The following is a 56124-nucleotide window of genomic DNA, read 5'->3' as shown; positions in this document are numbered from 1 at the left end:
TTTTTGATTCACATTTTGGTGTTTCGGATTATGACTATTACAAAGAAACTCAACATAAAACGATGAACCTTTTGTTATCCAGGCGATGGTCAGAGGTTCTTTTTATTATAGGTCAAGATATGCTGCATAATGATAATTTCAAAGGCCAAACAGTAAATGGTACTCAAATAGAAATTATTGACTTACCCAAAGCATGGGAAGATGCTTTTAACTTTTATCAACCAATGATTGAACTCAGTTTAGAACAATCAGAGAATGTGAAGATTATTTACTCAACTGGAAATCATGATTTAACAATTACTTGGGCGTTTGTCCAGATGTTGAAGAAGTTATATCCTCAGGTTATTTTCGATGATTCTATAGACGAAAGAAAAATCCATACATTCGGTCAAAATTTTATTGGTATTACTCATGGTGATAAAGCTAGAAAGAATCTTCATAATATATTCCCTGTAGAGTTCCCTGTGGAATGGAGTAAATCAAAGAACAGAGAAGTTCACATAGGACATTTTCATGTAGAAGATGCAAAAGATGTATTTGGGATGGTTATTAGAACATTAGCAACAAGAAATAAGACAGATACCTGGCATAAAACAAATGGGTTCATTGGAGCTCACAAGCGTTTTATGCTTTTTGAATACAGTGAAACAGAATTAGAAAGCATTCATTACGTTTAATTATCTTAGATGGAATTAAAGATGGTGAAACCGTAGGCTTTACTAGAAGTGTTAGTGTAAATAAAACAAAAAGCCCATCCTATTACAGGATAAGGCTCTTGGCTAGCTCAACACACGCATTGAGTAATTGGATTACCAACACTTTGTATGCGAGTGAATCAGTGTTATGCTGATTCATCTAGCGTCCCCCCCCTTTCCAAAATAAAGCTAGATTATGACGCTAGGCATCCGTCAATCAATCAATTATTTTGGTTTGGGTTGGATAAGTTTAATAATAACATATTTTTATAAAAATTGCAGGAAAATATCTCCTTTTGTCGAAATGAGAAGATGAGGGGAGGTGTTTGTATTGAAAAGAGATTTGAACCTTTTTAAGGATATATTAATTAATTTAGAAAATCATCCTAAGTCGGAGTTTATTGGAAAGTTCAACTTAGATGGAATCGATAAAGAGTTTTTAGATCACCATTTAGAATTAATGCGTGATGCTTATTTGATAAAAGGCGAATTCTTTTATGCTGATAATAGATTGACTTGGTCAAGCTTAAAAATAACTAATGATGGATACGACTTTTTAGAAAATGCAAAAAATGATAAAGTTTGGAAAAGAGCGTTAGAAGTAGTTAAAGAAAAAGGCGGTAACGTTTCTTTGGAAGTATTCAAAGAGATATTAAAGCAAAGTGCTAAAATAATGTTTTTTGGATAATACTTAACTTATAGCACCCATAGAGGTGCTTTTTCTTTTACGTAAATCAGGAGGTGAGGTCATTGGCAAAAGGCAAATACCTGGACTGGATCACGAAGGAAGGGCTTTTAAAGATTGAAGGGTGGGCACGTGATGGCCTCACCGACGAGCAGATAGCAAAGAACATGGGAATTAAAAGACAAACTCTTTATGACTGGAAAAAGAAGTATCCTGACATTTCTGACGCCTTAAAAAAGGGCAAGGAAGTGGTCGATCGTGAGGTTGAAAACGCACTTTTGAAAAGGGCATTGGGGTACGAATTTACAGAGAAAAAATATGAATCAGTATTGATGTCTGAGGAAGAGTTTTATGCACGAAGAGCAGCAGCTGTTAATCGGTATAAGCTCGAAAATCCCGAATCTACTGCAGAAGAACTTAAGGTTGTAGAGCTAGGTGTTTCTCGTTATAAGAGTGTTCTTGTCGAAGAAAAAACAAAAGAGATAGCTCCAGATGTCACAGCTCAAATCTTTTGGCTTAAGAATCGTAAGCCTGATGTTTGGCGTGACAAAAAGGAGACTGAGCTTTCAGGTGGTCTGAACGTTTCTAACCCATACGAAGGACTTACAACCGAGGAACTTCGCAAGCTAGCAAGAAGTGAGAAGCATGAATAAAGTGCAGCTAGGGGCTCAGATTGAGTTAGCAAGACGTGATTTTTTTGAATATTGCCATTTGAAAGCACCTAACTTTTATAAGTATAACCGTAAATTCCTAATTGAGCTTGCAGACACTCTGCAAGCTTTTTCTAGTTCCAAAGACGATGTATTGATCATTAACGTACCACCGAGACATGGTAAGTCACGCACAGCTGGTAACTTTGTTGAGTGGTTACTTGGGAACAATCCCAAATTAAAAATCATGACCGGTTCTTACAACGAAACACTATCGACTACTTTTTCTAAATCGGTCCGTAATGCGATTATGGAAATAAAAGCGGACGAGAATAAGGCTGTATACAGCGACATCTTCCCAAAAGTCAAAATAAAGCATGGTGACGGCGCTATGAACTTGTGGAGCTTGGAAGGCTATCACCAGAATTACTTAGCGACAAGCCCTACAGGTACCGCAACAGGTTTTGGTGCAGATTATATTATCATCGATGACTTGATTAAAAACGCACTGGAAGCAAACAATGCTACTGTTTTACAAGGCCACTGGGATTGGTTTACAAATACCATGCTTTCACGGTTAGAGACTGGTGGAAAAATCATCTTGATTATGACCAGATGGCATAGTCAAGATTTAGCTGGTAGAGCTTTAAAAGAGTTGCCCAAATTAGGTTATAAATTACAGCATGTGAACATGAAAGCCTTGCAGGATGACGACACAATGCTTTGTGATGAGATTCTTAGCAAGAAAGAGTATGACCGTAAAACCAAGACTATGGGTGAGGATATCGCTTCTGCTAACTATCAGCAGGAGCCTATCGACATTAAAGGACGATTGTATAGTTCGTTTAAGACTTACGACGGGGAGTTACCAGAGTTCAAAGAAATTAAGAATTACGCAGATACTGCTGATACAGGAGGAGATTATTTATGTTCAATTAACTATGGTGTTACATTTGATAATGAAGCCTATGTCTTGGATGTTCTTTATACAAAAGCGCCGATGGAGGAAACAGAACCTGAACATGCAAAAATGTTATTTGAAAGAAAAGTAAACTGGTCTGATATCGAATCAAACAATGGCGGACGAGGGTACTCACGTTCAGTAGAGCGCATATTGAAAGAAAAATATAATTGGAATGGTACTCGTATCGAAGCATTCCATCAATCTAAAAACAAACAGGCTAGGATAATATCGAATGCAACTTGGGTAATGGACCATATTTATTTCCCTTCTGATTGGCGTTTCAAATGGCCGGATTATTATAAAGCTATGACAGAATACCAACGAGAAGGTAAGAATGAACACGATGATGCTCCTGATGCTACAACAGGAATTGCAGAGAAGATAGGACAAGGAAATCTATTCAGTTTTGATTAGAAAGAAGGTGAAAAAATGACAGGGTATTTTCCTTATCAAGGTATAAAAACAGAGTCAGAATATTTAAGTGTTGTGATTGACGATGCGGCAAAATCGATTCTAAGTGATATTAAAGTTCTAGAGAAAGAAATACAGAAGTTTAAGAAATCTGACAAATTAAAATGGATAAAAACAGGTGTCAATTATTACGATGGTGAACAAGATATCACGAAGCGCGAAAGAAAGGTCATTGGTAAGGGCGGCCGTTTAGAAAGTGTTAAAAATCTCCCTAACAATAAAGTACTGGATAACCAATATGCTAAGTTAGTAGACCAAAAGGTTAATTATCAATTGGGCAAACCCTTAACTATTGAAACTGAAAATAAAACCTATTTAAAACTGCTGCAGAATGTATTTAATAAACGGTTTCATCGTACTCTGAAGAACATAGGAGAAGATGCCTTAAATGGTGGAATTTCGTACTTATATCCCTATTATAATGAGTTTGGTGTACTTGCTTTCAAGCACTTCAAAAGTTATGAAGTATTACCCTTTTGGAAAGATGCTGACAAAACTGAATTACATTCTTTTGTGCATCTATATACTATCAACACATATGAGGGTGAAACAGAAGTGGTGAAAGAATATGCTGATTATTACACCTTGAATGGTGTCACTAGGTATGTTTGGTTTAATGGTCGCTTAATTCCTGATGTGGAAAAACAGCCTTCCTCCTATTTAACGGTTATTGATGATGAGGGTAATACTCAGGCTTTGAACTGGCAGCGTATCCCACTTATTCCATTTAGGTTCAATAATAGGGAATCACCTTTGATAAAACGGGTAAAAAGTCTCCAAGATGGAATCAATACCATGTTGAGTGATTTTCAAAACAACATGGAAGAAGATGCTCGCTCTACTATTCTTGTGCTGCATAACTATGATGGGCAAGATTTAGGGGAATTTAGACGAAACCTTGCTCAGTATGGTGCTGTTAAGGTCCGTAGTGCCGATGGGGCAAAAGGTGGTTTAGAAACCCTTTATATTGAGGTCAATAAAGACAACTATGAATCCATCCTGAAACTTTTTAAAAAGGCACTAATTGAAAATGGCCGTGGTTATGATTCAAAAGATGACCGTATGAGCAACAATCCAAATCAGATGAATATTCAAAGCATGTACAGTGATATTGAACTTGACGCCAATGGCATCGAAACAGAGTTTCAGGCATCATTTGAGGAGTTACTTTGGTTCGTTAACCAACACCTTGCGAACACAGGGCAAGGAGACTTTGAGGGGGAATCAGTTAAGTTCATCTTTAACCGGGATACACTTGTGAATGAGTCTGAGGTTATCGAAAGCTTAAACAAGTCAACGGATTTATCACTTGAAACTCGAATATCGCAACATCCATACGTCGATGATGTACAACGGGAACTAGATCGCATAAAGAAAGAACGTAATGAAAGGATGAATGAGTATGATGGATATAGGGCAACTTTTCGAAGAAATCCGGGTGAGTTAGATGGCCAAGAGTCGTGAGTATTGGCGCAATCGTTTTGAATTATTACTAAATGCTGAACTCAATAAAAGTGAAACCTATCTTGCTGATATGGAAAAAGTGTATATTCGAACAATGTCCGAAATTGATAAGGATATTGCTAAATGGTATATACGTTTTGCCACAAACAATGAAATATCATTATCTGAAGCAAAACAACTACTGAAGACAGATGAATTGAAGGAATTCAGATGGACCGTTGAAGAGTATATCCAATACGGAGAAAAAAATGCATTGAATCAAAAGTGGATGAAACAGTTAGAGAATGCTTCAGCTAGAGTTCATATTAGTCGGTTGGAGAGTTTACAAATTCAGTTACAGCAACATGTTGAAAAGCTGTATGGAGGTCAAATTAATGCAGTAGAACAATTAATGAAGGATACGTATCAAAGCACTTATCTTCACACGGCTTTTGAAATTCAAAGCGCATTTGGTATTGGTTTTACAATGCATGTTATTGATGATAAAAAGCTTGATAGAATCATTAGAAAACCATGGACAACAGATAGATTGACCTTCAGTGATAAAATATGGCGAGATAAGCAACTGTTGGTAAATACTTTGCACACAGAACTGATTCAATCGATTGCTCGAGGTCAAGCGCCTGATAAAGTGATTTCAACAATATCGAAAAAACTTAATACTTCTCGTTCAAACGCTGCTCGTCTCGTAATGACTGAATCAGCGTTTTTTAGTGCATCAGCGCAAAAAGAATCTTTTAATGAACTAAAGGTAGAACGTTATGAAATTGTCGCTACACTTGATAGGAAAACAAGTTTGATTTGCCGTTCAATGGATGGGAAAGTATTCAAAATGAGTGAATTCGAGCCGGGTATAACAGCGAATCCATTTCACCCGTATTGTAGAACTACAACAGTTCCATATTTTGAAGATGATTACAGTCGACGTATTGCTAGAGCCAGTGACGATAAGGTTATTTATATCGATAGTAAGATTAAATATCCTGAGTGGGAAAAAAGATTTGTCGCAGTTTAAAACTCGTCATTTTAGCATTTATGGACGTTAACTATTAAAGCTGGTCGTGGACGTAACCACGTAAAAATAATCGTAACCAATGGAGGTAAATGTTATGAAAAGAGAGTTTTTAGAAGGGTTAGGTCTTGAAAAGGACAAGATTGAATCCATCATGACTGAGCATGGGAAAACTGTAGAATCTTACAAAACGAAGAATAATGACTTAAATACAAGTTTGGATGATTTGAAGAAACAGTTGGAACAGCGAGATAAAGACCTAAAGGAATTGAAAAAACAAACAGAGGGCAGCGAAGAACTTAAGACAAAATTAGACACTTTGCAAAAACAGTACGATGCTGATAAGACAGAATATGAAACAAAACTTAAAGATACTCAGCTATCCAGCGCTATTAAATTAGCTCTTGCTGGCAAGGTTCATGACGCTGATTTAGTAACTGGTCTCATTGACAAAGCAAAAATTGAATTAGGCGATGATGGGAATGTCTCTAAAGGACTTGATGAGCAGTTAAAATCACTGCAAGAATCAAAGTCCTTTTTGTTTGTGCCTGATAAGAAAGACACTCAAAAATTCAAAGGTTTTGTTCCGGGTGGAGGCAATAGTGATTCTGAAAACCAATCAGACATTGGCGCTGACTTTGCGAAAATGGCAAACGAAAGAAGTCAAGCAGCTAAAAACGAAAATGACCCATGGGGTTAATTGAAGGAGGAAATATAAATGCCATATGTTAAACCAATTCAGAAAGCGGATCGTATCAATTTTTTAGCGTCCTCAAAAGTACAAGCTTTTACTTATCAGGTGAGTGATGCTGGTGTAGTCACCAATTCAGACGGAAAGAAGATTGTAAAAGCAGGTACAATTCTTCCAGCGAATGATGAAACAGCAGAAGGAATCTTATATACAGATGTAGATGTAACAAATGGCCCACAACCAGGTTCTTTAATTGTTGAAGCTTATGTTTTAGAAGAACGCTTACCTGCCCCACCATCAACAGAAGCAAAAACAGCATTAACAAAAATCACATTCCGCTAAAAAAGCGACATAAGGAGGAAAAGAAATATGCCAGATGTATTAGAACTTTTTGATTCCAAAACAGTATTAGACTATTTAAAAGAACGGCAGTATAAACCGTTACTTGGAGAAACTCTTTTTCCTGAAGTAAAACACGGAACTTTAGATTTTGAATATTTAGTAGGTGCTAGTTCATTGCCGGTTGTTGCATCTGTACATGCATTTGATACTGAAGCTGAAATTGGGTCACGTGAAGCTGCCAAACAGGCACTTGAAGCTGCTTATATTAAACGTAAAATGCAAATTACTGAAAAAGATTTAATTGCTTTACAGTTCCCTCGCACACCACAGGAGCAGCAATATTTAACTCAGCGCGTGTTTGGTGATATTGATACCTTAGTACAGGGTGTTAAAGCTCGTATCGAAATCATGCGCATGGAAGCTTTAACTACTGGTAAGGTGACTTTAGACGAAAACGGTTTGAATATGACCGTTGATTACCATGTGCCGGAAGAACACCAGGAAACACTTTCAGGAACCGCCTTATGGACAGACCCTAATGCGGATATAATTGGGGATTTAGAACGCTGGCAGGATTCTTTAGATGAGAAGGCGACTCGCGCACTAACATCAACGAAAGTACTTACTCAAATTCTAAGGAACTCTAAAATAATTGGGTATCTATTTGGTAAAGACTCAGGACGTATTCCAACACGCGCTGATTTAAATGCATTCATGTTGCAGCATAATTTACCGCAAATTGCTGTTTACGACTCAAAGTATCGTAAACAGAATCCTAATGGAACATACACTACTGCTCGTTATTTTGGTGAAAATAAATTCGTTATGTTCGGCAGTGGAGTACTTGGAGAAACCTTATATGGGCCAACGCCAGAAGAAAGCAGAATGATTAGAGAAGGAAACGAGCAAGTGCATAACGTGGACAAAGTTATTGCTATGGTTTACGAAGAAGGCTTAGACCCTGTTTCTACTTGGACTAAGGCAGCAGCTACTGCAATTCCATCATTCCCGGAAGCAAACAATGTATTCCAAGCTCAACCAATTGTGTAGGGGGATGCGTGATTTATGACAAAACTTAAAGTATCAGTAAAAGAAAATTCGTTCCCTATTTTTTATAATGGGGAGCGTTTTTCTATAGGGGAAGAATTTGTGATTGTTGAAAAACATCTTAATAAAAATATTATGGAAGTCGTTGAAAAGATTGAAGAGCAACAAGCTTCTAAATTTGAAGGGAAATCAGCAGAAGAATTAAAAGCTTATGCTCAAGAACATGGAATTGACATCGGTAAAGCAACGACAGAGGAAGGCATTATCAAGAAAATTGTTGAGTCACAACAAAAAGCTGAATAGGGCGTGATAGCATGCTCGAAGATGTAAAGAATAGGTTGGAATCGCTTGGCATTTCGGTGTCGAGCACCCCAGCTTCTACGGATATTGTGCTTTTAAAATTTGCGATTGATAAAGTGGAAAACCACATTAAAAACCAAACTAATTTATCAAGTATTCCAAAGGGATTGAAAGAAATCGCAATTGATATGGTAGTCGGTGAATTTCTTTTAACTAAAAAAAGTATGGGTCAACTTAATATTGAGTCTTTGAATTTCGACTTTGTAGCCAAACAAGTACAAGACGGAGATACTAATGTCTCTTTTGCTGTTAATGAAAAAACAACACCAGAGGGGCATTTTGACGCGTATGTAAATTATTTACGGCACAATGACGTGGATTTTGTTAAATATCGGGTGTTAACATGGTAAGCTCACGAAGAAAGGCTCTTGAAATGCTTTGGAGAGGCACTTGTACGGTGAAAGAGTGGAAAGCCGTTAAAGACCCCATAACTCATATCACTCGATACGAAGAAGTTACACTTCATGAAAATTTAAAGTGTAAATTGTCTCATAAAACATTGACCGCCACTTCGAAATCAGGTGGTCCTGCAACTATAGCTGAAGAGATACAATTGTCATTAGGTAATGAATATGACATACCGGCAGGATGTAAAATCATCGTTACTCAAGACAATGTGACAACAGAATACACTCGTAGCGGTAAACCTGGTATTTTTTTGGACCATCAACAAATCCGATTAGAACTATTTAAGGAATATGCGTAATGGCTAGATGGGGAAGAGTTGATTATCGGCAGCTACAAAGACTCCAACAGCGATTAGAAAATATAAATCGAGGAGCAGACTTTGATAAATTTTGTGAGGATTGTGCAAAGGAGTTAGCTGCTCGAATGCTGGCTAAGGTTATTCGAAGGACACCTGTCGGGCAATACAACAATGAAGTAAATTTTACAACCAAAGACGGCAAGCAAGTGTCATTTAAGGCGAGCACAACAAAGACTGGTGGTACTCTAAGGCGTGGCTGGACAGCTAAAACTCACCAAGAAGCAGAATCAAGAAGCGGAAGAGGGAAAAATGCAGCTTCATTTGCGGAAGAACTACGAATTGTAAAACGAGGTAATATATATGAGATTTACGTTATAAATCCAGTGGAATATGCCTTAACGTAATGGGGCATGTAAAATCGGGCAAAATCGGTGAACAACTTCATTTGTGGAATTTAACACTCAACACAAAGTCATGTTAAAATAAAGGTAACAAAAATTCACGAGGGAGATAACATGGCGAAATATAAAAGAGGAGACCAAGTCGGGAAATTAATCATTATTGACCTAGTTAAACGTGACGACCTGAAATACAAGTACTATTATTTATGCAAATGTGAATGTGGGATAATTAAGGAAATAAGATATGACTCTTTAGGACGCTCAACCTTTTCATGCGGTTGTTTAAATAAAGAGATAAATAAAGGCCGGTTAGGTAATGCAACTAGAACACACGGTATGTCTAACACCAAACTATTTGCCATTTGGCGGGACATGAAAAATCGCTGCTACAACCAAAAAGTAGATAGATATGTTAATTATGGTGGTAGAGGCATAAAAGTGTGCAAAGAATGGAAAGAGAATTTCGAACCCTTTATGGAATGGGCATTAGCAAAAGGTTATAAAGATGGACTTTCTATTGACCGGATAGACGTTAATGGCAACTATGAGCCGTCTAATTGCAGATGGATAACTAAAGAAAAACAGTACAGAAATAAAACCTCAAACGTAATGATTGATTATTACGGTAAAAACATTTGCATAAAAGAACTTAGTGAAATAACAGGTCTAAACGATAAAATGTTATATGCTCGCTATTCAAGAGGAGATAGGGGCGAAAGACTTTGGAGAGTACCACAAAAATGAAGTCAACACCGAGGTAACTTACTAGATTGCGAAAGGCTAGTAAGCACCGTAGAGCGTACCAGGTGAATAAATATAATCCTGGCAAGAGTGTCCGACACTGTTTCATACAGTGATGATGTACGCCGAACTACATGGTGACATGTAGAACTAGAGGATAAAAAGCCTTTAGGATAACAAAATGCATACGTTGAATTTGGGCATAGAACGTCTAATAGGCAAGGTTGGGTAAAAGGTCAGTTTATGATGACCATCTCGGCTGATGAGGTCGAAAGAAAAGCACCGCAAATAATAGAACGCAAAATCCAAGCATTTATGGGGGAGGTATTCGGTGGGGATTGATGATGTAATAGACGCCATTGCAATTAAATTGCATAATACCTTCGGGGATGAATACACGATCTACGACGAGGCAGTTCCACAAAACTTTAAGGAACCTGCTTTTTTTATTTTGCCTTTGGAACCTAGCTTGACCAAGATAATAGGAAATCGTTATTTAAACACTTTACCTTTTGATATCCATTATTTTGGTTCAGGAAATAGAGATGCTTACACCATCCTTGAACAACTCAACCTTGAAATGGAATTCATCACTTGCAGGAATGGTGATTTATTACATGGCACCAATATATCGTCTCACATAGAGGATGGTGTCCTGCATTTCTTTGTTAATTACAATTTCCACATATTAAAAGTAACGGAGCAGGAAGATTCGATGGAAGGAATATCGTTCGAAGGCTCCATAAGAGGTGAATAAGATTGGCAACTGAACAAACTAATACAAGGGCGAAGTTTTCCAAAAAGCAAATTTTGTCCTCAGCTAATTTTAAAGAGCGAAGAGATTTATTAACAGTGCTTTTAAATGATGATAAGAAATACTCAATCAAAGAAGTAGAGCAGGAAATTGATAAATTCATGAAAAAGAAGGTGAAATAAATGGCATTAGGTGGCGGTACGTTTACCTCACAAAATAAAGTGTTACCAGGTGCTTATATAAACTTTATTAGTGTAGCAAGAGCATCATCTAGTCTATCAGAACGTGGAATTGCTGCATTACCACTCGTGATGGATTGGGGAGTAGAAGGTGAAATCTTTACAGTAAGGGCAGAGGATTTAGAGAGGCATAGTCTAAGGATTTTTGGTTATTCTTTTAACCACGAAAAATTAAAAGGTATTAGAGATTTATTCCGAAATATCCATACTGCGTATTTGTATAGACTGAACTCAGGTACAAAGGCTGCAAATACTTTTGCGACTGCCCTATACGGTGGTACTAGAGGTAATGATTTGAAAACGGTCATAACTGTGAATATTGATGATCCTGACAAGTTTGATGTAACTACTTTACTTGGTACAACAGTTATCGATGTTCAAACGGTAGCAACAATGGATGAATTGGTTCCAAATGATTTTGTAACTTGGAAGTCTGATGCAGAATTGGCAGAGACAGCTGGCACTCCATTTACAGGAGGGAGCAATGGCGCAGATCCAACTGGTGAAGTATATCAAGGCTTTTTAGATAAGATTGAATCTTATCACTTTAATGCTTTAGGATGTACAACTAACGATCCTGTAATCAATGCATTGTTTGTTGCCTTCACTAAACGAATGAGGGATAACGTTGGAGCAAAGTTTCAAACCGTGGTTTATCGTTCCCCAGCAGATTATGAAGGAGTCATTTCTGTCGAAAATAAAACATTGGATGAAGGCACTCCAGAACAATCTCTTGTCTATTGGGTAACTGGTGCAGCAGCAGGGTGCGCAGTAAATCAATCTAATACGAATAAGCGTTATGATGGGGAATACACTGTTGATGTTGATTATACTCAATACGGTTTGGAGGATGCGCTAAGAGCGGGTAAATTTATTTTTCATAAGGTTGGCGACGAGGTTAGGGTCCTTGAGGACATTAACACTCTTACAACCTTCACAGAAGAAAAGAACAGCGATTTTAGCAGCAACCAGACGATTCGAGTCTTGGATCAAATTGCGAATGATATCGCTGTTCTTTTTAATGATAAATACCTCGGAAAAATTCCAAACAATGATTCGGGCAGAGTGTCCTTTTGGAATGATGTAGTAACTCATCACAGAGAACTAGAAACCTTACAAGCTATTGAGGATTTCAATGCTGATGATGTTATTGTGGCACAAGGCGAAGGTAAAAAATCGGTTGTCGTTAGCGACAAGATTACTGTTGTTAATGCAATGAGTCATTTGTACATGACAGTAACTGTAGCATAGGAAGGAGTGTAAATAATTATGGCTCAATCTATGAGATCTAAGGATTCAGTAAGTGCTGGCCTTGCAGAATGTTATGTAACAATTGAAGGCAATCGTTACAATTTCATGCAGGCTATTAATCTAGAGGCATCTGTAGAAAAGCAAAAAAGTGAGATTCCTATTTTAGGACAAACCGGTAAAGGACATAAATCTACCGGATGGAGTGGAAGCGGTTCTGCCACGTTCCATTACAATACATCTATTTTCCGCGAACTTCTTTATCGTTTTAAGGAGACTGGGGAGGATATTTATTTTGATATCCAGATAACGAATGAAGATCCTACTTCTTCTGTCGGCCGGCAAACGGTTATTCTTAAGGATTGCAACATTGATGGTGGTATTTTGGCAAAATTTGATGCAGATGCAGAATACTTGGATGAGGATATGGACTTCACGTTTGACGACTTTGAAATTCCGGAAAAGTTTAATGTACTTGCCGGCATGCAGTAAGACATGGAGCCTGCTTTAAGTGGGCTCTTTAATACTATTAAAAGGAATGGTGAAAATAGATGAGTAACTTACAAGCATTTTTTGCTCAGAACGTAGAGAAAGTTGAGATGAAGGAAGTAGTTGTTTCAACAAGGTTTAAAGGAGAAGATGGTAAACCGATGAAGTGGCAAGTAGCACCAGTTACTGCAGATGAGGATGCAGCATTTCGAAAAAGCGCAACAAAGCGCATGCCACTACCTGGTAAGAAAAATGTTTACCAACCTGAAACTGATTACGATCTATATGTATTAAAGTTAACGGCTGCCTGTGTTAAATTTCCTGATTTAAATAATGCTGACTTACAAAACAGCTACGGCGTCATGGGGGCAGAGAATTTACTAAAAAAGATGCTCCTTCCTGGTGAATATGCAGAGTTAACAAAGATCATTCAAGAGGTTAACAATTTTGATGTGACCATGGATGAGTTGGTGGAAGAAGCAAAAAACTAATAGAAGACGGCGACTCTGAGGCGAATGTGGCACATTATTGCTTACACAAGCTTAAGAAGTGGCCGTCTGAATATCTGAGTTTACCTAAAGAAGAAAAGGCCTTTGTCATCGCTTCAGTTCAAGTTAAAATTGACGCTGAGAAAAAGCAGCAAAAGGAAATGGAAAGAAAGAGTAAGAGCGGAAGAAGAGGTCGAAGGAAAAGGTAAAAAATCATAGAACTTCCTTCCTGTTTTAGGTATATTTAGAAATAGGGAGGGGTAAAATGAAAAGATTTTTTAAGTTTGGGTGTTTAGGAGCAATTGGACTTATGGTAGGTCTAGTCATAATTGGTTTTATAATCGGAGAAGATCCAAATGATACAACTACATCAGTTGAGGTAGACGATAATAAAAGTGAAGATGCTAAAGAAGTAACTGCTAGTCAAAAAGATTTTTATTTAAACAAAACAAAACCAAAGATTGAAGAATTAACAGGTATGTACGATAAGATATGGGATGAAGGATGGAAGCCAACATTTGAAGCTTTGTCAAATGGAAATGCTAATATATACAACGCTTACGATAATCTAAAAATTGTAAGGGATACTTACAGGGATTTAAGTGGTGTATTTAAGTCGATACCTGTAGATGATTTAGGGAAAGAGCATCAAAAGCTATTAGAAAGTGCCTTTAGTGATTTACGTTATGCAGCAGTAGCCAGACAAATAGCTGCTGAAAAAGCTATGGAGATGATTGACACTGGAAATTATTCACCATCCTTCATGGATGAAATCGAAAGCCAAATAAAGTCAGCCGATTCTCAAATGATTTCTGGGGTTGCATCGATTGCAATAGTGGAAAGTGAACTAGGGATAATTGAAAATAGTAATTAGAAAAGGTCACTCTAAAGAGTGGCTTTTTATTTTTGCCAAAGGTGGTGGATATATGGCGACCATAAGGACGACAATTCAAGTGCAAGATAAGATGTCACAGGCATTTCGCTCAATGAATAGTGCAATGCAGACTGTCATTAGTAGTTTTGAACATTTACAAAGGTCGTCAAGCAACGCTGTAAATACGGCTTCTATTCAATCAGCAAGAAGGGATTTAGCGCTAGCTGAATCAGCCTTCAACGATATTGAATCAGAAATACGAGAAGCAAACCAACAACAACAGCAATTAAATAATAGTATTCAACAAGGAAGCAATGAGGCAAATGGGCTTTTAAAGAAAATAGGAGCAGTTGCTGCTACATATGTTTCTTTGCGAGCAGCAGGAGATGTAATTTCTTTATCAGACAGTATGACCAATATTAATGCAAGGTTAGATATGATAAATGATGGGTTGCAAACTACTAAGGAATTACAACAAATGATATTCGATAGCGCTCAGCGCTCCTATGGATACTATGGAGATGCAGCAGACCTCGTGGGTAAATTAGCGATGAATGCAAAAGATGCATTTGCTTCAAATGCAGAAGCAGTATTATTTGGTGAACTATTGAATAAGCAATTTATTATTGCAGGTACTGCTGTAGATGGGATGAAAAATGCAACCATACAGTTAACTCAGGCGCTTGGTGGTGGAGTACTACGAGGAGAGGAATTAAATAGTATATTTGAACACGCACCAAATATTATTCATACTATCGCGGATTATTTAGATGTACCAATTGGGAAAATTCGGGAGATGGCTGCTGATGGAGAAATATCAGCTCAAGTAGTTAAAGCGGCAATGTTTTCTGCTGCGGATGAAATCAATGAAAAATTTGCATCAATGCCTTTAACTTTTTCTCAAATTTGGACCAGTTTTAAGAATGAAGCATTATGGGCATTTCAAGATGTACTTCAGCAATTGAATAACCTAGCAAACAGCGATCATTTTCAAAAATTTGTTAGTGGAGCTATTCAAGCTGTTAAAATTCTTGCTATAGTTGTGATTGGAATTTTTGAAATAGTCTCTGCGATAGGTGGTTTTATTTACGATAATTGGTCTTATGCTGAACCTGCAATAGTAGCAGCTACCGTTGCCTTAGTTGCCTATGGATTAGCGATGATGTGGGTAAATAGAGAAAAAATATTAGAATCCGCTTTAACAGCAATAGCAACTGTTAGAAAATGGGCTCATGTTTTTGCAACAATTGCTCAAACTGCCGCAACATATGGATTGACAGCTGCCATGGCTGCTTTAGGAGTGGCTATTGCTGCCAATCCAATAGGATGGTTAATTGGAGCTATTGTGGTCTTAGTGTTGATAATTTATCTTGCAGTTGCAGCAGTTAACCATTTTGCTGGCACATCTATTTCAGCAACCGGAATAATTGCAGGTGCATTTGCAATGTTAGGAGCAGTTATTTGGAACATCATAGCCTTTATCTTTAACATACTCGCATCACTAGTTGAGTTTTTTGTTAATGTTTGGAGGCATCCGATGTATTCAGTAAAAAAATTGTTCGCAAGTCTAGTAAATAATGTGTTAGACATGGCAATTAGTATGGTTTCTGGATTTGATTCTGTAGCAACAAATATTGCTAATGCATTCGTTAAAGGAGCAAACATGGCAATCGGTGCCATCAATTGGATTATTGATGCCCTAAATAAGATCCCCGGTGTAGATATTGGTAAAATAGGACAAATGAAAAGTACCAGTTCAATAACTAGTACTTTAAAAAATATAAAGTCTAATGTAAATCAATGGGTTGGTGATACTCCAGCTGATTATTGGGAAGCACCAAAAATGAAAATGAAATCAGTTGGTGGTGCTTGGGATGCAGGATATTCATGGGGAGCAAACTTATTTAATAAAGACTCTGGGGATGATAAAAAATCCGCAGGAGATGAAATGAAGGAATTATTAAGTGGAATGGAGGGTATCAAGGAGGCAACGAAAGATACTGGTAAATCCGGCAAAGATACTGCTGGTAATACGAAAAAGATGGCTGAATCGATGGATATGGCGGAAGAAGATCTCAAGTATTTGAGAGACTTGGCAGAACGAGAAGTCATCAATCGTTTCACTACGGCTGAGATTAAAGTCGATATGAGTGGGATGAGCAATAACATCAACAATGAAATGGACCTTGATGGAGTTGTCTCTTATCTTGAAGAGAAGGTTTATGAAACAATGACCATTGCGGCAGAGGGGGATCATGACTGATGTATGCTGTATATTTAGACGGTGTGCAGCTACCTGTAACACCGTCAGAAATGGACATGCAAATCAACAATCAAAATAAAACGATTTCTCTCATCAATGATGGCGAAGTGAATATTTTAAAAACAGCCGGTCTGACGGACATTTCCTTTACTGCCTTGATTCCTCAAGTATTATACCCATTTGCAGTGTATAAGGATGGATTCAAAGACGCGGCTTTTTTTCTGGACAAGATTGAAAAGTTGAAGGTTGATAAAAAGCCGTTTCAGTTTATTGTTTCTAGGGTATCTCCGGCAGGGAATTTGTTGTTTGATACAAATATGAGTGTTTCAATTGAGGAATATTCAATCAATGAAAATGCCGATAATGGCTTAGACTTAGAGATTGATATTGACCTAAAACAATATCGCGCCTACGGAACCAAAAAAGCGGTGATTAAGCAAGCGACAGCGGCAAAAAAAACCGTTAAGACAACAAGCAGTCGTCCAACAAACAAAACCCCACCTAAGACCCATACAGTCGTTCGTGGAGACACCTTGTGGGCGTTGTGTAAAAAGTATTTAGGAAATGGGGCAAGATACCCCGAAATCGCCAAGCTTAATAAAATCCCTAACCCCAATTTGATTTATCCAGGGCAGGTGATTAAATTTGGCTAATATCGAGATTGCGATTCAAAACGGGCAAAACATTTATTATCCTGCCGTGGAAGAAGGTATCACTTGGGAAACAGAGCGAAAGGGAGTACCAGGAAAGGTTGTATTTACCGTATTAAAAGATACAAATATTTTCTTCCAAGAAGGAAATGCCGTCATGGTAAAAGTGGATGGTCAAAAACTGTTTTACGGCTTTGTTTTTCAGAAAAAAAGAGATAAGCAACAACATATTGAAGTAACAGCCTATGACCAGCTGCGCTATTTTAAAAATAAAGATACCTATGTTTACAGTAATAAAAGACTGGACGAATTGATTAGGATGATTGCATCTGACTTTCGTCTCAATGTCGGAACTGTTGAAAATACAGGTTTTAAGATTCCTAGCCGCGTTGAACAAAATAAAACCTTATTTGATATTGTGCAAACAGCCCACGACATTACTTTAGAAAATCGCAAAAAGATGTATGTTCTTTACGATGATTACGGTAAGCTTACGCTAAAAAATATTGAATCGATGAAACTCGATCTTCTAATCGATGAAGAGTCAGGAGAGAACTTTGATTACTCTTCTTCCATTGATGGAGAAACTTACAATAAAATTAAGCTTGCCTATGAGAATGAAGAGTCGGGAAAGCGCGAAATCTATATCGCTCAACATTCAAAAAATATGAATGACTGGGGCGTGCTGCAGTACTTTGACACGATTAAAGAAGGAGTCAATGGAAAGGCGAAAGCAGATGCGCTTCTCCAGCTTTACAATCAAAAGACTCGGAATTTAACGATTAAAAAAGCCTTTGGCGATCTGCGGGTGAGAGGTGGTTCTGCCGTAGTTGTCGGTCTCAATCTTGGCGATATCATTGTTCAAAAATACATGATGGTGGAGAAGGTGAAGCATACCTTTGAAGAAAGTGAACATTGGATGGATTTGACTTTAAGGGGTGGTGAGTTTATTGCCTAGTCTTGTTGAACTGATTCAGAAAATTGCCAAGCGAGCAGTGGAAGAAGCCCAACCAACATCGATTGAATATGGCACCGTAGTAAGTGCAAATCCTTTAAATATAAGCCTTGAACAAAAACTCACGTTAGATTCAACGCACCTTATCTTAACTAACAATGTCAAGGATTTTGAGGTAGAAATGACGGTGGATGGCGTCCGAAAAAAGTACACTGTCCACAATCAATTGAAAAATGGTGATAAAGTAATTCTGTTTAGGCAGCAGGGAGGGCAAAAATTTGTTGTCTTGGACAAGGTGGTGACGTCATGATTCCGGTTGTAAATGATGACTTAGTAAACGATTTTGAACTTGAACAGGAGCCAAGTAGAACATACAAGCTTCACTTAGAGAAAAAACGGATTTCCGGATATATCGATAACTTGGAAGCGGTCAAACAAGCGGTCTATGTCATCTTAAATACGGAGCGTTATGAATATCTTATTTATTCATGGGATTTCGGGGTTGAGCTCAACGATTTATATGGCCAGCCAATTGCATTTGTTTTACCAGAATTAAAAAGAAGAATTACCGAAGCATTGACACAGGATGACCGGATCGAGAGTGTTGATGCTTTTCATTTTGAGACGAGTAAGGGGAAAGTGCATGCTACCTTTACTGTCCATTCCAGTTTTGGAGACTTTGAAGCAGATCGTGTGGTGAATATTTAATGTATGAGGAGATTACCTATGAGGATTTGCTTCAGCAAAAGCTGGATCAAATCGATGCGGATATCGATAAACGAGAGGGTTCCATTGTCTATAATGCATTAGCTGGTAATTCGGTTGAAGCGCAGCTGCTTTATATTGCTTTGGATTCCATCCTAAACGAAACCTTTGCGGAAACAGCGACACGGGAAAACTTAATTAAGCGGGCAGCCGAAAGAGGACTCACTCCGGAACCGGCAACAAGAGCTAGGTTGAAAGGAGTATTTAATATCGATGTGCCAATTGGTAGCCGATTTTCTTTAGATGACATGAATTATGAAGTGATAGAACGGATTACACAAGGAGAGTTTGTTCTTGAGTGTGAAACGTTCGGAAATGAAGGGAATCTCTATTTAGGTCCGTTAGTACCGATTGATTATATCGACGGTCTTACTTCTGCCGAGTTAACGGAGGTTCTTATTCCTGGGGAAGATGAAGAGGAAACCGAAGCTTTGCGCAGGCGGTATTTTAACTCTTTTAACTCACAGGCTTTTGGTGGGAATCGGCAGGACTATAAAGACAAGGTCAATAGTCTGCAAGGTGTTGGTGGCGTAAAGGTTTATCGGGCGTGGAATGGTGGAGGTACGGTCAAACTGGTGGTGATTAATTCCCTTTTTCAGAAGCCTTCCCAAACCCTTATTGACACATTGCAAGAAACGATTGACCCTATTGGGGAGCAAGGTGAGGGCGTTGGACTAGCACCCATGGATCATGTCGTTACTGTGTTCGGGGTAGATGAGACCACAATCAATGTTGCTTCAAATATCACGTATCAAGATGGATGGTCATGGCCGGAGGTTGAACCCTATGTGCTTGAAACGATAGATAGTTATTTTGCCAGTTTAAATGAAACATGGGCTGAGCAGGACGCCCTTGTTGTACGAATCAGCCAAATCGAGACGCGCCTGTTGAATATTCCGGGAATCATTGACATTGCAGACACGACGCTCAACGGAGAGCAGGAAAACATTGTTTTGCACCCTGACGCTATTCCGATAAGGGGTGTGGTAAATGGATAGAGAGATTGATGTATTAAGCTATCTGCCACCTGTTTTACGAGAATTTAAAGAGAATCAAGAGATTGCGAAGGTGGAGAACCCACAGATTGAGCGATTATGGCAAGCAACCGAGCAAGCCATGAATGACCAATTCATCGAAACGTCAACAGAGTATGGAGTAAGCCGTAGAGAACGTATGCTTCATATCTTCCCCGCAGGAACGGATACTTTGGAAACGCGTAAATTTCGCCTGCTTACTCGCTATAATGAGCAGGCGCCATACACACGAAGGGTATTGCGTAATTTAATGAACTCTCTATGCGGCGAGGATGGACACACCTTATCGATCGACGTGGCTCAAAAGGTGATTAGTGTGAGGGTAGAACTTACAGTAAGAGGAATGTTTGATGCGGTTGTGGACATGCTTGAACGTATTACACCCGTCAACATGGTGATTGATGTCCAACTACGTTACAACCAGTATAGTAAACTCTCAAAGTATACGCATGCTCAGTTGTCTCAATATACGCATGACCAACTTAGGAATGAGGTGATTTAATGGCGACACACACACCGAATTACGACTTGAAAAAGCCGGCTCCGGATGACTTTTACAATGTAGCTGACCAAAATGAAAATATGGATAAGATTGATTCGGCTTTGAAAGGGGTTAGTAATGACCTTACATCACAGCAAACTGATTATATGTACCAAGTACCCAACATAGTCGGCACACAGATACGCATCAATAAATTATCCAACACCAATCGCTTGTTTTTCCGGTTAGATGACAATTTAACTGGAAACATTACCATCTCAACGGATGGCGGAGCAACATCAAAGCCATTGCAGGACATTGATGGAAACCAAATAACGCAACTTGATAAAGGATTCGTGGAGGTGGTAGCTGATGCGAATTTTTTTATTTTGCGGAATAGGGGGTTAGGTGGTGCGGATAAGCAGGCGTTAATTGATATTGTCAACGAAGCTGAACGTAATGAGAGTGATGTTAAGAGTAATTTAATAACTGTGGTAAATGAGAAGGTTGGAAGCACTCTTCCGTTAAATGCTCCTTGGATTGATATTCAGAATGTGATTAGTGGGATGACGAATAAGAAATGGGCAAGTGGTACAGCAACTTCAACTAGTGAAACACTTCCTTTTGTCACTCAAACTGGGAGTAGTGCTCGTGTCTCTTATATAACGGTTAATGGATTAGACTTTAAACCCAATACCATTATTATAAGTGCGATTGGTTATGGACCTTACCAAATTGTCTTGCATCCAGAAAACTTAGTTACGGGTGACCCCAATTATAATACGGCCCGAATAATTGCTATGGGTAACGTTGCAGGGACGTTGCAATTTAGAGCATTTAGATTAGTGTCTCCTGCAGTAGTCACTGAAACTTCTTTTACAATGCCAGTATATGGTGGTGACAATGAGTATAAATGGATCGCATTCGAATAGAAAGGAGGTAAACCATGCCTTTAGATAATACAGCATCCATAAAAGACATTATTACCTCCTTGCAAAATTTGGAGGGTATCAATGCAAAAGCAGAGTTAGCAAGTGTTATCGGTAGTCCAGTGACGGATGAGGACACCATGTCAACGATGGTTAATCAGATTCAGACTTCTAAAAATGAACTTGCAGGAAAAGTAGGTGAAGGCGCAGAGGGAACTGACCCGTTGCAGACACTTGTTGATAAAGTGGTGGTTGGGAAGAAGTGGGCGAAAGGAATCGTCACCTCATCTTCTGAGAGGTTGTCATTTTATTATGGCTCAGGTACCTCAACAAGTTCATACTTTGTAGAAATTAATGGTTTAGACTTTATTCCTTCGAAAATCGAAGTAATCAGAGAGGGAAGTCATGTAGTTAACTACAACTCGGATGGATATAGAAATGATCTTCCGAATTTCAAAATAACACTACAAGATTTAAGTGCTCTGTCTAGTAATAGTAATCTAATACAAGGGTTTGCTCTCTTAGGTAATGCATATGTAGATTCAGGAGGTTTTAGATTACCTGTGCGTCATGAAAATGTTCAGTATAGATGGTATGCGTATGGATAAAAGGAGGTAAAATAGTGAAAACATTAATCATCCACGATGAAACCGGATATATTTTGTCAGTTAGAAGTGGCGAACCATCACCAAGAGAACCACAAGGAGTGCCTTTTTTGTGGGTGGACATCCCCGAAGGCAAGCGATTAAAGATTACTGATGGAATCGGTGTAGATGTATCAGTAACACCGCCACAAGCAATATTAGAGGATATACCACCAAGTGAGACTGAATTAATAAAAGAAGAAAACTTAACGCTCAAACTAGCGATTGCGGAGTTGGCAGAAACACAAGAACAAGCTAAACTTGAAACACAATTAGCACTTGCTGAATTAGCAGAATCTTTACTAGGAGGTAATGGGTAATGGTAAAAGTTTATTGCGATTTAATCAAAGCTGGATTACGCGTAATCGACCAGGTACCATTATTGTGGCGAGAAGATGTTCGTTCAGAATTAGAAAATGAAGGATAAAACGCAGCATAAGCTAGCGTTATTTTTTATGCAGGATTTCCCTCGTTTATGTCGAAAGTAAAAGTAAAGAAAACAAGGAGGGACTATCAATGAATGAACCATGCAACGGTGGTTTCGTTAAAGAAAGTCATAAAGACCCAGGAACTGGTGGTCTCTAATATTTAGAAGCACTCATTTTATGGGTGCTTTTTCTTTTGCCTAAAACATCACGGTTTTTGGCTATTTTAATGAAAAGGAGTTTTAAGATGAATTGGGAAATGTTTTATAAAATTGGGGCGACTGGAATAGGCGCCATTGTCGGGTATTTATTCGGGGGGTGGAGTATCTTGCTACAAATATTGCTTGCTCTTGTCATCATAGATTATATAAGTGGGCTACTTGCTAGCGGTGTAGAGGGCAAGTTGAGTAGCAAAATTGGGTTTAAAGGGATTGCAAAAAAAATAATGATTTTCTGCTTAGTTGCTGTAGGACATTTAGTAGATAAGTCGATAGGAGATGGTAGCATGATACAAAATGCAATCATCTTTTTTTATTTGGGGAATGAGTTGTTATCCATCATAGAAAATGCTGGGCGAACTGGTCTGAGAGTGCCGGAACAACTCAAAAGTGCTGTTGCTATTTTGCAAGGTAAAGGAGATGGGCAGCGGTGACAGTAGAAGAAATCGAACTCCATCCTGGTCATTGGAAAAATCCTAGTTCGGGTGCAAATGGCATTCTGAATGAAGTGACTGAAGCACGCAGAGTCACTAAGCGAGTGCATGAGATTCTCAAAGAAGCAAAGGTACCTTGTACTTATTTTGAAGACAACACTTCTACAAATCAGAAGCAGAACCTTAACACACTGGTTAAACATCACAACGCTGACCGAAATGGATTGATTGTCTCTATTCACCTTAATGCTGGCGGCGACTCAAGTAAGGGAATTGGCACGGAGGTGCTGTATAAAACTCAAAAGAACTTAGCTGCTAATGTCTCCAAGGCGATTTCAGATGCAAGTGGATTGAAAAATCGTGGTGCTAAGTATCGGGATAACCTTGCCATTCTGACTCAGACTTATGAGCCAGCTATTTTAATAGAGGTATGCTTTGTAAATAGTGTTGTCGATGCAGAACTTTATCGGAAAAACTTTGAACGAATCTGTCAAGCAATCGCAAGAGAATTGGCTGCATATCTCGGTAAATCCATTAACAATAAGCAACAATCAACAAACACAAGCAACAAAAAACCTGAAAGGAAGTTGAGCGGAATGAAACCAAACTGGAAAGATTGGCAGTGGGAAGAAGCAGCAGAAATTTATAAAAAAGCAAGAGTAAAGGGAATTCTTTCATCTGATGAATGGGAAAAGAAAGCTGCAGAAAAGAATCTGACGTTTGATGAAATTGAGTACCTTAACTTGGTGCTTAATGGTCGGTTGTTGTAAAAGTTAAAGCCCTTACTCTTTTTGAGTAGGGGCTTTTAATATTGGGTCATAGTATGATATTATTTTCTTCTATTCCAAATTGAGGGCTGCTAACTTCTTGTGCAGCTGGGGGACCAGGAGGCTGCTTTTCAATTTGGTGTGGTAATACTGGAATTGCTCTCTGAACTTGAGAGATAAATGCCACTCCATTATGATTTTCAATAATTTTTGTAGCTGGAGTAGCAGTTAAAGTATGTATGCATGCATGGTGAACGGAAAGAACCGCATCCTGTAATTTTTTATCATCCTCAAGTGCTTGAACTGCTAACCCAATATCTCTTGCTCTACCCAGAGAAATATGACGATCATGAGAATAGGTTAAAGCATGATTTCCTAGTTCAGAAACAATGTAGTCAGCTTTTTTTTCTTTGTTAGAAGAGTCTTTAAACATTCCAGTTATTAACCATTCTTTTACCATTTGGTTTGACCAGTCAATTGCCTTTTCACATTCTCCTATTAAAGTAGGACTATATTTAGCTATGATAGGTTGCCAAATTGGAATTTTCTTTGGATCCTCAGTAATTTCTTTTACTGCCCTATTAAACTCTTCAATAATTCCATGTGTTGGGTAGCCCCGGTATTGTGGATCTATAGGTCCAAGGTTAGAATGTTTGCCCATAATTATTTCTTTAGAAGCACATGCAATCATTGTACCTGCTGACATTGCAATCTGTGGTACAATTACTCTAATATCAGTTCCAAAAATAGATTTTAGATACTCAACTAAGGATTCGGTAGCTGCTATACTACCACCGGGGGTATGTAAGAATAAATCTAGTCCTTTTGTCTTGTCTAATCCATTCATAACTGTCATGAAACCGTTTTTGTCACTATCGTCAACAGAAAAACCATTATAACGTTCAGCAACTAATTCTTGTTTTTGAAGCCATCCTGAATAATAAACTATTACATTTCTCTCAGTAATTTCATGTAAGGCCCTTAGATATTTTCTTCTAATTGAATCAAAAGGATTGTTAAAAATATTGATTTCATTTAAAATTTCACTCCAATTAGGCATTTTATCTTTGTTCCCCCCTTTCGGTTGGAGTTACAACAATATGTTTGGTGACAAATTTACTATTTGTTTCATCATCTAACAGTGTTGAACCAAAAGTATACTTTTTTCTATTTTCTTTGCTATTAATATTTAACTTCCTAAAAATGTCGGTTATTTCTGGTCGGATTTCATCGTTCTTCAAATTAATACCTCCCTTTATTTCTTATAATATATTAACATCAATTATAAAAATAATATACCTTTTGAAAAATCACTTGTGTCGAAATTTGTAGAAATTAATAAAAAAATTTCAGTCGCAAAAGAAATTACAATATTATGCATAACTCATTTATTATTATTATTATGTTTTTTGTGAAAAATGATACTTTCAATGAGAGCAAAATAGGACGGCTTAAACTTAACAGATAGCTACTCAAAAATTCGCCTGTCTCTATCTAGGATTGTTAAAAGCATCGGCAATAAAATCGATTGCTCAATGATTTTACGGTCATCCTCCTTTATTAGCACCTAGATCATCTCCGTTTTACTAATGTCATTTATCGATAACCTTAATATCTCCTTATCTGTATCGATTAATAAAGTCTTAGTGACATAATCAATTTTGTCGACTACGCCCTCAATGTCTTTAAAATATCCACCATCCCATAGTGTAAGTCGCATAGGCATGGTGTAATTAAGTGAGTTATAAATATCAATGTTTATTTGCTCAAGTTCTTGTTCGTCTAAAATTGGCTTAGGCACTTTTTCTTTGTCTTTTCCTAACTTAATAAGTTCTTCTTTATGCTCAGGCAACATTATCCGACTTGATTCCCATCGTAAGTTACTACCCTTAGTCAGTTTATTCATTTAACCATCTCCTTTGATTTTATTATACAAACATTTGTTCGTAAATCAATAGTGGTCTATTTTTATTTACAGAATGATATCTTACATATTAAAATAAAAGAAAATAGATGGAGGGATAATATGGGATTTAAGGATATTTTTAAACAACGATTTCCTATTAAGATTTTATCCGGCGGTCATATATTAACAAAGAAACCTTTGCCTACCCCTATTCAAGTAGCCAACGTAACAAAGGGTAAAGCACCAGGGCAAATTATTATCGAAGTACCTTTTGCAGATAAGACACCTTTTCAGTTGAAAGGCATTGAATGGGAAGAGTCGCATGCAAGAAGTGGAGGAAAAGCAGCAGTAGGAGCAATTGCGGGCTCGGTAGTAGCGGGGCCATTAGGAACTATTGCGGGAGCAGCTGTCGGAGGAAAACGTAAGGATACTTCAAAAGCGTTCTTAATTTTAGAAGACCAAGAAGGAACTGAACATCAGTTACACATTCATTGCGACCAAAATTTATATGTGCAGTTATCAGGGTTAATGGGGTGACTTAATGCCAGCACCTATGACTGCATGCATCAAGTGTTATCGTGTATGGAAAACAAAGAAGATGAATTTTAACATGATTGATTTAGAAAACATGACAAAGCATGATAGGATTTTTATTCTATGTTCAGAGTGCAATAATGGAGAAGAAAAAAGTATTTTATATGATGGAGAAGAGTTTATAAAACTATAGCCCTTGCTAATGCAAGGGCTTATTTATATGTATAAACAACTTATGTGCCTATTGTATTTACAGAACATTTAGTCCTAAGCACGATGCACACACGAGATGCTAAAGGAGCTATTTATCGTTTATTTGAATTTGGGGTTGAACGAATTGAAGTAGAGCAAACACTTGTTGCGGTTGCTGCACAAAGGCTGGTGGAATTGGAGTGTCCATATTGTGAAAGTGATATTTGTTCACCCTATTGCTTTTCTAGCAGTCAATTAAAAAGAGCGAGTATTTTTGAGCTACTGACCGGGAGAGCGTTAATGCGTGTCATACACGGACAAGAAACGAATTCTTATAAAAATCTGAAAAGCATTATTAATAAGGGAATTGCTTTAGGTTATATTAAGGAATCTGAATATGAAAGATGGATCATAGATGAAGAATCATAAATGGAGAATGAAGGAACAGGCAGCATTTTTAAGGAAGACAGGTGAGCTTTTAGAGCGAGGCTATCCGTTGGCAGAAGCGATCCGTTCATTAACCTATCAAATGAAAAGCAGGCAAAAGGAAGACATTGCTCAAGCGTTACTCCATTTACGAGAAGGCCATCCTTTTCATCAAATTCTTCACAAGTTAGGCTTCAATCAAACATTAGTTGGATATGTTTATTTTGCTGAAGAACACGGTTCATTAGCTGATGCATTTCGTGAAGGCAGCACGATGATCCTTAAAAGACAAGAGGACGTTGAAAAGCTAAAAAAACTGCTTGTCTATCCAACGATACTGATTGCCGTCACTTTATTTCTTTTTTTCTTTGTGGAAAAAGTATTGCTCCCCCAATATACCTTGTTGTTCAGCTCCATGAATTTAAAACCTAACATATTCATGAGAATGGTTTCGTTTATCGGAGAAGCTTCTCCATTCTTCGTCATCCTTCTATTATTATGTATGCTCCTCTTACTTAGCTATTACTTCATGACTTTTAGAAGACTTCTTCCCCTCAAGCAAAGAGCGCTTATTGCTAACATTCCATTTTTCGGCTCATTCTATCGTTTGTTCACAACGCATTATTTCAGTGTGCAGCTCAGCTATTTACTAGCTGGCGGCCTTTCTATTCATGAAGCACTGAAAGTGTTTGAAAAATATGTGCAAAGCCCGTTTTATAAGCAAATTGGGCAAGAGATGCAGCTTTTTTTAATGAGAGGGGAATCGTTTGAGGCCGTTTTAACGCATTATGATTTCTTTGCAGGAGAGCTCTCGTTCATTGTTAAACATGGTCAGGAAAATGGGAAGCTCTCAGAGGAACTTCTTTTCTTCAGCAAGCATTGCCTTGAGAAGCTGGAGAATAAAACAGAAAAAGCGTTTAAAATTGTTCAACCAATCCTATATTCACTCATCGGACTTATTATTGTTTCAATGTATTTAGCGATACTGTTACCAATGTTTCAACTGCTGGATGGATTTTAGAAAGGAGTATTTTTGATGAAAAAAATTTTAAAACAGGATGGCTTTAATTTAATTAAGGCAAAAGGTAGTCAGGATCGATGTTTAGCTGTCAAAAAAATAAACGAGCAAAATGCGTTCACATTAATAGAAATGATGATCGTTCTTCTTGTCATTACCGTCTTATTAATAATTACAATTCCCAATATTACGAAGCATAATTCTACCATCAATACGAAAGGCTGTAAGGCTTTGGTAAAGATGGTGGAGGCACAAGTACAAGCATATGAAATGGATAAAAAAACAGTGCCTACTAGTATGGAGGTTTTACAATCGGAAGGATACCTAAATGAAGAGCAGGCGACGTGTTCAAATGGAGCTCGAATTACGATTGATGCAAAAGGCGAGGTAAAGGTTACAAGTGGGACTTAAAAAGATGAAGGGTAAGGAGCAGGGGTTTACCATGCTGGAGGCGTTGTTTGTGTTGAGTATATTTTTGCTCATGATATCTATCTCATTTCTTTCCTTAAAGCCCCATCATTTCCAACAAGAGAAACAGTTGTTTTTCTCACAGCTAAAGGCTGATTTTCTTTATGCACAACAATATGCAATCACCAATCAAAAGCTTGTAAGAGTCAATTTCATAACCGCGGAAAATTATTATTATATACGAAAGCAAAATGGTGAACTTCTTCTCAAACGGGAATACGCAGATAACATCATGGTCAGAGCTGGTTCGCAAAATCTCCACTTTTATTATCATTCGAATGGAAATATTAGCACGATCGGGGCCATTTACATTTACATTGGGGAAGATGCTTATCAGCTTATGTTCCAATTAGGTCGGGGGCGGTTCTATGTTAAAAGGATGTAGAGGCTTTTTCTTAGCTGAACTTTTTCTCTCCCTAACGGTCTGGATGTTAATGTGTCTTACACTTCTTCCTTTATATTTACATGTTAGTAAGCAATCGTTAGATATCCAAAAGGAAATCTCTGCAACTCATTTAATGTACGAGGTGCTTCAACACTATCTACAGGACGGTTTTATGGAAAGTGGCATAATCCATAGAGAAAATGAATCTTTCCGTATTCATTGGGAGACAGGATTGAATTCTCCGATAAAGGTGTGTATTAAATATGAAAACTCTTTTGCAGAAGAGAGGGAGAAATGCGAACGACTTGAGTGAGAGTGGTTTCACGATGCTAGAGATGCTTTTTTCATTCTCGATCTTTTGTTTAATGATCTCCTTCCTGCCGCTATTATTTCAAATTATTTTTTATGATCATGCGGTGGAGGCTAGAATTCAGAAAATGGAATGGGAGTTATTTATCAGTCAAACGAAGAAGGATATTCAATCAAGTGATCACGTTGAGGTAGTAAATGGTGAATTAATTTTAATAAAGGGAGAAGAGAGCATTTCCTATCAAAAATATCAAAATGTTTTAAGAAAACAGGTAAACAGGAAAGGACATGAGGTTGTTCTTCAAAATGTTGCTTCTGTCACTTTTTCAAAGGAGGAAAACGCAATCACAATAGAAGTGAAAGACTTATTTCACCACTTTAATCAGGCGACGATCTTTTCTTTTATTAGCTCTGTAGAGAATGGGGTTGAAGAAGAATGAATGCACGAGGATTTACCTTTCCTGTAACCCTTTGTATTTTGCTTTTATTTTCATCCTTTTTAGCTGTTCACTTTCAGCAATATGTGATGGAAAAAAGATTTCAATTTGAACTTGCGGAGTTTGAGAGAAACCAATTTATGTTTCTCCAATCTTTAAAAAAGGTTGAAATATTGTTAATTACAGAAGAGCAATTTAAGAAAACGGGGCAATTCCATTATGAAAACGGCACTGTTACGTACCAAATCGAAGAACTTGACCCTGAGCAACTGCAAATTTCATTTCGATTATTTACTTCATCTCAAGGGGAACTTACAGGAGTAGGGTATTTTGATCAGGAACTGCAAAAAATGGTGAAATGGACGGAACGAAACTAAGCTCTTTAGCAAATTTCTGTCTACTTTGTTGTTGGTGGTAATAGAATATTTATTTTCGGATATACTGCTACTGACAATGAGTCTGTTAGGAGTGCCGATAAAGTGAAAACAAATGATTATGTAAAGTATATTACAGAAACAGTCGTGAAATATATTGACCAGCCAAAAGACGAGCGAATAAAGATTAAGCAAGAAAGAAAAGGTGGCAAGGCAAGCTTTTGGTACCGTTGGTTTGGTCTCCTGCCGTATGCATTTATAAGCATGAAGAAGAAAAGAAGATAAAGTCCCATTGAAGCAAGGGACTGGAGAATGAACGCATTTTATACCATTCGATTTTTTGCTGCCTTTTGCTGACAAGCTGTGTACATCACTTATATACTTATATAGTGGTGTACTTTTTTGTTTGCGTTGGTTCTAAACTGATCGCATGTTCTACTACAACCTTAAGTGAAACGATGAGAGTTTGAAATATGTACTCTCGAAATGATTGAATGAATGGGTGCAGCGGCAAATCGTATTGGAGCAATATATTATCGAACATATAATTTGTTATGCGAAAAAATGCCATTTTTCCCATAAAAGGATAGATGAAATGGAAGTGTTCGTCTATCCTTTTTCTATGTTTTAATAAAATGTGTCTGTTTCAATTTTAATGACATAACTTAATTATTGATTTAAATAAAAAATTTGCGTAGCTTTTTCCTTATACTGCCCGATCGGTCAAATAAAAGAGACCTCCATTGACGATAGAAATTTTCACATTAGGCTCGTATTGGTCTTGAAGGGCCTTTTTTTCATTCTCATATGTTTCGCCTTTTTCATCAACTTCTATTTCCTCGTAAAAATGTTCCAGCAGTTGTAAATCTTTATTCCAACGCTCCCTTGCTTCCACAGCCCAATTGTCATCCTCCTGTTCAATTTCTCTCACTAATTGATTTTTAATTCTTGAAACACCGCTTTTCGGCATGATAAGCGGTGAAAGAGTAAATGAATAATCAGGGATTTTCGGTGTAAGTTGTAAATTTAGAAGACGATCATGGAAATTTTCTACAATTTGTCCATTGATAAGCTGCAAACCAAGTGATTTAAACACATCCCTTTTTCGATCACATTGATAAGAGATGCGAACATTAAGACCTAGCCACGGTTTTAATGGAACTTGCTGACCTGATGTAAAGCGATGATTTTCGTATAAACGAATGTAAGCAGCCAAGTTTTTCGTTGATTGAAAGATTTGGTGAAGGCGAGGGGAGCCAAAATGAATGACTTCTCCTTTAATATGCTCTGGCGCTGCTTCTTGATTGGTGATAAAGGTCAGTTTCATCGGATTGGGTACTCCACCTGTTTTTTCTAGATAATGCCAGTAAAACGGTCGATTCATCAGTTCCTTGTCTAATTCAATCGTTAATTGCACCGTCATATACCCTTTTTCTTCCTCGATAATCTCACAGCCGTTGGCCTGAAAATAATTTTTAAGAAACCGTTGAATTTCCTGCTGCTGCATTCGTTTCACTCCCCTTCATTTCTTCGGCAAATTGAATCATTGAAGCAAGATTATCCATCTTAATTTTCATTTCTCCTTCTGAGGTAGAGTGGCCGAAGATATCGATTAAGTAATCCTCAAAGTTGCCGAACTCAAGCTTGGAGAGAATATCATCAAGTTCGCCCACGACTTTTTCAAATAAAGAAATTTTTTCGTGCAGAAGCTTTAATACATGCTCTTCCACCGTTCCTTTAGTTGCGAAGTTATAGATGTGAACATCCTTCTCTTGACCAAGGCGATGAACCCGGCCAATTCTTTGTTCGAGCCGCATCGGATTCCAGGGTAAATCAAAGTTGATGATATGATGACAAAATTGAAGGTTAATCCCTTCTCCACCTGCTTCTGTCGCGATTAATACCTGTGCGTGTTTTTGGAACAATTCGCGCATCCAATCCTTTTTTCCGCGCTTAAATCCACCTCTAAATGGAACGGAAGTAATGCCATTTTGTTTTAAAAACCATTGAAGATACATTTGCGTTGCCCTATATTCAGTAAAAATGATCACTTTATCATCAATATTTCGAATCAGCTCGAGAGCCTTTTCTGCTTTTGAATTCCTTTGGATTGCCTGTACCTTTTCCGCGAGTGTTTGAATTTGCTGCTCGTATGCAGGACTTGGTGACTCCTGTTTCGCAAGCATGTTTTTCAAAGTTACGAAGACAGCTTCACGGCTGCTGCATGCTTCCCTTTGCAACGTCATGATTGAAAAAGCGCTCGTCGCCATCCAATTATCCTCACTCCTTAGCTCAGAAATGGCATCATACAATTGCTGTTCTTCCTGTGAAAACTCGATAGGAATTGTTTCTACATGCCGATCAGTCCATTCAATGCCGGTGTCTGCTCTGCGATTGCGAATCATCACTTTATTGACTAATTGTTTTAAATGCTCATTATCATCTAATGAACGTGAATCTCTTTTATATTTTTCATAAAAAGCGGACTCATTCCCTAAATGTCCAGGTTTTAATAAGGAGACAAGATTAAAGATTTCACTTATGCGATTTTGGATAGGAGTGGCTGTTAATAAAAGACAAAATTTCTTTTTTAAACTTTGGACAAATTCATAGTTTTTCGTTTTATTATTTTTTAGTTTATGAGCTTCATCGATAATAATTAAATCATAATCCTGTTGGAAAATGATGTCGCGATGAGGATTGCGCTTGGCTGTGTCGATCGATGATACGACGACATCATATTGCTCCCAAACGTAGCTTTTCTTTTGGGCGACTGCTGGAATATAAAATTTACTCGTTAGTTCATTGGCCCATTGTGTGACAAGGGATGCAGGGACTAAAATTAAGGCTTTTTTTACGAGCCCTCTAATCATATATTCTTTTAAGATTAGGCCTGCTTCGATCGTTTTTCCTAATCCGACCTCATCGGCTAATATCGCTTTCCCATTCATATCTTCCACAACTCGCTTTGCTACTTCAAGCTGATGCGGTAATGGTGTTAGCTGAGGGAGATGTTTTGGAGCCTGTAAGCCCTCAAAATCATCAATGACCGTGTGTTTTTCCACTTCGATTGCCAGTTTGTATAAGTCCCAATTCCCCCAAGGACCGTCATCTTCAATTTTTTGAAAAAAACCATCTGCCCATGATGTATCGAATTGTATTTCTACCGTCATAGTATTTGCTCCTTTTAACTCGTGTTTTCTGTGAATAAATGAAATGATTATGAACTCTTGTTTTCGAAACTTTGTCATATGTCAGTGATGACTTTTCGATTATTTTCTCTCTGATTCCATGGAAAACCTGTTTTCTTATGGCTTTTTAGCATAACTGAAAGGTATATGAAACCTTTGTTTCATACGTAATGATTCTTAAATCACTTGCTCAACAATATCGTAGCTTTTCAGAAAAAGATATTGCCCTCATATTATGTACATGGTAGGATGTATTTGAAAGTTAGAAATTTTGTCACATGTTGACTATAAGCGAACGAATATGTTTTTTTTAGGATAAACAATCGTTATGATATGAATGAATATATGCGCAAAACAACAAAATGTTCGTTTTTATGTGATACCTCTTTTGTAATGATCTCGATTTATTCGTATTAACTCGTACTTTATAGTATGACCAACTGGGAAAATTTTATAAACGCGGATGAGAACAAGGGGAGAGACTACGTTGTAGCGCCGAAGGAGCAAGCATGAATTTGTGAATCTCTCAGGCAAAAGTACACTTGTTTGACGCAACTCTGGAGAGTGCTTCGACAGGAAGAATGAAGCCACCAAAGGGGAAAGCTTACGGAGTGTTCATACAGCATGAAGACTCAAGTAAGTAAACTTTCAGGTGCCAGGACAGAGACCTTTCTTTTATGAAAAGGGGGAGCTCTGTCCTTTTTTTCTTGGACAGAGATATAACGTTTGATTTTGAAAATGGTCTAGCACCAGCGCCAATCGCCTAGCAAATTTCAGGTCCTTTCACTGCGATAAGTCAACTATGAATCGCTTCACGATTCAAGTTTCCTTTATCTAAAGTCGAAGCTCTTCCAGTTTGTACGGCGATGAGCAAGGCGCTTCCGCTTTTCGATTAAATTTCGCTTTTTTAAGCGGGTTTTGATAAATACCAAGTAAAAATAAGAAAGGGGATCATGTAATGTCTGAGCTAAAGCGCACTCCTTTATTTGAAGTTTACAAACAATATGGGGGAAAAACAATTGATTTTGGCGGATGGGACCTTCCTGTACAGTTTTCCAGCATTAAAGAGGAACATGAAGCTGTTCGAACTAAGGCAGGATTATTTGATGTCTCTCATATGGGGGAGATTGAAGTTAAAGGTCCAAACAGTCTTTCTTATCTGCAAAAAATGATGACAAATGATATTTCAAAGTTGAGTGCTGGTGGTGCTCAATATACCGCTATGTGCTATGAAAATGGTGGCACAGTGGATGATTTACTCGTTTACAAACTAGGGGAAGATGATTATTTACTCGTGGTAAATGCGGCAAATATTACGAAAGATTATAATTGGCTAGAGAAGCATGTCGATGAAGGGGTTACGCTCAAAAATATCTCTGAGAGCATGGCTCAGCTAGCATTACAGGGACCAATAGCAGAAAAGGTATTGCAAAAGCTGGCAAAGGAAGACCTAAGTAAGATTGGCTTCTTTAAGTTCCAGCTTGAAGTGGAAATAGCAGGAAAGAAAACGCTTGTCTCTAGAACTGGCTACACTGGTGAGGATGGCTTTGAAATCTATTGCGCGAGTGAAGATGCTGTTCTGATTTGGAATGAAGTTTTAGCAGCCGGACAAGATGACGGAGTTTTGCCATGCGGCTTAGGGGCAAGAGATACGTTGCGTTTCGAGGCAACTTTAGCTCTTTATGGTCAAGAGCTTTCACCGCAAATTTCACCGTTAGAAGCTGGGATTGGATTTGCCGTAAAGCTTAATAAAGAAGCTGATTTCTTTGGAAAAGAAGCGTTAAAGAAGCAAAAAGAGTCCGGTGTTCCTCGTACATTAGTTGGTATTGAGATGATAGAAAGAGGAATTCCACGCCATGGCTATCCAGTTTATATCGATGATCAAAAAATTGGCGATGTGACTACTGGTACTCAATCTCCTACATTAAAGAAAAATATTGGCTTGGCACTTATTGAAAGTAAATTTGGTGCGCCTGATACAGAAGTGGCAGTTGAAATTCGCGGCAAGAAAGTAAAAGCGAAAGTGATCCCAACTCCATTTTATAAACGAACTCGCTCTTAAAAGGAATGAAAACTAAATTTGCCAGGAAAAGAAAGGGGAATCCGCAATGAAGCATCGTTACTTACCGATGACTGAAGCCGACCAAAAAGAAATGCTTGATACGATCGGTGTTTCTTCCATTCAGGAGCTTTTTGATGATATTCCGAAAAGTGTTCAATTTAAGGGAAACTATAATATTAAAGCAGCAAAATCGGAATCTGCACTATTGAAAGAATTGACTCGATTAGCTAATAAAAATGCTGATTTAAAGTCTCATTCTAGTTTTCTAGGAGCAGGTGTATATGATCATTATATGCCTGTTATCGTCGATCACGTATTATCACGTTCAGAATTTTATACAGCCTATACACCGTATCAGCCAGAGATTTCTCAAGGTGAATTACAAGCCATTTTTGAATTTCAGACGATGATCTGTGAACTGACAGGAATGGATGTTGCCAACTCTTCTATGTATGATGGTGGAACGGCTCTCGCCGAAGCAGCCATGCTTAGTGCAGGTCAAACACGCAGAAAGAAAGTACTGGTCTCCAGCGCGGTTCATCCAGAATCAAAAGAAGTCGTGAAGATGTACGCAAAGGGACAATATATCGAAGTCATTGAAGTTCCGCAAAAGGATGGGATTACCGATCTGGAAGCGTTACAGTCAATGGTTGATTCGGATACTGCAGCAGTGATTGTGCAATACCCAAATTTCTTTGGCCGACTTGAGCCGCTGGCAGAGATAGAAGAGGTTGCCCACGAACAAAAAGCGATGTTTGTTGTCTCTAGTAATCCATTAGCTCTTGGTGCCTTAACTCCTCCTGGAAGGTTTGGTGCAGACATTGTTGTAGGGGATGCGCAGCCATTTGGTATTCCTACAGCATTCGGTGGTCCGCATTGTGGTTATTTTGCTGTCACGAGCAAATTGATGAGAAAAGTACCAGGCCGTTTAGTTGGACAAACGACTGACGATGAAGGAAGAAGAGGGTTTGTTCTTACTCTTCAAGCGCGTGAGCAACATATTCGTCGTGATAAGGCAACGTCAAATATCTGTTCGAATCAAGCGTTGAATGCATTAGCTGCATCTGTAGCGATGACCGCTTTAGGAAGAAAAGGCGTGAAGGAAATGGCGCTACAAAACATCCAGAAAGCCCATTATGCAAAGAAGGTTTTGCAAGAAAAAGGGTTGGAGATTGTTTTTGACGGTCCATCCTTTAATGAGTTTGTCGTAAAGGTTTCAAATCCTGTGAAAGAAATGAATCAAGCTCTCCTGCAAAAAGGAATTATCGGTGGTTACGATCTAGGTCGTGATTACCCTGAGCTCGAACAGCACATGTTAGTAGCGGTTACAGAGTTGAGAACGAAAGAAGAGATCGATACATTTGCGCAAGAAATGGGGGATTTCCATGCATAAAGAAGATCAAGCCCTTATATTTGAACTTAGCAAGCGAGGCAGAGTTGGTTACAGCCTTCCAGAAATGGATGTTCCAGAGGTTGATGTGAGCGAGCTTTTACCGGAAGGCTATTTACGAGCGGAAGAAGCGGAATTACCGGAAGTATCGGAGCTCGACATTATGCGTCACTACACTGCGTTATCGAAGCGAAATCATGGGGTCGATTCTGGTTTCTATCCACTCGGTTCTTGTACGATGAAATACAATCCGAAAATTAATGAAAATGTAGCTCGCTTTAATGGCTTTGCTCATATTCATCCATTGCAGGATGAGAGCTCTGTCCAAGGTGCCTTGGAGCTTATGTATGACCTTCAAGAGCATTTAATTGAAATCACAGGCATGGATGAAGTTACGTTACAGCCTGCAGCTGGTGCCCATGGAGAATGGACTGGCTTAATGATGATTCGCGCTTATCATGAAGCAAACGGAGATACGAAACGAACGAAGGTGATTGTTCCTGACTCTGCACATGGAACAAACCCTGCATCCGCAACGGTAGCTGGTTTTGAGACGGTAACAGTGAAGTCAAATGAGCACGGATTAGTAGATTTGGAAGATTTACGAAACGTAGTTGGAGAAGATACAGCAGCATTGATGCTGACAAATCCTAATACTTTAGGTCTATTTGAAGAAAATATCGTAGAGATGGCTGAAATTGTCCACGGAGCCGGTGGGAAGCTATACTATGACGGTGCCAATTTAAATGCTGTGCTTTCAAAAGCAAGACCAGGTGATATGGGCTTTGATGTCGTCCATTTAAACCTTCATAAAACATTTACTGGCCCCCATGGTGGCGGTGGTCCAGGTTCAGGACCTGTAGGAGTGAAGGAAGATTTAATTCCGTTTTTACCGAAGCCTGTCGTCACGAAGCAGGGAGACGAATATGTACTGGATTATAACCGTCCGCACTCAATCGGTCGCGTTAAACCTTATTATGGTAATTTCGGAATTAATGTCCGTGCTTATACGTATATTCGCAGCATGGGTCCAGATGGGCTCAAAGCTGTAACAGAATATGCGGTACTAAATGCCAACTATATGATGAGAAGATTGGCGCCATTCTACGATCTTCCATTTGATAGACATTGTAAGCACGAGTTCGTCCTAAGCGGGAAGCGTCAAAAAAAGCTTGGGGTGAGAACATTGGATATTGCTAAGCGTCTCCTTGATTTTGGCTATCACCCACCAACGATTTATTTCCCGCTGAATGTGGAGGAGTGCATCATGATTGAGCCGACCGAAACGGAGTCAAAGGAAACGTTAGATGCCTTCTGTGACGCGATGATCCAAATCGCCAAAGAAGCGGAGGAGAATCCAGAAATTGTTCAAGAGGCTCCGCATTCTACAGTCGTAGGTCGTCTTGATGAAACAACGGCAGCGAGAAAACCGATCTTGCGCTATCAAAAACTATAATATAATTTTTAATAAAAGGTAGTGTGCTTAATATTGTTGTTGTATAATATTTCGACTATCTTATGCGAAATGCGAAACATCAAAAGCGTATTATCGTCCCAAATGAAAAGGAGCTTTGCCTATGTGCAAAGCTCTTTGTTTGTCTATTTTTTTGTTTTGATCTTGCCTGTCCATCTTTTAAATCCGCCTTTAAGCTGCGATAAATCTTTATAGCCTTTACGATGAAGGGTTTGCGCGGCACGGCTACTTCTCATGCCACTTTGGCAATATAAGTATACAGGCTTGTCTGGACGGATTTCTTTCATTCTCATTTTCATTTGAGAAAGGGGAATATTTCTTGCACCAAGAATATGTCCAGCCTCAAATTCGTTCGGTTCCCGAACATCAATCAATTGTGCTTTTCGATATCCTGCACGAAACTCTTCTTCTGTAAGAGTCTTAACAATCTTTCTTTGGTAGAGCCAGTTGATTATGCTATATACAAGAAATGCAACTGTCAATATTAGCAAAATATAAAATCCGTTCATATCCTTTCTCCTTCCACACAAATAATGTGCCAAATAATATTATATAGGTGATTTAATAAGATAGTAAAGGAAATTGGACAAATTTTTCGTTTCCTCTCCTGGGAAGTAAGCATCTGAGCAAAAAATACCACCATTCCTAAACAAAAAAACGACAAAAGGTAGCGAGAAGGGCTTCTCACTACCTTTTGTCGACAATCTGAGCAGTGTCAATTTCTTTTTTTTTTCGCACTGGTTTGTTATGCTATTATTCAGTGTCTACTATATCGACATGAATTTTCGTATTAAAGAAGAGGGTTACAAATGAAAAAAGAAATTTGGGGTTTTATCGATTCAGGAGATTGCTCTCCCTCCTTCAATATGGCATTAGATGAAGCATTGCTTGATTGGCACAGTGAGGGAAGCATTCCGCCGATTATCCGATTTTATGGATGGAACCCGGCTACTTTGTCAATTGGATATTTTCAAAGGGTAGAAAAAGAAATTAATATGCAAGCGGTTCGGAAGCATGAATTAGGCTTTGTTCGCAGACCGACAGGCGGTAGGGGTGTGCTGCATGAGCATGAGCTCACCTATAGTGTCATTGTCTCTGAGGACTACCCAGACATGCCTAAAACCGTTACAGAGGCATATCGTGTTATTTCAGAGGGGATCCTGCAAGGCTTTCAGCAATTAGGGATGGATGCGTATTTTGCTGTTCCAAAGACGGAGGAAGATAGAGAATCATTAAAAAATCCACGTTCTGCTGTTTGCTTTGATGCACCAAGTTGGTATGAGCTCGTTGTAGAAGGCAGAAAGGTTGCAGGAAGTGCACAGACGAGACAGAAAGGAGTTATCCTTCAACACGGTTCGATTCTCCTTGATCTAGATGAAGATAAGCTCTTTAGCTTATTTAACTATCCGAATGATAGAGTGAAAGAAAGAATGCAAAAGGCATTTAAAAATAAAGCTGTGGCCATTAATGAAATTAGTCAGCAAAAAGTGTCGCTGGAAGAAGCAAAACGCGCTTTTAAAACGGGGTTTGAAAATGGATTACAGATCGAACTGACACCATTTGAGTTATCACGGAAACAGCTTGACTCTGTCAATATGTTAGCAAAACGAAGATATGAAAGTGATGAATGGAATTTTAAAAGATAAACGGCATAAAGTTCGTTTTATCTTTTTTCTTTTTTAACATGAATCTTTTGTCCCGGTTTATAAAAAGCGCAAGTGTTGAAATATGTTAAAATTTATCAATATATGCTGAAAACATCGGACGATCTCTCTTTTTCTCAAGTTTTTAATCGTTTTTGTGTTTGACAAAATTTATTTTTTTTGCTGCACACACAATATATAGTAGTGGTTTAAATATTTGACATACTATATATTGATTTTGTTGGAGCGGTGTGATAATTTAATAGTAATTTGAATTACAGCTAGATTTAACTAGTGTTCTTCTACCGATAATTCAATAGACTAAAAAGGATTTAATTTAAAGGAGTTGTGTGTATGTCTGTTGCGTTAGGACAAAAATTAAATATTGATGTGGAGCGTTTGAACAAGGACATCCGATTGTTTCCTCAAGTTCATCCCATTACCCCAGACATGAAAATTACCCATAAAGGTGTTTCTAGATTGGTTATGTTAGATCGCTACACTTTTAAGGATACAGAAAAAATTACGCTTACGAACGGGGATTTCGTCGTTCTGACTATTAAAGAGGATCCGAAATTTCCAGCTAGAGGCCTTGGTCAAATTTTACAGATTGATTGGGAAGAAAAAAGGGCTCAAGTTCTTGTAGATGAAGAGTATCGTGGTGTACTTGATGATCCAGAAGAAGCAAGCACTGGTGTTATCAATCGTTCACTAGATGTAATCGAAAAGCCGTTAGAGCTTTACTACGAACAAATTGCGAAACGCAACGCAACAGGCTTGGCATCTGTTGAAACAACGGAAGAAAAGAGACAAGAGTGGTTTGAGAAGTTCTATCAAGAACTTGTTCATTTAAATTTTATTCCGGCAGGGCGTGTTTTGTACGGTGCAGGTGCTGATACAGATGTAACGTATTTTAACTGCTACGTAATGCCTTTTGTTCAAGACTCGCGCGAGGGGATTTCCGAACACCGTAAGCAGGTGATGGAAATTATGAGCCGTGGCGGCGGCGTTGGAACAAACGGTTCTACTTTAAGACCGCGCAACACTCTGGCACGAGGTGTGAACGGAAAATCATCTGGTTCAGTATCTTGGTTGGATGATATAGCGAAACTTACACATTTAGTTGAACAAGGTGGATCCCGTTAAGACCATGGCGGGAGAAAAATCTCGCGAATTGCTGGAACACCCTTAGAGCCTTTTTTACTACAACGTGACTGGTGACGGTGAGCGTGAAGGTTTGAAAATAAAAAGGATTGGGCAATCAGCAGCCAAGTATCTTTGGAAACGAAGATAAAGGTTCAACGACTATTGAAACTTCCTAAAGCTCGGGTTAAGAGAGGCAACGGATGCTAGAGATATGGAAGAAGTAAACCGTAAGATACGGCGACGTTCTTATGGGGCGCGAGACAAGGAAGAATTAATTAAATCAACTCAACTCTAAATCTCCATCATAAAGGTTTTAGTCAAGTAGAGATAGCAAAGTTACTTAATAAAAGTCAAGGAACCAAAATCAATTAAGAAAAAGGTTGCTCGAAACTGTATATAAGTAGCATAGAGAATATTAAGCTAATCTTTAAAAGAACTTTATAAACATGGAGTTACAAAACTAGTTGAAATTCGAAAAAATTTCTTCCTTGATGATATAGTCTGACCTTGCATGAGAGTGCAAGAGTGTGGCAGAAATGTCCACACCCCTCAATTGATGAGGAGTAACAATATGCGTGGGGCACAGATGATTATGTTGGCGGATTGGCATCCGGACATTATCGAATTTATTATTTCCAAAATGCAAAACCCAAGAATTCTGCGTTTCTTACTTGAAACGACAAACGATGAAACAATTAAAAAATATGCAAAAGAAAAATTAAAATTTACACCACTTACAGAACAGGAAAAAGCGATGTATCAAGGAATCCTGAACTACAGACATATACCTGGACAAGGTGGATTCAGCGAAAACATTATGGCTGAAGCAGAAGAAAAGCTAAGCACTGGTGGGAATTATTCCGTTCACAACCCTGAGTTTTTAACAGGTGCTAATATTTCTGTATGTTTAACAAAAGAATTTATGGATGCTGTTGAAAACGATGCAGAGTATGAGCTTCGTTTCCCAGATGTAGAACATTACAATGCTCAAGAAATGAAAACTTATAATGAAGAATGGCATAATGTTGGCGATGTACGCGAGTGGGAGAAAATGGGTCACAAAGTACGTGTGTACCGTAAAATCAAAGCGAAAGAGCTTTGGAACCTTATCAACATTTGTGCAACTTACTCAGCAGAGCCAGGAATTTTCTTTATTGATAATGCGAACGACATGACAAATGCGGTAAGCTATGGTCAAAAAGTCGTTGCGACAAATCCATGTGGCGAACAGCCTCTCGCACCATTCTCAGTTTGTAACTTAGCAGCGGTTAACTTAGCTGAAATGGCTGATAAAGAAACAAAAACAGTAAACTTTGAAAAGTTAAAGCGTACCGTTGAAGTTGGCGTACGCATGCAAGATAACGTGATTGATGCTACACCTTATTTTCTGGAGGAAAATAAGAAACAAGCTCTAGGTGAGCGTCGTGTAGGTCTAGGCGTGATGGGACTACATGATTTACTAATCTACTGTGAAACAGAGTACGGTTCTGAAAAAGGCAATGAGCTTGTAGATAAAGTGTTCGAAACGATCGCAACTACTGCATATAGAACCTCAGTAGAGCTGGCGAAAGAGAAGGGAAGCTTCCCATTCTTAACTGCTGACACAGAAGAAGAAACAAATCGTCTCCGTAAGGCCTTCACAGAAACAGGCTTTATGAAAAAAATGCCTGAAGATATTCGTGAATCAATCTTAGAACACGGTATTCGAAACTCACACTTACTAACTGTTGCTCCGACGGGTTCCACTGGAACAATGGTTGGAGTATCTACTGGTCTCGAGCCTTACTTCTCCTTCTCTTACTTCAGAAGTGGACGTTTAGGGAAGTTTATTGAGGTAAAAGCAGATATCGTGCAAGAATATTTGGAAAGTCACCCAGAAGCAGATGAAAACAATCTGCCAAATTGGTTCGTAACAGCGATGGAGCTTGCTCCTGAAGCACATGCGGATGTTCAATGTGTCATTCAGCGTTGGATTGATAGCTCAATTAGTAAAACGGTTAACGCGCCAAAAGGCTATAGCGTAGAACAGGTTCAAAAAGTATATGAAAGATTATACCGCGGTGGTGCAAAAGGTGGAACAGTCTACGTCGACGGTTCTCGTGATTCACAAGTACTGACATTGAAAGCGGAAGAAAACAGCTTTGAAGAGCCAGAGGAAAAGAAAGAAACGCCAAAGCAGCATGTCGTACTTGTAGACACGATCAGTGACCTTCGCTCAACAGATGTGACAATCGGCTCTGAAGTGGGCAATACTTGTCCTGTATGCCGTAAAGGAAAAGTGAAAGAAATTGGTGGATGTAATACATGTACCAACTGTAATACGCAATTAAAATGCGGACTTTAATTCTTTGAAGCGAGTCGAACTCTCTTTTTGAATAAAGTCAGATAAAAAGTAACCTCTTCGGTAGAGCCGCAAGAGGTTACTTTTTTTATAATTGAAAAATAGTTAGGCGTCGTGCGGTGTATAAATCAATAGTGACTCGATTTGCTCGTTTACGTCATGTGCCACATATTTTAATGGAAGGGGCAGTAACATCGCTTGGCGAACGCTCTTAAAACGGAAAACAGGGGCATGAAGCGGAGATTTGCGAACTTTATCGCCTTTTTATTTATAATCAGACTTTGTTAAATAGAATGGTTGTTAAAATGATTTTGGGCTCATTTCATGGGAAACCAAAGTTTCTCTTTTAAAATAGAATGAACTAAATAGCGTAGGTTGATTTCCACTCCGGATGGGCGCTTTTTCGCGGGCGGGGCCGAGCCGCTTCCCTCAGCTGTCGCCATCCTCCGCTCCAATCCACTTTCTCTTTTTGAATAGAGAATAAAGAAATTGTCTTCAAGTACACGACGACAACGAAGGAAGGAGATCGGCAATAGCAATCAAATTCAGCGATTTGTGCAGAATGTCCGTTTTTATCCCCGTGTACGGAAAGGAAACACCCTCCAAAACTTATACAACGTCCTATTGGGGAAGGCTTACATAGAAGAGGCGGAACATCTACGTTACAACGATGAAATCAAACAGATCTACGCGAAACGCAAGGAGACGATTGAACGTGTTTTTGCGGATGCGAAGGAAAACGATGGACAACCTTACGAGGTCTTAAAAAGAAGTCTATGCAGGCGATGCTTACGTTTGCTGCCATGAACGTAAAGAACATGGCCACTTAGACTTGGCAACCTGCTTTTAGGGGTGCCAAACGAGTTGATGGGAGCGGAAGGCGCTTGACTCCTGGGGAATAGCGTGAGGCCACTGAAAAACTTAGTAAAAATGGGGGGAGTTGTCCATTCAACTGACTTTTACAGTGGTATAAATGGAGAGGAGTATTCGGACAGAACGGGGAAATTTAGAACACAGAGTTTAAGAATTTAGCAAAATCTCGGTATAAAATTGAAGCCAAAAATAGTGAATTAAAAAACAGACACGGGTATGATGTTGCATCATCAAAGGGTCTATTTGGTTTGCAAATGCAAGGAGCAACGACGATATTTGTAGTCAATCTCAAAAGAATGATAAAGTTACTCAGTGAAAAAAAGTAAAAACAGCGGAAAAAAGGCCATTTCTTTCTCCATAAACGAGAGAAAATGGCTTTTTTTTGTTCCCATGAATGATAGGGACAAAAATAACGTAAGATTTTCAGTGGCCCCAATAGCGTGACAGCCGAGACCCCGCACGAGCATCCGCGAGGAGGAGGCTCGGCGCACGCCCCCGGGAAAGCAAGGGTATCAACGTTTTTAGCGCAATTCCAATCCAAAAATGACAAAATCCATCGATAGGGAGCCCTTTCGATGGATTTTGTCGACAGTCTGCTGAAAGGTCTTCTGATTCCATGAAGCGATAGGAGAAAACGAGCCAAATATCAACACCGACATATAACAAAGCTAATAATAAAAAAGACGTCAAGTCATCTGAAGCCACCTTATTGAATAAGGTGGCTACTTCATATTCTCAAGCAGTAAAAATTTTTACATATATTTTGTTTTAAGATTTAGCCATGCAGGTAATTTTCTATGTTTACCGAAAAACACTTTTTTCATGTCCACTGTACTATTTTGATAGACTCCTGCTTATTTATGTAAAAAGCTTATTTCTAAGAGATGTCGCCCTTGATTGTAGGCAAGTAATATTGTATGTTGCCGCATTTTGAATCGTCCAATAGGTCCTGCAACGAAGAAATGAAAAACATCTAAGGAGTGACCGTTATGTATATAGATGGAGTTTTTTCAGGTGGAGGGATCAAAGGCTTTGCCTTAATCGGGGCTTATCAGGCCATCGAGGAAAGGGGACTTAAATTCAAACGAGTAGCTGGGACAAGTGCAGGCTCCATTGTCGCTGCCTTAATTGCGGCTAACTACACAAGCAAGGAAGTTTATCAGCTTATTGACGAATTGGATTTAGTTAATTTTTTAGATCAGCGCAGAACCTTTATCCCAACGAAGGTTGCGAAATGGTTATTATTATATTGGCGAATGGGGCTTTATAAAGGAAATAATTTAGAAGAATGGTTGGAAAAGAAATTGGCGGTTAGAGGTATTCGCACCTTTGCTGATTTACCACCACAGACATTAAGGGTCATTGCTTCCGATTTGACAAACGGGCGCTTAATGGTGATACCGGATGACTTGCATAATTACGGCATTAATCTCAATGCTTTTTCAGTTGCGAAGGCGATCAGGATGAGCTGTAGTCTTCCTTATTTCTTTGAGCCAGTAAAACTTAAAAACAGTGTCACACCTAGTATTATTGTCGATGGTGGAGTATTAAGTAATTTTCCAATGTGGCTTTTTGACAAAGAGAATGTGAAAAAAGTACGCCCGGTTTTAGGGATTAAACTGAGTCATCATCTTAATGAGCTTCCAAAGAATGAAATTAATAATGCTATCAATCTATTTGAAGCATTGTTTGAGACAATGAAAGATGCCCATGACTCTCGCTACATTTCACGTAAGCATGAAAAAAACATCATTTTTATCCCAACTGAAGGGGTGCTGACAACTGATTTTGAACTAACCCCAGAAAGAAAACGATTATTATTTGAGCTTGGCTACAATCGCACAACCAAATTTTTTAAAACTTGGTCTTACTAATTTTTAGTTCGTCGGCATTATCATTAAGAAATATAGGGAGTGTGAGGGAAAGAAGACTGGATAGTGAAAATATCGAGCCATGTTTCATCAACATTAATTAAGTTTGTAATCAAAAAAAAGAGCCCAATTAAATTGAACTCCCGTTTTTATAGCTCCGAACCTATTTGCTAAAAGGAGGCCCGTTTTTTCTTTTTTCCTTTTTTCCCCTCAATTACAGTTAAATGTGCTGCAGATTTTGCTTTATTGGCTGTTCTCCTAAAGGTACTAACATTCCCAGAAATGCTTTTAGAAGAAGGCTTAGGCGCGTCTTTTTGCTGAAATCGTTTCTTTGACCGTTTCGCAGCTTTTTTAAAAGCAGTTTGTTCGCGCCTTTGTGGGCTTGCACCATAGAAGCGGCGAACTAAAAAGAAGATACCGAATCCAATAATAAGAAAGACAAAAATATTTGTCAAAAAAGAAGTAGGATTAGAGATAAAACGACTCACTATCCCTATGATTGCCAATCCAATCAGACCTGCTACAAAATAAAAAGAAGTTCGATTTTTCAATAAAGCCACCTCCCTATAAGCATAATTAGCATAAATTTCTAATTTTAAACCATTCTAAAGATTATTTTATAAATAAATATGTGAACGTCAACACAATGGGCTTGAACAAATAAGTGGTGAATGAAAAACGAACAATAGGATTGAAGAATTTATCAATATTCTATGCGTTTATTTATTTTATTGGCACACTATTTTGAAAATTGTGAAATAATTGGGGTTTTATTAATATTTATTATAATTTATTCTACTAGAAAATCAATAAAACCTCCATAATCGTAAACTTTTTCTTCTTATTTTGCTTGTTAAACAATTTTTTGCTCATGTTTCACATAAAAAAAAATCAACATAAACACAAATAAAGCCATTTGAATAAAAAGAATTTCCACCAAAATGCAAAGGAACGCTATTGCTAGGACATAATATAATTGGAGGTGGAAGGAATGAAAGGAAATCCTAAATTAGAGCAAAATAATAAAGAGGAACCGATGTCCATCATGACAATGGTTGTCTTAACAGGTTTGGTCGGGGGAATTTTATGGAGTAGCATTGGCTACTTGCTATATGTTTTTCATTTCACGGAGATCCGTCCTAATGTCATACTTGAGCCATGGGCATTGGGGGAATGGAAAAAACAATGGCTCGGAACGGTGATTTCCATTATATTTATCGGCATTATTTCAATCGGAGTTGCACTAATTTATTATGCTATCCTAAAAAAAGTAACGAGTATTCTTGGAGGAATCGGCTACGGAGTTGTTTTATTTTTGCTCGTGTTTTTTGTATTAAATCCCATTTTTCCGGGGATAGAACCGTTTGGAGAACTTAACAGAACGACGATTATTACATCGGTTTGTTTATTTATATTATATGGAATATTTATTGGTTATTCCATCTCATATGAATATGAGGAGCTGCAAATGCGAAAAAGACAAGAAGCTGAAGAGGTGCCTTCCTAAGAGATGGCAGCTTCAGCCACAAATTGGATTTCTCTCTCCGACAGAGTCTTAGCATGTTACTTAAAAAAACAATATGATAAAATATTCTTGTTAAGTATATTTTTACTATTCTTACAAGTGGAAAGTTAAAGGAGAGAGCCAAAGTGGATAAAATTCAAAAAGTAAGGGATAGTTTTGAAAAGTTAGGGATTGACGGACTACTGATAACAAGCGCCTACAATCGGCGTTATATTTCTAATTTTACCGGTTCAAGTGGTGTTGTTTTAATTAGTAAAGATGCTGCCAAATTTATTACTGACTTTCGCTACGTGGAGCAAGCAGCAAAGCAGTGTGAAGGCTTTGATATTGTCAAACACACTGGCACAATTCCTGAGGAAGTCGCTCTTCTAGTGAAGAATTTAGGGATTAAGCGACTGGGCTTCGAACAGGAGCATCTTACATATGCCAGCTTTAAAAACTATGAAGGAGTTGTTGATGCAGAACTTGTGCCTGTATCCGGCTTAATCGAAAAAATTCGCTTGATTAAGACTGATGCAGAGATTAAGATATTAAAGGAAGCAGCAGAAATAGCTGATGCTGCATATACACATATATTGCAATTCATTCGTCCCGGCATATCGGAGTTAGATGTTTCGAATGAATTAGAGTTCTTTATGAGAAAAGCTGGTGCCACTTCTTCTTCCTTTGACATTATTGTTGCTTCAGGAACCCGCTCGGCACTTCCGCATGGTGTGGCATCGGATAAAATCATCGAAAAAGGCGATTTCGTTACTTTAGATTTTGGAGCCTATTATAAAGGATATGTTTCTGACATTACGAGAACGTTAGCTGTAGGTGAACCAGATGCGAAATTAAAGGAAATTTACGAAATCGTGCTTGGTGCTCAACAATTGGGGATGGCTGGAATAAAACCTGGCATGACTGGAAGAGAAGCCGATGCTTTAACAAGAGATTATATTTCTGCAAAAGGGTACGGGGACTATTTTGGACATTCAACAGGGCATGGAATTGGACTTGAAGTACATGAAGGACCTGCATTATCCTTTAAATCTGATCTCAAATTAGAACCGGGCATGGTTGTTACAGTTGAGCCAGGGATATACATACCGGGACTTGGCGGAGTTCGTATTGAAGACGACACAGTAATTACCGAAAAAGGAAATGAGTCTTTGACTCACTCTACAAAAGAACTCATTATATTATAGAATTATGTAAATCAGTTTTTTGTGATATTTTGGAAAAAGACTCCGTGCTTCCAATTTACATTTTTATTACATTACCCTTGGGAGGATTTTTAAGATGATTTCTGTTAATGATTTCCGTACAGGATTAACGATTGAAGTAGATGGAGGGCTTTGGCGTGTGATGGATTTCCAGCATGTAAAGCCAGGTAAGGGTGCAGCGTTTGTGCGCTCTAAATTACGTAATCTTCGAACAGGTGCAGTTCAAGAAAAAACATTCCGTGCAGGAGAAAAAGTAGCGAAAGCACAAATTGATAACCGTAAAATGCAGTATTTGTATGCTAATGGCGATCAGCATGTTTTTATGGATAATGAGTCATATGACCAAATTGAGTTACCTGCATCAGCCATTGAATATGAGTTGAAGTTTTTGAAAGAAAATATGGAAGTTCATATTATGATGTTCCAAGGTGAAACCCTTGGAATCGAGCTGCCGAATACAGTTGAATTAGAAGTAACAGAGACGGAACCTGGTATTAAAGGAGATACAGCTTCTGGAGGTACAAAGCCAGCAACACTTGAAACGGGTCTTATCGTTCAGGTACCTTTCTTTGTTAATGAAGGCGATCGTTTAATCATTAACACATCAGAAGGCTCTTACGTCTCTCGCGCATAAACTAAATGAGTAAAAATCCCAAGTGGAAGTCCATTTGGGATTTTTTTTGTTGAAATAACAAGCGGCGGCAGGCAAAACGTGCCACTTATTTATTCGTTGGTGATGAATATCGCGGATACAACAGCCCTTATCTCAGTCGTTCCTGGTTCTATTTCGGTGGAAGCAGCTTTGACCATCTGCATTTCATATAAGGGACTAGGTTCTCTTAGAGCCACTTTTTCTTCTGTTATTTTCCTTGGAGTCGGGACAATGTTTAGATTTAAAGACTTTGCAATTGTATATGCCTTTTTTACAGCATCTTCTATCGCTTTTTTTAAAGCGACTCGATAAACTTCGGAGGAATTTGAAACTTGAAAAGAGATGTTCGAAACACGGTTGGCTCCATGCTCGACGGCAGTGTCAACAACAAGCCCGATGTTTTCAAGATTATTTACTGTTATTAGTAACAAATGCTCTACGCGGTAGCCCCGAAAAATTTGTTTTCCATCCACAAAATCATACATTGGATAAATCGTAAACTGATCTGTTTGAATATGTTCTGCCAATACTCCAATTTGCTGCAATGCATTTATGATCGAGGAGATTGCTCTTGCATTATCCGATTGGGCTTTTTTTAATTCCTTGTTTTCAATCTCGACTCCCAATCTTATCCTTCCTTTATCTGGTTGAATTGTAACGCTTCCTTCGCCAATTACTATAATTTCCCCCTCGAAAGGATTTCTATGTGCTCCTTGATAGAACGGTTGTTGATTATACATTTCTTCTTCCCCCACCCATTTAAACTTGTTCTTGCTCCCATTATTACATTTTATGTCTTGCCTAATGTTATATGATTCTGTTGTTTTTTGCTCATTTTGTGAGAGACCATAGTTTCTCATGCTTTTTTGCAAAAAAATCACTTTGACTCGATGAAAACGCTAGGAGAAAGCTGGTTTTCTCCATCCGTTTCATTGAGGCAGAACGAAAATCATGAGCAATTTAACCCCATCAATATTTAATCGAAAAATTTTCTTCTAAAAAAGTGATTATGCTGAACTAGTCATAAAGTGTCCAAGCAGGCATACATTTTTAATAGGTTCATCTTACAGTTCAAAAATGAAGAGAGGGGAATTTATTTTGGAACAGGTATTAAATATGCTGCCTCTCAATATTACTCACCAGATTGAGGTGCTTCCTCCTTTTCAAGTTAGTGAGATGGAAGAAATAAGAATTCGGATAAATCGACCGCTTGAAATTGCCGTGAAGGGAACTCCTCACTTTCTTCCTTATATTGTGAAGGAGGAAGATGCGATTCAGCTTTTAAATAAAATTAGTCATTTTTCCATTTATACCATGGAGGAAGAGTTAAAAAGAGGCTATGTGACAATCGCAGGGGGGCACCGAATTGGTTTAGCTGGGAAGGTCATCTTAGAGAATGGTTCTGTTAAAGCGATTCGAGATATATCGTCTTTTAACATCCGCATCGCTAGAGAAAAGATCGGGATAGCAGATGGACTGGCTTCATATATATATGACAATGGTTGGCAACACACAATGATTATTGGACCTCCACAAACTGGAAAAACTACGTTACTTCGAGATTTTGCGCGCATCATTTCCGGTGGCGATCGCACTTATTCTCCTTTAAAAGTGGGGATTGTTGATGAACGTTCAGAAATTACTGGAAGCGTCAAGGGAATTCCTCAGTTAACTTTTGGACCCCGTATCGATGTATTGGACGCATGTCCAAAGGCGGAAGGGATGATGATGATGATCCGTTCAATGAGTCCAGATGTTTTGATTGTTGATGAAATCGGGAGAAAGGAAGATTGTGAAGCAATCTTAGAAGCGCTCCACGCTGGGATTAAGCTATTTACGACAACCCATGGTTATTCATATGAAGAGGTGAAAAATCGCCCTACTCTGCAACCATTGATTGAAATGGGAATCTTTCAGCGTTTTATTGAATTAAATCGGCTCAAGGGTCCTGGAACGATATCCTCTATTAAGGACGGCAACGGTTCAGAGCTTGTTAAAAAAGTGAGAGTGACATAAATGATGAAAATGATTGGAGCTATCGTCATTATTTTAGCAACGACATGGACAGGTTTTGAAGCATCGCGACATCTAAATGAAAGGCCGAGGCAATTGCGCTTGCTAAAATCGGCATTGCAATCTCTTGAAGCGGAAATTATGTATGGGCACACGCCATTGCATGAGGCATCAAGAAGAATTGCTGCTCAGATGAGTAAGCCATTATCATGGTTTTTCGATGCGTTTGCGAAAAAATTGACGAATACTGAAACAACTGTCAGAGAGGCATGGGAGGAAAGCTTAAAAGAAGTATGGAAGTTGACAGCGTTGAAGCAAGGAGAATTTGAAATCATGAAACAATTTGGTGAAACGTTGGGACGGCATGACCGAGTCTCCCAGCAGAAGCAAATTCAACTCACTTTAACACACTTGGAACGAGAGGAACAAGATGCTTATGATAGACAAGCAAAATACGAAAAAATGGTTAAAAGCCTTGGTTTTTTATCCGGATTATTGCTAGTCATTCTCTTGCTATGACGGATTTAAAAACGGCAACACAGAGTACTCACCATTATATATGTTCAGATTTAAACTCTCGCTTTCATAACGGCTATAAATGTCTTTATGAAATCACTTATTTAGCGTTTAGGGAGGAAAACACATGGGGTTAGAGGTAGATATAATCTTTAAAATAGCTGGAGTAGGAATTGTTGTTGCTTTCCTGCACACCATTCTTGACCAAGTTGGAAAAAAGGAATATGCCCAGTGGGTCACTCTGTTTGGCTTCATTTACATTTTGTTTATGGTCGCATCGATTGTAGATGACTTGTTTCAAAAAATAAAATCGGTGTTCCTCTTCCAAGGATAAAGGGAGGGCTCAAAGATTGAAATTATCCAAATTGTAGGAATTGCCCTAGTATCCACTTTTTTAGCACTTATTGTTAAGGAACAGAAGCCCAATTTTGCATTTTTACTTATTGTTTTTGTTGGTTGTACGATTTTTTTATTTTTGCTTGATCAAATATATGCAGTTATTCATATGCTCGAAGTCATTGCTGTGAATGCAAAAGTTAATATCGTCTATGTTGAAACGATTTTAAAAATTATAGGAATTGCCTACATTGCTGAATTTGCCGCCCAAATTACGAAGGATGCTGGACAAGGAGCCATTGCTTCAAAAATAGAACTAGCAGGAAAAATATTAATTCTGGCAATGGCGATTCCAATTTTATCCGTTTTAATTGAAACGATCATTAAATTAATTCCAAGCTGAAGCTTCGTTACTTCCATCTGTTGCGCTAATCATACTAATGCTTTTCTTTTGCTATAAAGTACAAATCATAACTTTGAGAATAGTTTAACGGTAGCGCCAGTAAGTTATAAGTTATTCTTCACAAGATCTGCCAATCAAGAATTGGAAATTACAATTCTGACATTCGTATTTTTCGTGATGTCAGGCGATGAGCACGAAGGAGAACGATCAATGGCGTTTCGAATTGTCTATGCTTTTCTCATGAGAAGGTGAAATTTATGAAGCACTCTTCAACAATTTTTTCAATAATGTTCATTTGCATCCTTTTTTTATTTTTACTAAATGGACAAGCACATGCAGCGGAAGAAGAGCGTGACGGATTAGATCCGCAGGCGCTAGTTGACGCTCAACTGGAAGCGTTAAATTTAGATGAACTCAAACGGTATTGGGAGAATGTGTTGGATGAATACGGCGGATTTCTTCCTGAAAGTCAAAAGGGCAGTTTATATGACTTTTTAAAAGGTGAGAAGAAATTCTCTATAAAAGAATGGTTTTCAGGTTTTATGAAGTACATGTTTCATGAGTTTCTAGTGAATGGAAAATTGCTTGGAACATTAATTATGCTCACAATTTTTTCGATGTTCTTGCAATCCCTGCAAAATGCGTTTGAACAAAGCACTGTTAGTAAAGTGGCTTATTCCATTGTCTTTATGGTATTGGTCATTATCGCTTTAAATAGCTTTCATGTGGCTATTGAATATACGACAGATGCCATTCATACGATGACTTCGTTTATTCTGGCATTGATTCCCCTGTTGCTAGCCCTTATTGCAAGTTCAGGCGGAGTGATTTCAGCAGCTTTTTTTCATCCTGTTATTTTGTTTCTTATGAATATAAGCGGAACTTTCATACAGTTTATTGTCTTGCCATTTCTCTTTTTATCTACTTTGTTGAATATTGTTAGCACACTGACTGATCACTATAAGGTGACACAACTGGGAAATTTGCTGCGAAATTGGAGCATTGGATTGCTGGGTCTTTTTTTAACTGTATTTCTTGGCGTTATTTCGGTCCAAGGGGCATCCACTGCGATTACAGATGGGGTGACGATTCGAACGGCGAAGTTTATTACTGGAAACTTTATTCCGGTAATCGGCCGAATGTTTACTGATGCAACTGACACCGTCATAAGCGCCTCAGTACTCTTAAAAAACACTGTCGGAATTGCTGGCGTCGCGATTCTGCTCTTAATAGTTGCCTTTCCGGCTATTAAAATTTTAATGATCTCCTTTATTTATAAATTTGCAGCAGCAATCTTGCAACCCCTCGGAGGAGGGCCGATCATAAAGTGTTTGGATATTATTAGTAAGAGCGTCATATACGTGTTTGCAGCATTGGCGATTGTTTCCTTAATGTTCTTTCTCAGTTTGACGGTCATTATTGCAGCTGGGAATTTAACAATGATGGTGCGATAAATAAAGTACTTAGGGGGTAGTTATGGATTACATTACTGAATGGATTACGAATATTATTCTTTTTGTTCTCATTGCGACTGTAATAGACCTTCTGCTCCCTAATACGAGTTTACAAAAATATACGAAAATGGTGGCGGGTCTATTGTTAATAACAATCATTTTGTCTCCAATATTTAAGCTTCTTTCTTCCGATTTTGAATCAGCGCTGGCCTCGATCCCATCGATTCAATCCAATAGTGAAGAAAAAAATATGGAAAATTTAATAGAATTGCAGAAAAAAGAAATACAAGCCTCCAACCATGCATATATTTTAGAAGAAACGGCTGTCCAACTGCAATCGGACGTAGAGAAGGAGTTGATGGATCAGTACGGATTAGAAATTGCCCATATAGAAATTGATGTAGATGATGACAGTCAGAGTGAGTCTTTTGAACAAATTCAATCAATCGTTGTCCAGCTAAAGGAACCTAATACTGAGACAGACGCAGTTGAAGTCGTGAAAAAAGTAGAGATCAATACAAGTGAGCCTCTCCCATCTAAGAAACTAACAAAAGAAAGTCAAGCGATTGCATCTCTTCTTTCTGAAAAATGGGATGTTGAAAAAGAAAAAATAGAAATCGTCGTAGAAGGGGGGAGCGATTAATCAATGGAGCAAGAAAAAGGCCCGTTGTCTTGGCTGAAAAGATTGCTTTCAAAGGAAGGAAAGATAGATAAGAAATACCAGTATTTCATTGTTATTCTTCTTTTTGGGGCAGCCATTATGATAGTGAGTAATTCATTATTAGGTGAAGATAACGCTAGCATTCCAGTGTTGAATCATGAAAATGAAGAAAAGAGTGAAGTTGAAGCAATAGGAACTGCGAAGACAGCAGGAGATGATGAGATTAGTTCTTATGAAGCCAGATATGAAGCGCAGTTAAAAGATGCATTAGAGGGAATCGCTGGCGTTAGTGATGTGATGGTTGTCGTTAATGTCGATGCGACAGAAAAAAGTGTATACGAAAAAAACACAGTAACTCGTTCACAAACAACCGAAGAAACTGACCGGGAAGGTGGACAACGAAAAGTAGAGGATCAGTCTAAAGACAGTCAAATTGTCATTATTCGGGATGGGGAAAAAGAGGTTCCAATTGAATTAGAAACAAAAAAGCCGCAAATTCGTGGGGTTTTAGTAGTAGCAAAAGGCGCTGACAATATTCAGGTTAAAAAATGGATTATCGAATCTGTTACGAAATTGCTTGATGTTCCAAGTCATCGCGTATCGGTCATGCCAAGGAAGTAGCGAATGAAGAACATCGCTCCTAAATATTTTAGGAAACGATTTTATATATTGTGTGAACAATTTACATTTAATTTCATGAAGGGGGATTTTATAAATGTTACTAAAAAAGCAAACGGTTTGGCTTTTAACAATGTTAAGTTTAGTGGTTGTATTATCAGTTTATTATATGACTTCACCAGATCAAAGACAGCAGGAATTGGCGGCAACAGAGGAGAAGGAAGAAGCTGCAAATCAAGAGGAAGAAGGGGTAATTAGTGAAACAGAAACAGAAGGTGAAGTAATTTCAAGCGTGGCTAGTGATGAAGTATTTGATGCATTACGTTTGCAGCTTGATGAAGAAAGAAGCAAATACAAGGAAGAATTAAGAGATATTATGGCATCAACAGAGCTGCCGTCCGAGGAACGTGGTGACGCTTATGATAAGATTCAAAATCTTGATCAAGTTGCTCAGAAGGAAGCTGTATTAGAAACGTTAATTGTCGCTATGGGTTACGATGATGCTCTTGTTCGCGCGGATGGTGAGAGAGTTCGCATAACTGTTAAATCTAATGAACCTTCTGCTTCTGCAGCAAATGAAATTATTCAAGTAGTGAAGACAGAGCTTGGCCAAATGCAGGCAGTCGCGGTAGAATTTCAACCGAATGAATAAGAAAGACGATAACGGGGAGGCGTAGCCTCCCCGTTATGCTTGTTTAATGGTTTAGAAAACCCCTGGCTATGCCGGGGGTTCCAGAGAGCTTAAAGCGTGGTAACAAAAAAACCTCACTTCATGGTAGGATAAAGTTGGTTTCCCGACCACTTTATCTCACTCA

66 protein-coding genes, 4 pseudogenes and 1 riboswitch (1 of these 71 only partly in view) are annotated in these 56124 nt (G+C 38.3%); of the genes and pseudogenes, 62 read left to right on the top strand and 8 right to left on the bottom strand.

The features are described from left to right. The 33 genes from FCJ93_RS20475 to FCJ93_RS20315 form a co-directional block, all read left to right on the top strand. A protein-coding gene (locus FCJ93_RS20475; protein WP_137744555.1) for a hypothetical protein crosses the window boundary here: on the top strand, nucleotides 1-677 show its 3' portion. It extends 13 nt beyond the left edge of the window; the window shows 677 of its 690 coding nt (coding positions 14-690); its start codon lies beyond the left edge, outside the window; the stop codon is at nucleotides 675-677. Between the two features lie 349 nt (nucleotides 678-1026). Then, nucleotides 1027-1383, top strand: coding sequence for a DUF2513 domain-containing protein (locus FCJ93_RS20470; RefSeq protein WP_170211365.1), 357 nt, complete (start codon nucleotides 1027-1029; stop codon nucleotides 1381-1383). Between the two features lie 62 nt (nucleotides 1384-1445). After that, nucleotides 1446-2033, top strand: coding sequence for a helix-turn-helix domain-containing protein (locus FCJ93_RS20465; RefSeq protein ID WP_095310297.1), 588 nt, complete (start codon nucleotides 1446-1448; stop codon nucleotides 2031-2033). After that, the gene (gene terL, locus FCJ93_RS20460; protein WP_095310295.1) at nucleotides 2026-3408 is read left to right on the top strand and encodes a phage terminase large subunit; all 1383 of its coding nucleotides are present in this window, start codon (nucleotides 2026-2028) and stop codon (nucleotides 3406-3408) included. Before FCJ93_RS20465 ends, terL begins: the two co-directional genes overlap by 8 nt. A gap of 15 nt (nucleotides 3409-3423) precedes the next feature. Next, complete coding sequence (locus FCJ93_RS20455; RefSeq protein ID WP_137744553.1) at nucleotides 3424-4929, top strand: phage portal protein; 1506 nt, start codon at nucleotides 3424-3426, stop codon at nucleotides 4927-4929. Beyond that, on the top strand, nucleotides 4913-5944 hold the full coding sequence (locus FCJ93_RS20450) for a minor capsid protein (protein ID WP_137744552.1): 1032 nt from the start codon (nucleotides 4913-4915) through the stop codon (nucleotides 5942-5944). Before FCJ93_RS20455 ends, FCJ93_RS20450 begins: the two co-directional genes overlap by 17 nt. A gap of 94 nt (nucleotides 5945-6038) precedes the next feature. Beyond that, a complete protein-coding gene (locus tag FCJ93_RS20445; protein WP_137744551.1) occupies nucleotides 6039-6641 on the top strand; it encodes a phage scaffolding protein in 603 nt (200 codons plus the stop codon). 18 nt (nucleotides 6642-6659) lie between these two features. Further along, nucleotides 6660-6974, top strand: coding sequence for a hypothetical protein (locus tag FCJ93_RS20440; RefSeq protein ID WP_137744550.1), 315 nt, complete (start codon nucleotides 6660-6662; stop codon nucleotides 6972-6974). Between the two features lie 27 nt (nucleotides 6975-7001). Further along, a complete protein-coding gene (locus tag FCJ93_RS20435) occupies nucleotides 7002-8024 on the top strand; it encodes a major capsid protein (protein WP_095310285.1) in 1023 nt (340 codons plus the stop codon). A gap of 15 nt (nucleotides 8025-8039) precedes the next feature. Further along, nucleotides 8040-8324: a hypothetical protein gene (locus FCJ93_RS20430; RefSeq protein ID WP_137744549.1), complete on the top strand. Its 285-nt coding sequence runs from the start codon at nucleotides 8040-8042 to the stop codon at nucleotides 8322-8324. 11 nt (nucleotides 8325-8335) lie between these two features. Beyond that, on the top strand, nucleotides 8336-8731 hold the full coding sequence (locus FCJ93_RS20425) for a hypothetical protein (protein WP_137744548.1): 396 nt from the start codon (nucleotides 8336-8338) through the stop codon (nucleotides 8729-8731). Between the two features lie 47 nt (nucleotides 8732-8778). Further along, nucleotides 8779-9087 (top strand): hypothetical protein, encoded by a 309-nt coding sequence (locus FCJ93_RS20420; RefSeq protein WP_137744547.1) that lies wholly within the window; start codon nucleotides 8779-8781, stop codon nucleotides 9085-9087. Beyond that, a complete protein-coding gene (locus FCJ93_RS20415; protein WP_137744546.1) occupies nucleotides 9087-9491 on the top strand; it encodes an HK97 gp10 family phage protein in 405 nt (134 codons plus the stop codon). Before FCJ93_RS20420 ends, FCJ93_RS20415 begins: the two co-directional genes overlap by 1 nt. 111 nt (nucleotides 9492-9602) lie before the next feature. After that, a complete protein-coding gene (locus tag FCJ93_RS20410; protein ID WP_137744545.1) occupies nucleotides 9603-10232 on the top strand; it encodes a hypothetical protein in 630 nt (209 codons plus the stop codon). A 328-nt stretch (nucleotides 10233-10560) separates the two neighbouring features. Beyond that, entirely contained in the window at nucleotides 10561-10986 is a 426-nt protein-coding gene (locus FCJ93_RS20405) for a phage tail terminator family protein (RefSeq protein ID WP_137744544.1), read from the top strand. Nucleotides 10987-10988: 2 nt separating this feature from the next. After that, nucleotides 10989-11165, top strand: a complete 177-nt coding sequence (locus FCJ93_RS20400) for a hypothetical protein (protein WP_211344141.1) — start codon at nucleotides 10989-10991, stop codon at nucleotides 11163-11165. After that, the gene (locus FCJ93_RS20395; RefSeq protein ID WP_137744542.1) at nucleotides 11166-12473 is read left to right on the top strand and encodes a phage tail sheath family protein; all 1308 of its coding nucleotides are present in this window, start codon (nucleotides 11166-11168) and stop codon (nucleotides 12471-12473) included. It begins immediately after the preceding gene. An 18-nt stretch (nucleotides 12474-12491) separates the two neighbouring features. Then, nucleotides 12492-12962 (top strand): phage tail tube protein, encoded by a 471-nt coding sequence (locus FCJ93_RS20390; protein WP_137744541.1) that lies wholly within the window; start codon nucleotides 12492-12494, stop codon nucleotides 12960-12962. Between the two features lie 59 nt (nucleotides 12963-13021). Next, nucleotides 13022-13450, top strand: coding sequence for a phage tail assembly chaperone (locus FCJ93_RS20385; protein WP_137744540.1), 429 nt, complete (start codon nucleotides 13022-13024; stop codon nucleotides 13448-13450). Between the two features lie 262 nt (nucleotides 13451-13712). After that, complete coding sequence (locus FCJ93_RS20375; protein WP_137744539.1) at nucleotides 13713-14321, top strand: hypothetical protein; 609 nt, start codon at nucleotides 13713-13715, stop codon at nucleotides 14319-14321. Next, nucleotides 14305-16584: a tape measure protein gene (locus FCJ93_RS20370; protein ID WP_137744538.1), complete on the top strand. Its 2280-nt coding sequence runs from the start codon at nucleotides 14305-14307 to the stop codon at nucleotides 16582-16584. Before FCJ93_RS20375 ends, FCJ93_RS20370 begins: the two co-directional genes overlap by 17 nt. Beyond that, nucleotides 16584-17237 carry a LysM peptidoglycan-binding domain-containing protein gene (locus FCJ93_RS20365; protein WP_211344140.1) on the top strand — a complete coding sequence of 218 codons (654 nt, stop codon included), beginning with the start codon at nucleotides 16584-16586 and terminating at the stop codon, nucleotides 17235-17237. The genes FCJ93_RS20370 and FCJ93_RS20365 overlap by 1 nt, the downstream gene beginning before the upstream one ends. Then, entirely contained in the window at nucleotides 17230-18192 is a 963-nt protein-coding gene (locus tag FCJ93_RS20360; protein ID WP_137744536.1) for an XkdQ/YqbQ family protein, read from the top strand. The genes FCJ93_RS20365 and FCJ93_RS20360 overlap by 8 nt, the downstream gene beginning before the upstream one ends. Continuing rightward, on the top strand, nucleotides 18185-18499 hold the full coding sequence (locus tag FCJ93_RS20355) for a DUF2577 domain-containing protein (protein ID WP_137744535.1): 315 nt from the start codon (nucleotides 18185-18187) through the stop codon (nucleotides 18497-18499). Before FCJ93_RS20360 ends, FCJ93_RS20355 begins: the two co-directional genes overlap by 8 nt. Beyond that, on the top strand, nucleotides 18496-18897 hold the full coding sequence (locus tag FCJ93_RS20350) for a DUF2634 domain-containing protein (RefSeq protein ID WP_095310250.1): 402 nt from the start codon (nucleotides 18496-18498) through the stop codon (nucleotides 18895-18897). Before FCJ93_RS20355 ends, FCJ93_RS20350 begins: the two co-directional genes overlap by 4 nt. Beyond that, nucleotides 18897-19952: a baseplate J/gp47 family protein gene (locus tag FCJ93_RS20345; RefSeq protein WP_137744534.1), complete on the top strand. Its 1056-nt coding sequence runs from the start codon at nucleotides 18897-18899 to the stop codon at nucleotides 19950-19952. Before FCJ93_RS20350 ends, FCJ93_RS20345 begins: the two co-directional genes overlap by 1 nt. Continuing rightward, complete coding sequence (locus FCJ93_RS20340; RefSeq protein WP_137744533.1) at nucleotides 19945-20490, top strand: putative phage tail protein; 546 nt, start codon at nucleotides 19945-19947, stop codon at nucleotides 20488-20490. Before FCJ93_RS20345 ends, FCJ93_RS20340 begins: the two co-directional genes overlap by 8 nt. Continuing rightward, entirely contained in the window at nucleotides 20490-21401 is a 912-nt protein-coding gene (locus tag FCJ93_RS20335) for a hypothetical protein (protein WP_137744532.1), read from the top strand. The genes FCJ93_RS20340 and FCJ93_RS20335 overlap by 1 nt, the downstream gene beginning before the upstream one ends. A gap of 14 nt (nucleotides 21402-21415) precedes the next feature. Then, a complete protein-coding gene (locus FCJ93_RS20330) occupies nucleotides 21416-22006 on the top strand; it encodes a hypothetical protein (RefSeq protein ID WP_137744531.1) in 591 nt (196 codons plus the stop codon). Nucleotides 22007-22020: 14 nt separating this feature from the next. Further along, nucleotides 22021-22362: a hypothetical protein gene (locus FCJ93_RS20325; RefSeq protein WP_137744530.1), complete on the top strand. Its 342-nt coding sequence runs from the start codon at nucleotides 22021-22023 to the stop codon at nucleotides 22360-22362. After that, the gene (locus FCJ93_RS25710) at nucleotides 22362-22469 is read left to right on the top strand and encodes a CD1375 family protein (protein WP_268951613.1); all 108 of its coding nucleotides are present in this window, start codon (nucleotides 22362-22364) and stop codon (nucleotides 22467-22469) included. The genes FCJ93_RS20325 and FCJ93_RS25710 overlap by 1 nt, the downstream gene beginning before the upstream one ends. 245 nt (nucleotides 22470-22714) lie before the next feature. Further along, entirely contained in the window at nucleotides 22715-23119 is a 405-nt protein-coding gene (locus FCJ93_RS20320; protein ID WP_137744529.1) for a phage holin family protein, read from the top strand. After that, nucleotides 23116-23889 carry an N-acetylmuramoyl-L-alanine amidase gene (locus FCJ93_RS20315; protein WP_137744528.1) on the top strand — a complete coding sequence of 258 codons (774 nt, stop codon included), beginning with the start codon at nucleotides 23116-23118 and terminating at the stop codon, nucleotides 23887-23889. Before FCJ93_RS20320 ends, FCJ93_RS20315 begins: the two co-directional genes overlap by 4 nt. 46 nt (nucleotides 23890-23935) lie before the next feature. Here FCJ93_RS20315 and FCJ93_RS20310 read toward each other — a convergent pair whose 3' ends face one another. From FCJ93_RS20310 to FCJ93_RS20300, 3 genes are all read right to left on the bottom strand, one after another. Next, complete coding sequence (locus FCJ93_RS20310; protein ID WP_137744527.1) at nucleotides 23936-24946, bottom strand: SDH family Clp fold serine proteinase; 1011 nt, start codon at nucleotides 24944-24946, stop codon at nucleotides 23936-23938. 1 nt (nucleotide 24947) lies between these two features. Beyond that, a complete protein-coding gene (locus FCJ93_RS20305; RefSeq protein WP_137744526.1) occupies nucleotides 24948-25127 on the bottom strand; it encodes a hypothetical protein in 180 nt (59 codons plus the stop codon). Between the two features lie 326 nt (nucleotides 25128-25453). After that, nucleotides 25454-25792 (bottom strand): YolD-like family protein, encoded by a 339-nt coding sequence (locus FCJ93_RS20300; RefSeq protein WP_137744525.1) that lies wholly within the window; start codon nucleotides 25790-25792, stop codon nucleotides 25454-25456. Nucleotides 25793-25912: 120 nt separating this feature from the next. Here FCJ93_RS20300 and FCJ93_RS20295 point away from each other — a divergent pair, with 120 nt between their 5' ends. From FCJ93_RS20295 to FCJ93_RS20255, 9 genes are all read left to right on the top strand, one after another. After that, the gene (locus tag FCJ93_RS20295; RefSeq protein ID WP_137744524.1) at nucleotides 25913-26329 is read left to right on the top strand and encodes a hypothetical protein; all 417 of its coding nucleotides are present in this window, start codon (nucleotides 25913-25915) and stop codon (nucleotides 26327-26329) included. Between the two features lie 234 nt (nucleotides 26330-26563). Then, nucleotides 26564-26947 carry an ATPase, T2SS/T4P/T4SS family gene (locus FCJ93_RS20290; protein ID WP_268951612.1) on the top strand — a complete coding sequence of 128 codons (384 nt, stop codon included), beginning with the start codon at nucleotides 26564-26566 and terminating at the stop codon, nucleotides 26945-26947. Next, complete coding sequence (gene comGB / locus FCJ93_RS20285; RefSeq protein WP_095306741.1) at nucleotides 26934-27965, top strand: competence type IV pilus assembly protein ComGB; 1032 nt, start codon at nucleotides 26934-26936, stop codon at nucleotides 27963-27965. Before FCJ93_RS20290 ends, comGB begins: the two co-directional genes overlap by 14 nt. A 15-nt stretch (nucleotides 27966-27980) precedes the next feature. Further along, nucleotides 27981-28373, top strand: a complete 393-nt coding sequence (gene comGC / locus FCJ93_RS20280) for a competence type IV pilus major pilin ComGC (RefSeq protein WP_137744523.1) — start codon at nucleotides 27981-27983, stop codon at nucleotides 28371-28373. A 4-nt stretch (nucleotides 28374-28377) separates the two neighbouring features. Continuing rightward, a complete protein-coding gene (gene comGD / locus FCJ93_RS20275) occupies nucleotides 28378-28815 on the top strand; it encodes a competence type IV pilus minor pilin ComGD (protein ID WP_095306739.1) in 438 nt (145 codons plus the stop codon). Further along, nucleotides 28799-29128 (top strand): hypothetical protein, encoded by a 330-nt coding sequence (locus FCJ93_RS20270; protein ID WP_095306738.1) that lies wholly within the window; start codon nucleotides 28799-28801, stop codon nucleotides 29126-29128. Before comGD ends, FCJ93_RS20270 begins: the two co-directional genes overlap by 17 nt. Then, complete coding sequence (comGF, locus tag FCJ93_RS20265; protein ID WP_268951611.1) at nucleotides 29079-29564, top strand: competence type IV pilus minor pilin ComGF; 486 nt, start codon at nucleotides 29079-29081, stop codon at nucleotides 29562-29564. Before FCJ93_RS20270 ends, comGF begins: the two co-directional genes overlap by 50 nt. Then, the gene (gene comGG / locus FCJ93_RS20260) at nucleotides 29561-29938 is read left to right on the top strand and encodes a competence type IV pilus minor pilin ComGG (RefSeq protein ID WP_095306736.1); all 378 of its coding nucleotides are present in this window, start codon (nucleotides 29561-29563) and stop codon (nucleotides 29936-29938) included. Before comGF ends, comGG begins: the two co-directional genes overlap by 4 nt. Nucleotides 29939-30040: 102 nt before the next feature. Continuing rightward, a complete protein-coding gene (locus FCJ93_RS20255) occupies nucleotides 30041-30220 on the top strand; it encodes a YqzE family protein (RefSeq protein ID WP_095306735.1) in 180 nt (59 codons plus the stop codon). A gap of 421 nt (nucleotides 30221-30641) precedes the next feature. Here the strand turns inward: FCJ93_RS20255 and FCJ93_RS20245 are convergent, their stop codons facing one another. Next, nucleotides 30642-31442: a YqhG family protein gene (locus FCJ93_RS20245; protein WP_095306734.1), complete on the bottom strand. Its 801-nt coding sequence runs from the start codon at nucleotides 31440-31442 to the stop codon at nucleotides 30642-30644. Next, nucleotides 31411-33108, bottom strand: coding sequence for a DEAD/DEAH box helicase (locus FCJ93_RS20240; RefSeq protein ID WP_095306733.1), 1698 nt, complete (start codon nucleotides 33106-33108; stop codon nucleotides 31411-31413). The genes FCJ93_RS20245 and FCJ93_RS20240 overlap by 32 nt, the downstream gene beginning before the upstream one ends. A gap of 481 nt (nucleotides 33109-33589) precedes the next feature. Beyond that, nucleotides 33590-33678: riboswitch (glycine riboswitch) on the top strand. Nucleotides 33679-34084: 406 nt separating this feature from the next. Between FCJ93_RS20240 and gcvT the strand changes: the two genes are divergently transcribed. Genes gcvT through gcvPB form a run of 3 tightly spaced genes read left to right on the top strand, consistent with a single transcriptional unit; the run spans nucleotide 34085 to nucleotide 38034 of the window. Further along, nucleotides 34085-35188 carry a glycine cleavage system aminomethyltransferase GcvT gene (gcvT, locus tag FCJ93_RS20235; protein ID WP_137744521.1) on the top strand — a complete coding sequence of 368 codons (1104 nt, stop codon included), beginning with the start codon at nucleotides 34085-34087 and terminating at the stop codon, nucleotides 35186-35188. Nucleotides 35189-35234: 46 nt separating this feature from the next. After that, nucleotides 35235-36581, top strand: coding sequence for an aminomethyl-transferring glycine dehydrogenase subunit GcvPA (gene gcvPA, locus FCJ93_RS20230; protein WP_137744520.1), 1347 nt, complete (start codon nucleotides 35235-35237; stop codon nucleotides 36579-36581). After that, complete coding sequence (gene gcvPB / locus FCJ93_RS20225) at nucleotides 36574-38034, top strand: aminomethyl-transferring glycine dehydrogenase subunit GcvPB (protein ID WP_137744519.1); 1461 nt, start codon at nucleotides 36574-36576, stop codon at nucleotides 38032-38034. Before gcvPA ends, gcvPB begins: the two co-directional genes overlap by 8 nt. A 143-nt stretch (nucleotides 38035-38177) precedes the next feature. Here the strand turns inward: gcvPB and FCJ93_RS20220 are convergent, their stop codons facing one another. Then, the gene (locus FCJ93_RS20220; protein ID WP_095306729.1) at nucleotides 38178-38561 is read right to left on the bottom strand and encodes a rhodanese-like domain-containing protein; all 384 of its coding nucleotides are present in this window, start codon (nucleotides 38559-38561) and stop codon (nucleotides 38178-38180) included. 300 nt (nucleotides 38562-38861) lie between these two features. On the opposite strand from FCJ93_RS20220, the gene FCJ93_RS20215 reads away from it, so the two are divergent. The 6 genes and pseudogenes from FCJ93_RS20215 to FCJ93_RS20190 all read left to right on the top strand — a co-directional run bounded on the left by FCJ93_RS20215 (nucleotide 38862) and on the right by FCJ93_RS20190 (nucleotide 45929). After that, a complete protein-coding gene (locus FCJ93_RS20215) occupies nucleotides 38862-39698 on the top strand; it encodes a lipoate--protein ligase family protein (protein ID WP_095306728.1) in 837 nt (278 codons plus the stop codon). Nucleotides 39699-40049: 351 nt separating this feature from the next. Next, nucleotides 40050-40838, top strand: a pseudogene (locus FCJ93_RS20210) (ribonucleotide reductase N-terminal alpha domain-containing protein); the annotation flags it as partial. 574 nt (nucleotides 40839-41412) lie between these two features. Continuing rightward, a pseudogene (locus tag FCJ93_RS20205) lies at nucleotides 41413-43185 on the top strand (vitamin B12-dependent ribonucleotide reductase); the annotation flags it as partial. 488 nt (nucleotides 43186-43673) lie between these two features. Beyond that, nucleotides 43674-44012, top strand: a pseudogene (locus FCJ93_RS20200) (transposase); the annotation flags it as partial. Nucleotides 44013-44201: 189 nt separating this feature from the next. Then, nucleotides 44202-44381 (top strand): annotated as a pseudogene (locus FCJ93_RS20195) (IS5/IS1182 family transposase); the annotation flags it as partial. Between the two features lie 663 nt (nucleotides 44382-45044). Next, entirely contained in the window at nucleotides 45045-45929 is an 885-nt protein-coding gene (locus tag FCJ93_RS20190; protein WP_095306717.1) for a patatin-like phospholipase family protein, read from the top strand. 167 nt (nucleotides 45930-46096) lie between these two features. On the opposite strand, the gene FCJ93_RS20185 is transcribed toward FCJ93_RS20190, so the two are convergent. After that, a complete protein-coding gene (locus FCJ93_RS20185; protein ID WP_280526655.1) occupies nucleotides 46097-46486 on the bottom strand; it encodes an SA1362 family protein in 390 nt (129 codons plus the stop codon). Nucleotides 46487-46917: 431 nt separating this feature from the next. Here FCJ93_RS20185 and FCJ93_RS20180 point away from each other — a divergent pair, with 431 nt between their 5' ends. The 3 genes from FCJ93_RS20180 (at nucleotide 46918) to efp (ending at nucleotide 49290) form a co-directional block, all read left to right on the top strand. Continuing rightward, on the top strand, nucleotides 46918-47433 hold the full coding sequence (locus tag FCJ93_RS20180) for a YqhR family membrane protein (RefSeq protein WP_095306715.1): 516 nt from the start codon (nucleotides 46918-46920) through the stop codon (nucleotides 47431-47433). A gap of 143 nt (nucleotides 47434-47576) precedes the next feature. Beyond that, entirely contained in the window at nucleotides 47577-48638 is a 1062-nt protein-coding gene (locus FCJ93_RS20175; RefSeq protein WP_095306714.1) for a M24 family metallopeptidase, read from the top strand. Between the two features lie 94 nt (nucleotides 48639-48732). After that, complete coding sequence (efp, locus tag FCJ93_RS20170; RefSeq protein ID WP_095306713.1) at nucleotides 48733-49290, top strand: elongation factor P; 558 nt, start codon at nucleotides 48733-48735, stop codon at nucleotides 49288-49290. An 89-nt stretch (nucleotides 49291-49379) separates the two neighbouring features. On the opposite strand, the gene FCJ93_RS20165 is transcribed toward efp, so the two are convergent. Continuing rightward, nucleotides 49380-50048, bottom strand: a complete 669-nt coding sequence (locus tag FCJ93_RS20165) for an SIMPL domain-containing protein (RefSeq protein WP_170211364.1) — start codon at nucleotides 50046-50048, stop codon at nucleotides 49380-49382. A 358-nt stretch (nucleotides 50049-50406) separates the two neighbouring features. Between FCJ93_RS20165 and spoIIIAA the strand changes: the two genes are divergently transcribed. The 8 genes from spoIIIAA (at nucleotide 50407) to FCJ93_RS20125 (ending at nucleotide 55961) form a co-directional block, all read left to right on the top strand. Beyond that, complete coding sequence (spoIIIAA, locus tag FCJ93_RS20160; RefSeq protein WP_137744517.1) at nucleotides 50407-51324, top strand: stage III sporulation protein AA; 918 nt, start codon at nucleotides 50407-50409, stop codon at nucleotides 51322-51324. After that, on the top strand, nucleotides 51325-51840 hold the full coding sequence (gene spoIIIAB / locus FCJ93_RS20155) for a stage III sporulation protein SpoIIIAB (protein WP_095306710.1): 516 nt from the start codon (nucleotides 51325-51327) through the stop codon (nucleotides 51838-51840). Between the two features lie 124 nt (nucleotides 51841-51964). After that, nucleotides 51965-52171, top strand: coding sequence for a stage III sporulation protein AC (gene spoIIIAC / locus FCJ93_RS20150; protein WP_009794945.1), 207 nt, complete (start codon nucleotides 51965-51967; stop codon nucleotides 52169-52171). Nucleotides 52172-52195: 24 nt separating this feature from the next. Then, a complete protein-coding gene (spoIIIAD, locus tag FCJ93_RS20145) occupies nucleotides 52196-52576 on the top strand; it encodes a stage III sporulation protein AD (protein ID WP_137744516.1) in 381 nt (126 codons plus the stop codon). Between the two features lie 257 nt (nucleotides 52577-52833). Beyond that, a complete protein-coding gene (spoIIIAE, locus tag FCJ93_RS20140) occupies nucleotides 52834-54030 on the top strand; it encodes a stage III sporulation protein AE (RefSeq protein WP_137744515.1) in 1197 nt (398 codons plus the stop codon). 22 nt (nucleotides 54031-54052) lie between these two features. Then, nucleotides 54053-54673: a stage III sporulation protein AF gene (gene spoIIIAF, locus FCJ93_RS20135; RefSeq protein ID WP_095306707.1), complete on the top strand. Its 621-nt coding sequence runs from the start codon at nucleotides 54053-54055 to the stop codon at nucleotides 54671-54673. Nucleotides 54674-54676: 3 nt separating this feature from the next. Beyond that, on the top strand, nucleotides 54677-55312 hold the full coding sequence (gene spoIIIAG / locus FCJ93_RS20130; RefSeq protein WP_137744514.1) for a stage III sporulation protein AG: 636 nt from the start codon (nucleotides 54677-54679) through the stop codon (nucleotides 55310-55312). A gap of 94 nt (nucleotides 55313-55406) precedes the next feature. Then, complete coding sequence (locus FCJ93_RS20125) at nucleotides 55407-55961, top strand: SpoIIIAH-like family protein (RefSeq protein WP_095306705.1); 555 nt, start codon at nucleotides 55407-55409, stop codon at nucleotides 55959-55961. Nucleotides 55962-56124 lie beyond the last annotated feature (163 nt).

This window comes from Robertmurraya siralis, assembly GCF_005502275.1.
Lineage (GTDB): Bacteria > Bacillota > Bacilli > Bacillales > Cytobacillaceae > Robertmurraya > Robertmurraya siralis.
The sequence above is the reverse complement of the archived record's forward strand: the minus strand, read 5'-3'. Positions and strand labels throughout refer to the sequence as shown.

Excerpts from the sequence above, each read along its gene's own strand:
- FCJ93_RS20295 (WP_137744524.1), top strand. The coding sequence starts at position 25,913 with ATGGGATTTAAGGATATTTTTAAACAACGATTTCCTATTAAGATTTTA.
- FCJ93_RS20345 (WP_137744534.1), top strand. The coding sequence starts at position 18,897 with ATGTATGAGGAGATTACCTATGAGGATTTGCTTCAGCAAAAGCTGGAT.
- FCJ93_RS20390 (WP_137744541.1), top strand. The coding sequence starts at position 12,492 with ATGGCTCAATCTATGAGATCTAAGGATTCAGTAAGTGCTGGCCTTGCA.
- FCJ93_RS20415 (WP_137744546.1), top strand. The coding sequence starts at position 9,087 with ATGGCTAGATGGGGAAGAGTTGATTATCGGCAGCTACAAAGACTCCAA.
- FCJ93_RS20190 (WP_095306717.1), top strand. The coding sequence starts at position 45,045 with ATGTATATAGATGGAGTTTTTTCAGGTGGAGGGATCAAAGGCTTTGCC.
- FCJ93_RS20330 (WP_137744531.1), top strand. The coding sequence starts at position 21,416 with ATGCCTTTAGATAATACAGCATCCATAAAAGACATTATTACCTCCTTG.
- efp (WP_095306713.1), top strand. The coding sequence starts at position 48,733 with ATGATTTCTGTTAATGATTTCCGTACAGGATTAACGATTGAAGTAGAT.
- FCJ93_RS20350 (WP_095310250.1), top strand. The coding sequence starts at position 18,496 with ATGATTCCGGTTGTAAATGATGACTTAGTAAACGATTTTGAACTTGAA.
- gcvPB (WP_137744519.1), top strand. The coding sequence starts at position 36,574 with ATGCATAAAGAAGATCAAGCCCTTATATTTGAACTTAGCAAGCGAGGC.
- FCJ93_RS25710 (WP_268951613.1), top strand. The coding sequence starts at position 22,362 with ATGGTAAAAGTTTATTGCGATTTAATCAAAGCTGGATTACGCGTAATC.
- spoIIIAF (WP_095306707.1), top strand. The coding sequence starts at position 54,053 with ATGGATTACATTACTGAATGGATTACGAATATTATTCTTTTTGTTCTC.
- FCJ93_RS20395 (WP_137744542.1), top strand. The coding sequence starts at position 11,166 with ATGGCATTAGGTGGCGGTACGTTTACCTCACAAAATAAAGTGTTACCA.
- comGD (WP_095306739.1), top strand. The coding sequence starts at position 28,378 with ATGAAGGGTAAGGAGCAGGGGTTTACCATGCTGGAGGCGTTGTTTGTG.
- comGB (WP_095306741.1), top strand. The coding sequence starts at position 26,934 with ATGAAGAATCATAAATGGAGAATGAAGGAACAGGCAGCATTTTTAAGG.
- spoIIIAE (WP_137744515.1), top strand. The coding sequence starts at position 52,834 with ATGAAGCACTCTTCAACAATTTTTTCAATAATGTTCATTTGCATCCTT.
- FCJ93_RS20300 (WP_137744525.1), bottom strand. The coding sequence starts at position 25,792 with ATGAATAAACTGACTAAGGGTAGTAACTTACGATGGGAATCAAGTCGG.
- FCJ93_RS20125 (WP_095306705.1), top strand. The coding sequence starts at position 55,407 with ATGTTACTAAAAAAGCAAACGGTTTGGCTTTTAACAATGTTAAGTTTA.
- FCJ93_RS20240 (WP_095306733.1), bottom strand. The coding sequence starts at position 33,108 with ATGACGGTAGAAATACAATTCGATACATCATGGGCAGATGGTTTTTTT.
- FCJ93_RS20435 (WP_095310285.1), top strand. The coding sequence starts at position 7,002 with ATGCCAGATGTATTAGAACTTTTTGATTCCAAAACAGTATTAGACTAT.
- FCJ93_RS20245 (WP_095306734.1), bottom strand. The coding sequence starts at position 31,442 with ATGCAGCAGCAGGAAATTCAACGGTTTCTTAAAAATTATTTTCAGGCC.
- FCJ93_RS20410 (WP_137744545.1), top strand. The coding sequence starts at position 9,603 with ATGGCGAAATATAAAAGAGGAGACCAAGTCGGGAAATTAATCATTATT.
- comGF (WP_268951611.1), top strand. The coding sequence starts at position 29,079 with ATGAAAACTCTTTTGCAGAAGAGAGGGAGAAATGCGAACGACTTGAGT.
- terL (WP_095310295.1), top strand. The coding sequence starts at position 2,026 with ATGAATAAAGTGCAGCTAGGGGCTCAGATTGAGTTAGCAAGACGTGAT.
- FCJ93_RS20335 (WP_137744532.1), top strand. The coding sequence starts at position 20,490 with ATGGCGACACACACACCGAATTACGACTTGAAAAAGCCGGCTCCGGAT.
- FCJ93_RS20445 (WP_137744551.1), top strand. The coding sequence starts at position 6,039 with ATGAAAAGAGAGTTTTTAGAAGGGTTAGGTCTTGAAAAGGACAAGATT.
- gcvPA (WP_137744520.1), top strand. The coding sequence starts at position 35,235 with ATGAAGCATCGTTACTTACCGATGACTGAAGCCGACCAAAAAGAAATG.
- gcvT (WP_137744521.1), top strand. The coding sequence starts at position 34,085 with ATGTCTGAGCTAAAGCGCACTCCTTTATTTGAAGTTTACAAACAATAT.
- comGC (WP_137744523.1), top strand. The coding sequence starts at position 27,981 with ATGAAAAAAATTTTAAAACAGGATGGCTTTAATTTAATTAAGGCAAAA.
- FCJ93_RS20375 (WP_137744539.1), top strand. The coding sequence starts at position 13,713 with ATGAAAAGATTTTTTAAGTTTGGGTGTTTAGGAGCAATTGGACTTATG.
- FCJ93_RS20215 (WP_095306728.1), top strand. The coding sequence starts at position 38,862 with ATGAAAAAAGAAATTTGGGGTTTTATCGATTCAGGAGATTGCTCTCCC.
- FCJ93_RS20320 (WP_137744529.1), top strand. The coding sequence starts at position 22,715 with ATGAATTGGGAAATGTTTTATAAAATTGGGGCGACTGGAATAGGCGCC.
- FCJ93_RS20180 (WP_095306715.1), top strand. The coding sequence starts at position 46,918 with ATGAAAGGAAATCCTAAATTAGAGCAAAATAATAAAGAGGAACCGATG.
- FCJ93_RS20270 (WP_095306738.1), top strand. The coding sequence starts at position 28,799 with ATGTTAAAAGGATGTAGAGGCTTTTTCTTAGCTGAACTTTTTCTCTCC.
- FCJ93_RS20365 (WP_211344140.1), top strand. The coding sequence starts at position 16,584 with ATGTATGCTGTATATTTAGACGGTGTGCAGCTACCTGTAACACCGTCA.
- FCJ93_RS20455 (WP_137744553.1), top strand. The coding sequence starts at position 3,424 with ATGACAGGGTATTTTCCTTATCAAGGTATAAAAACAGAGTCAGAATAT.
- spoIIIAG (WP_137744514.1), top strand. The coding sequence starts at position 54,677 with ATGGAGCAAGAAAAAGGCCCGTTGTCTTGGCTGAAAAGATTGCTTTCA.
- FCJ93_RS20165 (WP_170211364.1), bottom strand. The coding sequence starts at position 50,048 with ATGTATAATCAACAACCGTTCTATCAAGGAGCACATAGAAATCCTTTC.
- FCJ93_RS20310 (WP_137744527.1), bottom strand. The coding sequence starts at position 24,946 with ATGCCTAATTGGAGTGAAATTTTAAATGAAATCAATATTTTTAACAAT.
- FCJ93_RS20430 (WP_137744549.1), top strand. The coding sequence starts at position 8,040 with ATGACAAAACTTAAAGTATCAGTAAAAGAAAATTCGTTCCCTATTTTT.
- FCJ93_RS20425 (WP_137744548.1), top strand. The coding sequence starts at position 8,336 with ATGCTCGAAGATGTAAAGAATAGGTTGGAATCGCTTGGCATTTCGGTG.
- FCJ93_RS20220 (WP_095306729.1), bottom strand. The coding sequence starts at position 38,561 with ATGAACGGATTTTATATTTTGCTAATATTGACAGTTGCATTTCTTGTA.
- spoIIIAC (WP_009794945.1), top strand. The coding sequence starts at position 51,965 with ATGGGGTTAGAGGTAGATATAATCTTTAAAATAGCTGGAGTAGGAATT.
- FCJ93_RS20440 (WP_137744550.1), top strand. The coding sequence starts at position 6,660 with ATGCCATATGTTAAACCAATTCAGAAAGCGGATCGTATCAATTTTTTA.
- FCJ93_RS20450 (WP_137744552.1), top strand. The coding sequence starts at position 4,913 with ATGGCCAAGAGTCGTGAGTATTGGCGCAATCGTTTTGAATTATTACTA.
- comGG (WP_095306736.1), top strand. The coding sequence starts at position 29,561 with ATGAATGCACGAGGATTTACCTTTCCTGTAACCCTTTGTATTTTGCTT.
- spoIIIAB (WP_095306710.1), top strand. The coding sequence starts at position 51,325 with ATGATGAAAATGATTGGAGCTATCGTCATTATTTTAGCAACGACATGG.
- FCJ93_RS20385 (WP_137744540.1), top strand. The coding sequence starts at position 13,022 with ATGAGTAACTTACAAGCATTTTTTGCTCAGAACGTAGAGAAAGTTGAG.
- FCJ93_RS20340 (WP_137744533.1), top strand. The coding sequence starts at position 19,945 with ATGGATAGAGAGATTGATGTATTAAGCTATCTGCCACCTGTTTTACGA.